Below are 55,572 nucleotides of genomic sequence, written 5' to 3'. Positions count from 1 at the left end.
CATGAGCGCGGGTACTCAGACGGGCGTGGGGTTGGTGCCCTGGATGGTGTTGCGACCCCTGAGGTGGAGCACGCCCGTTCGGGGTCGGCGTGCTCGGCGTCGGCAAGGCGAGCCGGGACCTTGGGGGCGGGGTCTGGGTGCTCGGCATCGGTGACGTCGGCCGGGATGTCGGGGGCGGGGTCCGTGTACTCGGGGTCGGTGTGGGTCCGGGGGCGTCCCGTCAGTCCACTGTCCTTCCGTGTCGTGCCGGTCCCTCAAGGGCGCTCCTTCGTCGCGTCGCTTCGCGATGTCGCTGCGCTCCACCCTTGACCGACCGACCCGCCCCGGAATGCCAACAGACTGCCGGGACGCCCCCGAAGGATGGCCGGGGGGTTCGGATTCCGACCAGCCCGATCAGAGATGCCGCCCGGCGGCTCCCGTCCATCCGCACCCGGCCCACCAGGACCACCGAGCCGACCGGCGACGGGGCCGCGGGGAGGGGAACGCCTCCCTGAAGGGCCCATAGGCACCCGTTCCGGACCCGGGCAGGGTCAACCTGCACCAGACAGCGACCAGATGCCCATGTCGGTAGGAGTGGGCCCGCAGGCGCCCCAGATCGCTACGCGCTCCCCTCTGCGCGGCGTCCGGCGGCCGTCTGGGGCTGGGCATAGGCCGCCCACGGCCGGCGCAGGCCGGCCTGGTATGCGACTGCGGGTTGTTTGTCCCGTTTTGGTGGCCGGTTGAGGTGTGAATGGGTGCTTGTCGGAGTGAGGGGTTGAGGAATCCGGCATCAGGCTCCTTCTCGCCCGCTTTTCGCCCCAAATGGCGTGCAGGCGCCCGGAAACCCGCCCACGGAGGTGCCTGGGCGGCTTATGTCCAGGCCCGGACGGCCGTCGGACGCCAAGCCGGGTGGAGCGCGTAGCGATGTGGGGCGTCCACGGTCTGACCGGGACCGCAGGGTCATCTCATCGCTGTCTGGTGCAGGTTGACCCTGCCCGGGTCCGGAAAGAGTGTCTCTGGGCCCTTGAGGGAGGCGTTGCCCTCCCTGCGGCCCCGTCGCTGGCCAGACTGGGTGGTCCCGGGGAATGGGGTGCGGATGGACAGGGGCTCCTGCTCGGCATCTCTGATGGGCCCTCATCGGAACATGAACCTCCCGGCCATCCTTCGGGGGCTTCCCGGCAGTCTTATGGCATTCCGGGGCGGGTCGGTCGGTCAAGGGTGGCCGAAGGCCATCGCGAAGCGACGCGAACGAAGAGAGCGCCCTTGAGGGACCGGCACGACACGGAAGGACAGTGGACTGACGGGACGCCCCCGGACACACACCGACGCGGAGTACACGGACCCCGCCCCAGGCCCCCCGATCCACTCTCCCGACCTCGATCACTCAGGCCCCGCCCCCGAGGTCCCGGCTGACGTCACCGACGCCGATCACTCAGGCCCCGCCCCCTGGCTCCCCGCTGCCTCTCCCGACGCCGATCACTCAGGCCCCGCCCCGTCCCCCGCCCCGCCCCCGCTCGCGTTACCGGCGCCCCGGGCGCACCCTGGAGGCAGGGTGACCCCCTGGAGGTGATGCACCATGCCCACACTCGTCGGGTGGCACGTGGAGCTCGAATTCACCGAGGAAGGCAATCGCACCAGTGCGGCGGCCATGGTCAGACTCGGCGACGGCTCCGAGATGAGGGCGCACGGCTACGCCATGCGTCACCCCTCCGACCCGGAGCAGCTGCGGGTCGGGGAAGAGATCGCCGGCGCTCGCGCGCTCATGGATCTCGCGTCCCAGATGTTGCAGAAGGCTCATGGCGAGATCGACGAAGCCACGGGCCGGCACTCATATCCGCTGACCCACTGAGCGAGGGTGAGAGAGGGGCCGTGAGGGACTTTCGAGTCCCTCACGTGCGTCCGGGCGAGGCCGGTGGCGACCTCCGGGCGTGGGCGGCGGGCGTCGGCCTGGCAAGGTGGGGTGCGGCGAGTGCCGAAGGGGCCTTGCCGGCATGCACAGTCGGGGGAGGCGTGCGCACGTGCCGGATCAGGAACGCCGGATGACGCGCGGGCAGTTGGGCTGCCTGATCGCCCTGCCGGCCGGGGTGGGCACGGGGGTGCTCGGGGCGGTGCTGCTGAATGCCGCGTGGCGCGCCTGCGGCGTGGGGGTCAACGGGTCGGCCAACGGCCTCGCCCTCCTCTTCTACGGGGCGCTGCTCGCGCTCCTCGCAACGGCCTGGTGGGGCGTGCTCGTCGGGTGCGTCGGGCGGCGCAACCCGGCGGCCGGGCTGCTCGGTGGGCTGGCCGGGGCCGTGGTGATGGTGTGGGTGTTCGTCGCGCTGTTGCAGGTGCCCGACGGGTATCGCTGCTAGCTTCGGAGGTTCGGTCCAGCGGTTCGTCGGTTCGTCAGTTAGTCGGTTCGTCGATCCGTCAGTTCAGTGGTTCAGGGGTCATGGGGGGGGCCAATGTCGCGTCCGTTGCGGTGGGTTGTCGTGCTCGTCGGTTCGGCTGTCGTCTTCTTCGTCTGCTTCAAGCTCGCCCAAGCCGATCCGTTCGGCTGGCTGCCCGAGAAGGATTCCGACGCCGTGGCCGTCGCTGCCGGCTTCGCCGGGGCCATGACCGCGGCCGTCGGGCTGGCCGGTGGCTGGTGGGCCGGTACGGCGCCCCTCGCGCCCGCCGCGCCGCCGGTCCCGGAGCGCTCCGTACGGCAGGTGGCCGAGGCGTCCGGTACGTCGGAGATCAGGCAGGCGGGCGGGGCCGATCCCGCAGGGCCGGTGGACCAGGAGGCCCGGGCCAGGGACAACAGCCGGATCCGGCAGACCGGCGGCGGTGAGCCGGGCGGGAACCCGTGACCGGCGGGCCCACGGAGCAGTGGGCCTTTGCCGAGGGGAACGCGACGATCACGCAGGTGGCCGGGGACTACGTCACGTACGGGGTCGTCGCCGCCCCCGCGCCCCGGGCGCTGTCCGGCCTGCCCGAGGCGCCCGCCGTGCTGGTCGGCCGGGACGGCCCCGTCGAGGAGCTGCTCGGGGTGCTGGAACCCCCGGGGCCAGCCGGGCCCGGCGCTCCCGGCGGGACCCGCGTGGCCGTCGTCGCCGGGCTGGCCGGGGTCGGCAAGAGCGCGCTGGCGGTGGCCACGGCCCACCGGGCCGTGGAGCTCGGGTGGTTCGGCGACCGGGTGTTCTTCCTCGCGCTGCGCGGTTACGCCCCGAACGGCGCGGTGAGCGGCCCGCAGGCCGTGCAGGAGATGCTCCGCCACCTCGGCATCCGCGACACCGACATGCCGGCGTCCCCGGAGGCCAGGCTGCACCTGTACCGGGCCGAGCTGGCCGCGCGGGCGCAGGCCGGGGAGCGGGTGCTGATCGTCGCGGACGACGCCGGGTCGGTGGCCCAGGTACGCGACCTCGTACCGGCCCAGGACGCGCACCGGCTGCTCGTCACCTCGCGGCACCGGCTCGTGGCGCCCGGGTTCTCGGCGCGGATCGTCGCCCTCGACGAGCTCGCGGCGGAGGCGGCGGCCGAACTGCTCGCCGGGGCGCTGCTGCGGACCTGGCCCGAGGACCCGCGGCCGGAGCGGGATCCCGGGGCGCTGGCGGAGATCGCGGAGCACTGCGGGCGGCTGCCGCTGGCCCTGACGGTGGCGGGGGCGCTGCTTGCGGGCGATCCGGGCCTGCCGGCGGGCGAGTTGGCCCGGCAGCTGTCCGGGGCGCGGACCCGGCTGGCGACCCTGCACATCGGCGAGGAAGGGGACGGGGACGTCCCGGTCGGGGTGCGGGCGGCGTTCGACCTCTCGTACGCGCGGCTGCCCGCGGACCAGGCGCGGCTGCTCCGGCTGCTGACGGTGGTGCCGGGGCCGGATTGCGCGACCGCGTACGCCCACCTGTTGACCCGGGGTTCCATGCCGCGGCCCGACGGCCCGCCCGAGGAGCTCGCCGCCGTACGGGCCTCGCTGGCGGCGCTCGTACGGGCCAGCATGCTGATCGAGCAGCCGGTGGGTTCGGGGCGCTGGCGCATGCACGATCTGGTGCGGCTGTACGCGCGGGAGCGGGGCGAGGAGCAGGCCGGTCAGGACGGGCGGGAGGGCGTGATCGACGCCCTCTTGGCGAGCCTGGCCTTCGACGCCGCGGTGGCCTGCCACGCGCTGGGGGTGGACGGCCGGGCTGCGAGCGGGCCGGGGCTCCCCTCGGTGGCCCAGGCGCTGCAGTGGCTGGACGGGGAGCGCCCGATGCTGGTCGCCGCGGTGGGCTTCGCCGCCGCAGCAGGCCGGCCGGACATCACCGTCGAACTGGCCGGCCGGCTCGCCCCGTACCTCGCTCTCTACGGTCATGCGCCGGACGCCGTGGTGGTCGCTCACCACGTGCTGGAGGTCGGCCGGGAGAGCGGCGATCGGACCGATGTCGGCGCGGCGCTGTACAACCTCGCCATGGCGCACCTGGATGCCTGGCAGATGGCGGAGGCGAGCGCTCTGCTGGGCGAGGCCCTCGTGCTGTTCCGCGAGGTTCCCGAGCCGTTGGGCGAGGCCCGGTCGCTGAACCTGCTGGGGTCCCTGTACACCCGGGAACACCGGTGGGAGGAGGCCCGCGAGGCCCACGAGCAGGCTCTGGAGATCTTCCGCGCGCAGGGGATCCGGCATGCGGAGGCCACGGCGCTGGTGAATCTGGCGCGCGTCCTGAAGCAGTCGGGGCGGGTGGACGAGGCCGTCGATGCGTGCGAGCAGGCCCACCGCCTGTTGAAGGAGACCGGGGACGACCACAGGGCCGCGACCGCGCAGGGCGTGCTCGGGGACATGCTCTGGGAGGCCGGGCGCCGGGAGGAGTCCCTGGCCGTGCGGGAGGAAGCCCTGGCCGCCCTGCGGGAACTGGGCCACCGGGCCGCGGTGGCCTGGCTGCTCAACGGGATCGGCGCCTCGCTGACGGATGCCGCGGCCGGGCCCGGGGACGAGCGGCTCGAGGCTGCGCAGGCCCGGTACGAGGAGGCGCTCGTGCTCTTCGTCGAGGTGGGGAACCGGCACGGCGAGGGCGCGGTACTGGGCAATCTGGGCCGGCTCCACCGGCTGGCGGGCCGGCTGGAGGAGGCGCTGGAGTCCCAGCGGCAGGGCTGCGACCTCCTCGCCGCCACGGGGGACCGCGACAACGAGGCCGTGGCGGTGCAGGGGATGGCGCTGACGCTGCTCGAGCTGAACCGCCCGGCCGAGGCTGCCGGGGCCTTCGAGCGGGCGGCCGCCCTGCATGGTGCCGTGGGCAACGCCGGGCACGAGTCGGCGGTCCGGGCATTGGCCGCGCAGCTGCGCGCGGCGCCCGCGATGCCCGCGGAGCCCGAAGCACCCGCGGCCCCCGGGGGGTCGCCGCCGCGCCGCTGGTGGGACCGCTTCAGAGACTGAGCCCCGGGCGGCGCCCGGCTGCCGATCCAGGGCTACCCAGCGCGCCGCTCCGCAGCCGGTCCTCCACGTGGGACCCGTACCCGCGCCTCGAGCGCGGACCGTGCCGGGGTGCCGCCCCCGGCGCCGGTCAGTACTCTCAGCGCGGCGCGCGCCGGCTGTAAACCCTGTGAGCCGTTCACGATCGGCCTCCCCTGCCGTCAGGACGGGAAGGCCGATCGTACGGAGCCGTGCGCCCCGCGAACAGCGTCAGAGGCGCTCGGGGGTGCGGATGCCCAGGAGGGACATGCCCTTCGTGAGCGTGCGGGCGGTCAGGTCGCACAGGAACAGGCGGTTCTCGCCGACGACGAGCTCCGGCTCCGGCTTCACGACCGGGCACTGGTCGTAGAACGTCGTGAACAGCGAGGACAGCTGGTACAGGTACGCGGCCAGCTTGTGCGGGGCGTGCTCCGCGGCCGCCTCGGCGATCAGCTCGCCGAAGCCGTCCAGGTGCAGGCCCAGCGCGCGCTCGGCCGGGGCCAGCTCCAGCTCCGGGTGCGCGACCGGGTTGCGGTCGCCGGCGCGGCGCAGGATGGACCGGATCCGGGCGTACGCGTACTGGAGGTACACGGACGTGTCGCCGTTCAGCGAGACCATCTGGTCCAGGTCGAACTTGTAGTCACGCGCGGCCGAAGTGGACAGGTCGGCGTACTTGACCGCGCCGATGCCCACGTACCGGCCGTTCTCGACGATCTCCTCCTCCGACAGGCCGACCTTCTCCGCCTTCTCGCGGACGACGCCCGTGGCCCGGTCCACCGCCTCGTCGAGGAGGTCGACCAGCCGGACCGTCTCCCCCTCGCGGGTCTTGAACGGCTTGCCGTCCTTGCCGAGGACCGTGCCGAAGGCCAGCTGCACGGCCTTGACCTCGTCGTTCAGCCAGCCGGCGCGGCGGGCCGTCTCGAAGACCATCTTGAAGTGGAGCGACTGGCGGGCGTCGACGACGTAGATGAGGGTGTCGGCCTTCAGGTTGCCGACGCGGTCCCGGATCGCCGACAGGTCGGTCGCGGCGTAGCCGAAGCCGCCGTCGGACTTCTGGACGATCAGCGGGGTCGGGTTGCCGTCCGGGCCCTTGTACTCGTCGAAGAACACGCACAGCGCACCGTTGGAGCGGACGGCGACGCCCGACTCCTCCAGCAGCTTGCAGGTCTCGACCAGCATGTCGTTGTAGCCGGACTCGCCGACGACGTCCCGGTCCTGGATGTCCATGTCCAGCTTGTCGAAGACGGAGTAGAAGTAGATCTTCGACTCGTCGACGAACCGCTGCCACATCGCGAGGGTCTCCGCCTCGCCCGCCTGGAGCTCGACGACCCGCGCCCGGGCCCGCGTCTTGAACTCCTCGTTCGAGTCGAAGAGCGCCCGCGAGGCCTTGTACAGGCGGTTCAGGTTGGACATGGCCTCCTCGCCGGAGACCTCCAGCGTGTCGTCGCCACCGGCGGCCGCCTTGTGGTCCAGCTCGTGCGGGTGCTCGATCAGGTACTGGATGAGCATGCCGAACTGGGTGCCCCAGTCGCCGATGTGGTGGCGCCGGACCACCTTCTCGCCCGTGAACTCCAGGATCTCGACCATCGCCGCGCCGATGACCGCCGACCGCAGGTGGCCGACGTGCATCTCCTTCGCCACGTTCGGCTGCGCGTAGTCGATCACCGTCGTGCCCGCGTTCGCCGCGTACGGGACACCGAGGCGGTCGTCGCCGGCGCGGGCGGCGAGGGTCTCGATGATCGCCCGGTCGGAGACCGTGATGTTGAGGAAGCCGGGGCCCGAGACCTCGATCTCGCTGATCAGGTCGGCGCCCGGGCCTGCGGGGATGGATCCGACCACGGTCGTCGCCAGCTCGCGCGGGTTGGCCTTGGCCTTCTTCGCGAGCGCCAGGATGCCGTTGGCCTGGAAGTCGGCCCGGTCGCTTCGTCGCAGCAGCGGGTCGGCGCCACCGGCCTCGGGCAGGGCCGAGGCGAGGGCGTCCGCGACGCGCTGATTGACGGAAGAAGCGAGGGAAGGGACCGAGGCCATGAGCTGCCGTTCCTGTGAGGTCGTGCCTGAAGGTGCACTTGGTTGTTCCGACAAGTGCCGAGTATCCCACGTGGGGGCTGTCCGGTGTCCGGGATATGTCCTGGAGGGAAGGGGCCCGGAGGCAACCCCGGAGCGGCCCGTTCCGTCTGGGAGAATGGCTGAAGCCAGCATTCGAGATAGAAGGACGTGTCGTGGCTCAGAGCGCCCAGAGCAGCACCGAGACCGACTGGGTCTCCCGTTTCGCGGACGAGGTCATCGCCGAGGCGGAGCGCCGAGCCCCGGGCAAAGCCGTCGTCGTCGCGTCCGGACTCTCCCCCTCCGGCCCGATCCACCTGGGCAACCTCCGCGAGGTCATGACCCCGCACCTGGTCGCCGACGAGATCCGCCGCCGCGGCTTCGAGGTCCGTCACCTCATCTCCTGGGACGACTACGACCGCTACCGCAAGGTCCCGGCCGGCGTCCCCGGCATCGACGAGTCCTGGGCGCAGCACATCGGCAAGCCCCTGACCTCCGTGCCCGCCCCGGCCGGTTCCGCGTACCCGAACTGGGCCGAGCACTTCAAGGCCGCCTTCGTCGAGGCCCTGGCCGAGATGGGCGTCGAGTACGACCCGATCAGCCAGACCGAGCAGTACACCTCCGGCGCGTACCGCGAGCAGGTCCTGTTCGCGATGAAGCACCGCGGCGACATCGACGCCGTCCTCGACCAGTACCGCACCAAGCAGAAGCCGGGCGGCAAGAAGCCCCAGCAGAAGCAGGTCGACGAGGCCGAGCTCGAGGCCGCCGAGGGTTCCGGCGCCGCCGCCGAGGACGACGGCAGCAGCGCCGAGGGCGGGTACTTCCCGTACAAGCCGTACTGCGGCCGGTGCGGCAAGGACTTCACCAAGGTCACCTCGTACGACGACGAGTCGACCGAGATGACGTACGTCTGCACCGAGGACGAGTTCACCGAGACCGTCAAGCTCAGCGAGTTCAACCGCGGCAAGCTGGTCTGGAAGGTCGACTGGCCGATGCGCTGGGCCTTTGAGGGCGTGATCTTCGAGCCCTCGGGCGTCGACCACTCCTCGCCCGGCTCGTCCTTCCAGGTCGGCGGCCAGATCGTGCACATCTTCGGCGGCGAGCAGCCGATCGGACCGATGTACGCGTTCGTCGGCATCAGCGGCATGGCCAAGATGTCGTCCAGCAAGGGCGGGGTCCCGACCCCGGCCGACGCGCTGAAGATCATGGAGCCGCAGCTGCTGCGCTGGCTGTACGCGCGCCGCAGGCCCAACCAGTCCTTCAAGATCGCCTTCGACCAGGAGATCCAGCGGCTCTACGACGAGTGGGACAAGCTCGAGGCCAAGGTCGCCGACGGCTCCGTCCTGCCGGCCGACGCCGCCGCGCACACCCGCGCCGTACGCGTCGCCTCGCACGAGCTGCCGCGCACCCCGCGCCCGCTGCCGTACCGGACCCTCGCGTCGGTCGCGGACATCACCGCCGGCCATGACGAGCAGACCCTGCGCATCCTGGCCGACCTGGACCCGTCGCAGCCGCTGACCTCGCTGGACGAGGTACGGCCGCGCCTGGACCGCGCCGAGAACTGGATCACCACCCAGGTCCCGGCCGACCAGCGGACCCTCGTACGCGAGGAGCCCGACACCGCGCTGCTGTCCTCCCTGGACGACGAGGGCCGCGAGTCGCTGCGGCTGCTCGTGGACGGGCTGGACTCGCACTGGTCGCTCGACGGGCTCACCACGCTCGTCTACGGCGTGCCGAAGGTGATGGCGGGCCTGGAGCCCGACGCCAAGCCCACCCCCGAGCTCAAGGTCGCACAGCGCTCGTTCTTCGCGCTGCTGTATCGCCTGCTCGTGACGCGGGAGACCGGGCCGCGCCTGCCCACGCTGCTCCTCGCCGTGGGCGCGGACCGGGTGCGCAAGCTGCTCGCCGCCTGACGTGGACGCCGAAGGGCCCGCACCCCCCGGGGGTGCGGGCCCTTCCGCTTGCCGTGCGCGGCACGGGGCCTACGCGATGTGCTCGTTCTCCAGCTCGCGCTGGTAGCGCAGCTTCAGGCCCGGCATGAGCTTGCGGATCATCGAGGAGCTGCGCGGGTGGTCGATCCCGTGGCGGTCCGAGAGGTGTATGTCCACCTGCTCCGGGGTCGGGAAGTCGGAGTGCTCGTCGAGGTACGAGCGGAACACCTCGTAGGCCGCCTCGTTGAACTTGACCTGGTCGAAGCCGGAGTCCGAGTCGGAAGCGGAATCGTCGTCATCGGCGGCGGGCGGTACGGGGAGCTGCTCCTGCTGCGGAACGTCCTCGTCCGGGCCGGTCGGGGGCATGACCGGGGTCGGCTCCAGGCCCTCGACGTACTGGGGGTTGTACCCGCCCTCGTACGCGGCCTGCGGGGCCAGGGGGGCGGCGAACCAGGCGCTGTCGTGGGCGGCGGGCATGGCCGTCGGGTCGACCGCGAAGGGGAGCGGGGTGTGGCCCTGCGGGGCTGTTCCCCTACCCGCCCCTTCCCGCAACCGGGGCTCCGCCCCGGACCCCGGGTGGGGCTCCGCCCCGGGGGCGTAGGCCGTGGCCGGCGCCTGCGGCGCGGCCTGGCCCGCAGGGCCGCCGGCTCCACCGGGCGGGCCCGCCTGGCCGGGGAAGCCTGCGGCTGCGCCGGCAAGGCCGGGCTGGCCTGCGGCCCCGACCGGCACGCCCGCCTGGGCGGGCACCCCGCCGGGCAGGCCCGGCCGGCCCGCGACACCTGCGGCTGCGCCGGCAAAGCCTGCCTGGCCTTCGGCTCCGCCCGGCCGGCCCGCGATACCGGCGCCGGCGCCCGCCTGGCCCGCCGCGCCGGCGCCCGTCAGGGCCGCCGCGCCCGCCTCCAGAGCCGGAGCCGAGGACGCCGGGACCGCCGAGCCCGTCGCGATGGCCGCGGCCGCCGGGGGCAGCAGCATCGGGTCGATGCCCGCCGCCGCCAGGCCCTCCGGGGCCGTCTGGGAGAGGGGGACGCCGATCCGGGCCAGCCGGAGCGGCATCAGCGCCTCCACCGGGGCCTTGCGGCGCCAGGCCCGCCCGTACCGGGCCTGAAGCCGCGCCTGGTAGATCAGCCGGTCCTGCTCCATGCCGACCGCCTGCTCGTACGACCGCAGCTCCCACAGCTTCATCCGGCGCCAGAGCTTGAACGTGGGGACGGGGGAGAGGAGCCAGCGCGTGATGCGCACGCCCTCCATGTGCCGGTCCGCGGTGATGTCCGCGATCCGGCCCACCGCGTGCCGGGCCGCCTCCACCGTGACCACGAACAGGATCGGGATCACGGCGTGCATGCCCACGCCCAGCGGGTCCGGCCAGGCCGCCGCGCCGTTGAACGCGATCGTCGCCGCGGTCAGCAGCCACGCCGTCTGGCGCAGCAGCGGGAACGGGATCCGGATCCACGTCAGCAGCAGGTCGAGCGCCAGCAGCACACAGATGCCCGCGTCGATGCCGATCGGGAACACCAGCGAGAAGCTCCCGAACCCCTTCTGCAGGGCGAGCGCGCGGACCGCGGCGTACGAGCCCGCGAAACCGATCCCCGCGATGACCACGGCTCCTGCGACCACGACGCCGATGAGTATCCGGTGCGTACGAGTCAGCTGCATCGCGGCCACCCGCGATCCCCTCCCCTTGTCGAGCTACGGCAGGCACAGCGTACGGGTGACTGCACAGGTGACTGAATGTCAGCCTCCCGTTAAGGGCGCCGGGCACCCTCGGCGCCCGCCCGGATCCGCCGACGCCTACTGCGCGGAGGGAGAAGCCTGCTGCTCAGGCTGCTTCTGCTGCTGGTTGGCGGTGCCGACCGAGGCCACCGTCTCCTTCGCCGCCGCGATCGCGTTCTCGAGCAGCTTGGCCTGATCCGGAGCGCCCGCACCCTCGTACGCCGCACCGTTGTAGTCGAGCGTGATCACGACGTTCTGCGTGCGCGCCACGATCGTCGTGTTGAAGAAGTCGACGTCCTTCTTCACGCCGTACACCACCGACGACGCCTGGTCGCCGATGCCGCCCGCCTGCTCGACCTTCACGTCGTGCGCGCCCTCGGCCGCCTTCGCGGTCTCGACCTGCTTGTTGAACTGCTCCTCGGCGCGCTTGTTCGCGCTGCCGAGCGAGGCGTGCGAGTCGTAGCGGACCAGGGAGATCGACAGCCAGCGGTACTGCGAGCCCTTCAGGCCGTCCTCGTCCAGACCGTTCCACGAGCAGCTGGCGCGGGTGGTCAGATCGTTCGACTTCGTCGCCGTGCCGTTCTTGTCCTTCGCCTCCGGGACGAGGGTGTCGACGGTCGCGGTCTGGATCGACTTGCACGGGTCGGGCAGCGTCGCGAACGCCGCCTTCTCGAGCGTGGCCGACGCCTTGCCGCTCGGCTTGGCGGACGAGGACGCGCCGGGCTTCTTGTCGCCGCCCGAACCCGAGTCCTTGCCCGAGTCGGACGAGCAGCCGGCGACGGTGAGGATCACCGGGACGGCTGCGCAGGCGAGAACGCGAGTGAGGCGCGAGGCTGATCGGTGCATGGTTCCTTCAGTACGTTGTGGGGCGCGTTCTGTGGACGCGGTGCGGGCGTGGTGTGGGCCTGGTGCGGGGGGCGGTACGGGCGCGGGACCCGAGCAACGGTAGCCCGACCCGGCGCGCGCCTGCTGTGCGCGCCGTCACGCCGAGCCCCCCGCGCCCGCTCCCGGCCGCCCTCTCAGTTGTTGAAACGCTCGACGAGAGCCTGCGCCAACTGCCGTGCCTTGTCCTGGGTTTCGGGGCTCGCCGGGACCGTGCCGGGCAGCGCGGGCTGCACGCTGTACTCGACCGTGACGATGACGTTCGAGGTGCGGAACACAATCCGTACGGTCCGCGCCTGCGCCGCGCTGGCGCCGGCCGCACTCAGCTTGTCCTCGAGGAACGCCTCGGTCCCGAGCCCCTCGATGACGCGGGAGCCGAGCTCGGGCGGCGGCGCGGAGGGGCTGCCGGTGGCGGGCGACGGCGACTGCCCCGTCGGCGGAGGAGCGCTCGCGGCCGGCGGGGCGGAGGGGGCGGGGCTGGTGGTCGTACCGGTGGTGGGGCTCGGCGAGGGGCCCGGGAACGGCAGGTGCGCGTCCGTCAGCCGGCGCACGTACACCTGCCGCGTCTTGTCGTCGTCGCTCATGAGCGTCCGGTCGTACGAGACGACGCGCTCGAAGCCGACCGACAGCAGCCGCGTCTCCTCGGGCGTCTGCGCCGTCCAGCGGCAGCCGACGTGCCGGTCGCCGTCGTACGAGGTGTCCGCGGTGCCGGCGTACAGCTGCGTGCGCTGTACGTCGGTGAGGCTGTCCGCGGCCGGGAGCATGGCCTTGAGGCGCTTGCCGTCGGCGGCCCTGCACGGCGCGGGCAGGCTGCGGTACTTGCCGGCCGGCGCGGGGGCGGGGCTGCTGTCGCCCGCCTTGGAGTCGGTGTCGTCCCCGACGCCGTTGCCGCTGGTGCACCCGGTCAGGCCGGCGAGCCCGGCCATGACTGCGGTGAGCATCGCGATGCCCGGCAGGACTCTTCGGCGTCGCAGTACCGCCTTGCGCTGCACGTCCACTGGCTCCCTTCGACCGGCCGGCGGCCCGGCGGTCAGGAAAATGCGTTGCCGCGCTTTGGACGCGGATGAACACAATGTCTATCGCACACGCTGGTGCTGGCGCCGGTCCCCTGTCTGATTTGGGGCTAAGAGCGAGGCTTTTTGCGTATAACGAATTTTTCATGCTTCTCGGGGGATTAGAGTCTTATGTCGTATGTAGAGGTACCGGGAGCGAAGGTCCCGATCCGGATGTGGGCCGACCCGGCGTCGGTCGAGGCCGGCGCGATGCAGCAGCTGCACAACGTCGCCACCCTTCCGTGGATCAAGGGCCTGGCGGTCATGCCGGACGTCCACTACGGCAAGGGCGCGACGGTCGGCTCGGTGATCGCGATGAAGGACGCGGTCTGTCCGGCGGCGGTGGGGGTGGACATCGGCTGCGGCATGTCGGCGGTGAAGACGTCCCTGACGGCGAACGACCTCCCGGGGGACCTGTCCAAGCTCCGCTCGAAGATCGAGCAGGCGATCCCGGTGGGCGCGGGGCTGCACAAGGAGGCAGTCGACCCGTCCAGGCTGTACGGCTTCTCGGAGACGGGGTACGCGGACCTGTGGGAGCGCTTCGACTACGTCGCCGATGCGGTCAAATTCCGTCAGGACCGTGCTGTGAGGCAGATCGGAACGCTCGGATCCGGAAACCATTTCATCGAATTCTGTCTTGATCAGTCGGGTTCGGTCTGGCTGATGCTGCACTCCGGCTCCCGGGGCATCGGCAACGAGCTCGCCGCGCACCACATCGGCGTGGCCCGGGGCCTGGCGCACAACCAGAACCTGGTCGACCGGGACCTGGCCGTGTTCCTCGCCGCGACCCCGGAGATGGAGGCGTACCGCAACGACCTCTTCTGGGCGCAGGAGTACGCCAAGTACAACCGCGCGGCGATGATGAGCCTGTTCAAGGAGGTCATCCGCCGGGAGTTCCGGAAGGCGAAGGTCTCCTTCGATCGCGAGATCAGCTGCCACCACAACTACGTGGCGGAGGAACGGTACGACGGCATGGACCTGCTGGTCACGCGCAAGGGCGCGATCCGTGCCGGCAGCGGTGACTACGGGATCATCCCGGGCTCCATGGGGACGGGCTCGTACATCGTGAAGGGCCTCGGCAACGAGAAGTCCTTCAACTCGGCCTCGCACGGCGCGGGCCGGAAGATGAGCCGGACGGCCGCGAAGAAGCGCTTCTCGGCGCGCGACCTGGCGGATCAGACCAAGGGCGTCGAGTGCCGCAAGGACTCGGGCGTGGTCGACGAGATCCCGGGCGCCTACAAGTCGATCGAGCAGGTCATCGACCAGCAGACGGACCTCGTCGAGGTCGTGGCCAAGCTCAAGCAGGTCATCTGCATCAAGGGCTGACGCCTGCGCGCAGTTGTCGGGGGAACGGAGGAGCCCGGACCGGTCGTGTTGGGGAGCGTAGCCGCGCCCGCCGACATTCCGCACGGATTCACCCATACGGTGTCGTGTGGGTGAGGGGCCGTCCAACTGCACGGCGGGCCAAGGGGGTTGACGGCAGCCCTCCTGCTGCATGTGAAGGCCGCCGGGCTCGTGCCGTACGTCTAGAGGTCGCGGTGGACCTTGGTGTTCGAGGCCTGGGCTCGGGGGCGGACCACCAGGAGGTCGATGTTGACGTGGCTGGGGCGGGTCACGGCCCAGGTGATGGTGTCGGCCACGTCGTCGGCGGTGAGGGGGGCCGCGACGCCCGCGTAGACCTTCTCGGCCTTCTCGGCGTCACCGCGGAAGCGGGTCTTGGCGAATTCCTCGGTCTTCACCATGCCCGGGGCGATCTCGATGACGCGGACGGGCTGGCCGACGATCTCCAGGCGGAGGGTCTCGGCCAGGACGCGGGCGCCGTTCTTGGCGGCGACGTAGCCGGCGCCGCCCTCGTACGTGGAGTGCCCGGCGGTGGAGGAGAGGACCACGACCGTGCCGTCGCCGGAGGCGACGAGGGCGGGGAGCAGGGCCTGGGTGAGGTTGAGCGTGCCGATGACGTTGACCTCGTACATGGTGCGCCAGTCGGCGGGGTCGCCGGTGGCGACGGGCTCGGCTCCGATGGCGCCGCCGGCGTTGTTGACGAGGACGTCACAGCGGTCGAGGGAGGCCGCGAAGGCGTCGACGGCGGGCCGGTCGGTGACGTCGAGGGCGTGGGCCGTGGCCAAGTGGCCGCCTGCCGTGAGCTCCGCGGCGAGGGCCTCGATGCGGTCCTTGCGGCGGGCCGTGAGGACGACGTGGTAGCCGGCGTCGGCGAGCCGGCGGGCGGTGGCCGCGCCGATGCCGCTGCTCGCGCCGGTGACTACGGCGGTTCGGGTGGCGGCCGTGCTCATGTGCGGGCTCCTCGGTCGTTCGGTCATGCGTACGGGCGGATATCCGCCAGCATAGGCGGGGCTCAGCGGCCGCGCGGGGCGTACATGATCACCGCCATGCCGGCGAGGCAGACGAGGGCGCCGGCGATGTCCCAGCGGTCGGGTCGGTAGCCGTCGGCGGCCATGCCCCACACGAGGGAGCCGGCGACGAAGACTCCGCCGTACGCGGCGAGGATGCGGGCGAAGTCGCCCTGGGGCTGCAGGGTGGCGACGAAGCCGTAGAGGCCGAGGGCGATGACGCCGGCGCCGATCCAGGCCCAGCCCTTGTGCTCGCGGACGCCCTGCCAGACGAGCCACGCGCCGCCGATCTCGAGGAGCGCGGCGAGGGCGAACAGGGCGGCGGAGCGGGCGATCAGCATGGCTCGAAGCGTACGCAGGCGGGTTCCGGGCCCGGGGCGGCGCCCGCCGGTTGGGGGAGGGCTCGCCCTCGTTCGTGTGATGGTCCGACCGGTCGGGGGCGGTGCTGGCTAGCCTCCGCGCGTGGAGGTGGTGGCGGTGCGCCGTGGTGCCGTACGGAGTGTGGTGGTGGCGGGCTTGCTGGTGCTCGGGGTGTCCGGGGTGCCTGGGGTGCCCGGGGTCCCTGGGACGTCCGGGAGGGCCGAGGCGTGGACCGGGCCCGAGGCGGACGTGGCGTACCACGGGCGGGTGTCCCTGTCGCAAGGGCGGCTGAGGGTGTGGGTGGTGCCGCAGAACGAGGGGCCGGCCGCGCTGCCGAACGCGACGCTGCGGGTGCGGCTGTCGGCGGAGCTCGCGGACCGGCAGGAGCTGGCGGAGGGCTGCGCGCGGGCCGGGCTGCGCGAGGTGGTGTGCGAAACGGGCGAGCTGCCGCTGCACGGGCGGGGCCGGCACATCGGGCTGCTGCTGGAGCTGAAGGAGCGGCAGCCGGAGGTGGTGGTCCGGATCGACACGTGGTGGAACGGCGGGGCGTCCGACCGGGACCTGTCCAACAACCAGCACGCGGTGCTGGCGCTGGACACGGGCGACGCGTACGCGTTCTGAGCCGGGGGCCGGGCCCCGCGTGGCCACGCCGGACTACGGCGTGGCCACGCCGCCGAATTCCTCCACGGCCTCACTGACGATCCGCTCCAGGCGGGCGTGGTGGGCGCCGCGCCAGTAGACGCGCTCGCACGCCGTGCACTGGGCGAAAACGTCGTACGAGCGGTGCGTGCCGCTCTCGAGGCGGTCGCCGACGCTTTCCTTGTCGGCGTTGCGCAGCGGCCCGTTGCAGGCGGTGCAGCGGGTCCACGGCGCGAGGGCGGGGGCGAACCGGCCGAGGACGTCGCGCAGTTGCTCGTCGGGGTTGTCGCTGTAGACGTACGCGCCGGCGAAGAGCTCGCGGCGGCGCAGCAGTCCGCGGTCGCGGGAGAGCAGGACGCGCTGTTCGGCGGCGGAGCGGGTGGCGAGGGCGGGGTCGCCGATGTCCTCGTTCTCGTACGCGGCGTCCACGCCGAGCAGGCGCAGGCGGCGGGCGAGGGTGCCGAGGTGGACGTCGAGGAGGAAGCGCAGCGGCGGGGCGCCGGGGACGTGCTGGGGGCGCTCGACGCCGAAGACCTCGACGGACTGCCCGGCGCTGGGCACGTAGGAGACGGGCACCTCACGGCCGTCGACGAGGAGCCGGCCGACCTCGGTGAGCGGGACGCCGGCCGATTCGACGACGTGGCCGAGGCTGGAGGCGCCGTCGGTGGCGGTCGGTACGCGTTCGGCGCGCCGGCTGGGCGGGGCGAACAGGCGTAGTTCGGGGGCGAGGGTGAGCTGAATGCCGGGTCCGTTCACGCTGTCAGCATGCCATCGGGGCCGCGGCGGCGCGGCCGAATTTACGGTGTTGCCGCAGGCGGGGCGCGCCCGGCGGGACCCGGGGATCAGTGGAACAGGGCGTAGCCGGTGGGGTCGCCCGGCATCTGCCAGGCGAAGCCCTGCAGGAAGAAGCAGGCGACCAGGTTGCTCGCGGCGAAGGCGAGCAGGACGGCAGAGGTGACGGGGTCCGCCCGCCGCAGGGCGGGGGAATGAGCGACCCCTTGCGGGAGCGGGCGATGATCCAGGCCGGGCCCAGCGCGCTGAGCCCTCCGCCCGGGGGTTGGCCGCCGGTAGCGGTATCGGGGCCATACCCCCATAACCCCGCTTTATGGGCGCCGGGAGTCGGCGGTCCACGGCTGGCCCGCCCGCCTGCGGGGTGGAAGACTCGTGGGAGAGCGGTGGCGAGCCGCCGGGAGTTCGCATGGGTACCTCGACTGTGCCGGTCCGGCTGGACGACTCCGCGTACCACGAGCTGGCGCGTTCCTTCAGGGGCAGCCTGGTGCGGGCCGGGGACGCCCCGTACGAGGAGCGTCGGCGGATCTGGAACGGTGCGATCGACCGGCATCCCGCCCTGATCGCGCCCTGCACCGGTTCGGCCGATGTGGTGGCGGCGCTGAAGTGGGCGGTGGAGACGGGCGCGCCGGTCGCGGTGCGCAGCGGCGGGCACAGTTTCCCCGGGCATTCGGTCTGCGACGGCGGCGTGGTGATCGACCTGTCGGCGCTGAAGGAGGTCCGGGTGGACCCCGAGGCCCGTACGGTCCGGGTCCAGGCGGGGGTGCTGCTCGGCGAGCTGGACGCGGCGACGCAGCCGTTCGGGCTGGCGGTGCCGTCGGGGATCGTGACGCACACGGGCGTTGCGGGGCTCACCCTCGGCGGCGGGATCGGCTGGCTGAGCCGCAAGTACGGGCTGAGCGTGGACCAGCTGCTGTCGGTCGACCTGGTCACGGCGGCCGGGGACCGGATCACGGCGAGCGCGTCGCACGAGCCGGAGCTGTTCTGGGGGATGCGCGGGGCGGGCGGCAATTTCGGGATCGTCACGGAGTTCACGTTCCGGCTGAACCCGGTCGGCCCGACCGTGCTGGCCGGGCCGGTGATGTGGCCGGTGGAGGATTCGGCGCAGGTGCTGGGCCGCTACCGGGAGTGGATCGCGCAGGTGCCCGACGAGCTGACGACGATCGTCGTCCACCGCAAGGTCCCGCCGCTGCCGGCGATCCCGCCGGAGCTGTACGGCCGGCGCGTGGTGATGGTGATCGGCTGCTGGGTGGGGGAGGTGGCGGCCGGGGAGGAAGTGATGCGGCCGATGCGGGAGTTCGGTCGGCCACTGCTCGATCTGTGCCGGCCGAAGCCGTACCTGGCCCACCAGGCGATGTTCGACGCGTCGTTCCCGCACGGCTGGTGGTACTACTTCCGGGGCTGCGGCCTCGACCGGCTCGCCGACGGGGTCGTGGAGACGATGGCCGAGTACGCGGGGCGGATCGACTCGCCGCAGAGCGGGTTCCCGCTGTTCCAGCTGGGCGGTGCGGTCGCCCGGGTCGGCGAGGACGACACGGCGGCGGGCGGGCGGGAGCTGGGCCACATGCTCAACATCAACGGGATCACGAAGACGCCGGAGGGGTTCGCCGAGGAGTGCGGGTGGGTCCGTGAGTTCTGGTCGGCGCTGGAGCCGTACCACGCGGGTGTGTACGTGAACTTCCTGATGGACGAGGGCGAGCAGCGGATCCGCCAGGCCTACGGTGCGCGGGAGCGGAAGCTGGACCGGCTGCGGGCGCTGAAGACCGAGTGGGACCCGGGGAACGTGTTCCGCCTCAACCAGAACATCCCGCCGGCGGCCCGGACCGCCGCCTAGCCGCCTCCGGCGCGGCTACGGGCACTGGTGCGACGGGATGGCCAGGCTGGGTGGTGAGAGCAGAGGCCACGACCGAGCCGGAGGCACAGATGAACCAGGCCGTACCGTTCACGACCGCCGAGACCAGCGGACTGCACGACGCGCTGCGCGAGATCGTCGCCGACGGCGCCACCCCGGGCGGGGTCGTCGTCTGCGGTACGGCGGGCGGGGACCGCACCGTCCGGTCGGCCGGCGTCGTCTCCCCGTTCACGGGCCCGGGCACGCCCGACGCGAACACCGTCTACGACATCGCGTCCCTGACGAAGGTCACGGCCACCTGGCCGCTCGTCGGCCGTGCCGTCGACGCGGGCCTGCTCGACCTCGACACCCGGGTACGGGAGTTCCTGCCGCCGATGGAGGGCGCGATGCCGAGCGCGGAGGCCACCGTGCGCCAGCTGCTCTCGCACACCTCCGGCCTGCGGGCCGCGACCCGGCTCGACCTCTACGACCTGACCGAGCGGCCCCTGCACGAGCTGATCTGCCGGGAGCTCATGGAGAACATGCCGGGCACGCACCGCTACATCAACCGCGGCTACATCCTCCTCGGCCTGGCCCTCGCCCACGTCCACCGGCAGCCGCTGGACGAGCTCGCCGCCGTCCTGTGGGCCGAGCTGGGCATGGCGGACACCGCGTACGGGCCCGTCGCGCAGTCGCCCCGGGTCGCGCCGACCGAGCGGCACGACGGCCACGACCGGCTCTGGGGGGCCGTCCACGACGAGAACGCGGCCGTGATGGGCGGCGTCGCCGGCCACGCCGGGGTCTTCGCACCGGCCGCCGACCTCGCCACGTACGCCGAGCACCTGCTCGCAGGCGACGGGAGTCCGCTGGACGGGTGGCTGCGGACCAGCCTCGTCCCGCAGGCCGAGATCGAGCCGGGCCTGCAGCGCGGTCTGGGCTGGATCCTCGCCGCGGGCGGCACCGTGGCGTACCACCACGGATTCACCGGTACGAGCCTCCACCTCGCTCCCGCCACCGGCCGGTACGTGGTGATCGTCACCAACGCCGTCCACAACGGCGCCGCCTCGCGCATCCGGATCAACCCGCTGCACGAGCGCGCCCTGAAGACCCTCGCCGCCGGCTGACCGGGCGACCGGAAGCCGTCAGGGCCAGACCAGGCAGTACGGCTGGTGGCCGGCCTCGTGGAGGCGGTGGCTGAAGTCCTGCCACTCGTGGAGCAGCTGGTAGACGTTGAAGGCGTCGCGGGGGCCGCCGCGGTCCGGGACCGTGGACCAGATGAACGCCGCGGCGCCGACCGATTCCTCGCCGATGCCGCGCAGCGGGTCGACCACCGTCATCGGGAGCTTGACCACCGCGTAGTCGGGGTGGAGGACGACCAGCTCCAGCGGGGGGACCTTGTGCAGGGGTATGCCCTCGATGCCCGTCAGGACCATCGCGGCCACCGTCTCCGGCTTGATCTTCGTGAACAGGCCGCCCATGCCGAGCTCGTCGCCGCCGAGCTCCTCGGGCCGCATCGTGACGGGGACCCGGGCCGCCGTCGCGCCGTCGGGCGCGCCGAAGTACTTGTACGTCACACCCATGCCGCGGCCCTTGGGCAGGCCGTCCGGGTCCTCGAGGGGCCCGGGTACCGGATCGGCCGCGTCCGCTGCCCGGCGCCGGTGCTTGCCCCGTCGGCGGGCTTCGCGCGCCTCGCGGGCGCGCTGCGGGTCGAGGCCGTCCGTACCCTCGCCCGGTCCACCACCGCGTTGCATATCTCCACCCGACTGGTCTTGCCTGCCCCGGCCCCGCGGCCCCCGCCACGCAGCCTGATCATCATGGCAGTGACCTCCCCAGGGGCGGCGCGGTGAAACGCCCGTCCGCAAGTCAGTCGCGGCCTGATGAGACCATGGCTGGTGTGAGCTACCCGTACCCGTATGAAGCCAAAGTCTCGCAGACTCTCTTTGACCGCGCGTCCCTCGTGACGCCTGGCGGCGTGAACTCTCCCGTGCGCGCCTTCCGCGCCGTGGGTGGAACGCCCAGGTTCATGGTGTCCGGTACCGGTCCGTACCTGACCGATGCCGACGGCCGCGAGTACGTCGACCTGGTCTGCTCGTGGGGGCCGATGATTCTCGGCCACGCCCACCCGGCCGTGGTGGAGGCCATCCAGGCCGCCGTCGCCCGCGGCACCTCCTTCGGTACGCCCGGTGAGGGCGAGGTCGCGCTCGCCGAGGAGATCGTCCAGCGCATCGAGCCCGTCGAGCAGGTCCGCCTGGTGTCCTCGGGCACCGAGGCGACCATGTCGGCGATCCGGCTGGCGCGCGGCTTCACGGGCCGGGCCAAGGTCGTGAAGTTCGCGGGCTGCTATCACGGCCACGTGGACGCGCTGCTCGCCGCCGCCGGTTCCGGTTTGGCAACCTTCGCGCTTCCGGACACGCCCGGGGTGACCGGTGCGCAGGCCGGCGACACGATCGTGCTGCCGTACAACGACCTGGAAGCGGTACGGGCGGCGTTCGCCGCGCACCCCGGCGAGATCGCCTGCGTGATCACCGAGGCCGCGCCCGGCAACATGGGCGTCGTGACCCCGGCCGAAGGGTTCAACCAGGGGCTGGCGGACCTGTGCCGCGAGAACGGCGCGCTGTACATCTCCGACGAGGTGATGACCGGTTTCCGTACCTCCCGCGCCGGCTGGTACGGCGTCGACGGGGTCAAGCCCGACCTGATGACCTTCGGCAAGGTCATGGGCGGCGGCTTCCCGGCCGCGGCGTTCGGCGGCCGCGCCGACGTGATGGGGTACCTGGCCCCGGCGGGCCCGGTCTACCAGGCGGGCACGCTCTCGGGTAACCCGGTCGCCACCGCCGCGGGCCTCGCGCAGCTGCGACTGCTGGACGGGGCCGCGTACGAGAAGGTCGACGCGGTCTCCGCGCAGATCCAGGGCCTGGTCACGGACGCGCTCGCCAAGGAGGGCGTGGCCCACCGGCTGCAGACCGCGTCCAACATGTTCTCCGTCTTCTTCACCGAGGACGAGGTGAAGAACTACGACGACGCCAAGAAGCAGGAGTCCTTCCGCTTCAACGGCTTCTTCCACTCGATGCTGTCGCAGGGCGTGTACCTGCCGCCGTCGGCCTTCGAGTCGTGGTTCGTCTCCACCGCCCACGACGAGCAGGCGGTCGAGCGCATCGCGGCTGCGCTGCCCGCCGCCGCCCGCGCCGCCGCGCAGGCCACCCCGGAGGGGACCGCATGAGCAGCAGCGAGATCACCGTCGTCCACCTGATGCGGCACGGCGAGGTACACAACCCGGACGGGGTCCTCTACGGGCGTCGTTCCGGCTACCACCTCTCCGAGCTGGGCCGCGAGATGGCCGAGCGGGTCGCGGAGCACCTGCAGAACCGTGACATCACGTACGTGGTCTCCTCCCCGCTGGAGCGGGCGCAGGAGACGGCGGCGCCGGTCGCCAAGGGCCACGGCCTGGTCGTGGCGACGGACGCGCGCCTGCTGGAGGCGGAGAACGTCTTCGAGGGCAAGACCTTCGGTGTCGGGGACGGCGCGCTGCGCAAGCCCGCCAACTGGAAGCACCTGACGAACCCGTTCAAGCCGTCCTGGGGCGAGCCGTACGTGGAGCAGGTCGTCCGGATGACGAGCGCCATCGAGGCGGCGCGCGATGCGGCCCGCGGCCACGAGGCGGTGGCGGTCAGCCACCAGCTGCCGATCTGGATCGTGCGCAGCTTCGCGGAGAAGCGCCGGCTGTGGCACGACCCGCGGCGCCGGCAGTGCACGCTGGCCTCGCTGACGTCGTTCACGTACCAGGGCGACCGGCTGGTGTCGGTGGGCTACAGCGAGCCGGCCCGGGACCTGGTCCCGGCGCATCTGCTCGCGGGGGCGAAGCCGGTGAAGGGCAAGTCGAAGGCCTTCGGCGCCTAAAAGTTCATACAAGTCCTGTCGAATCGCCGCGCGGAGCCTCGACTTCATTGAAAAGTCCGTTTATGTGACTATTCATGAGCGACGCGAAGCGCGACTTCACTCGAAGGGGACTGCTCGGGCTCGGCGCAGCCGCGGTGGCGGCCGGGGTCGTCGGCTGCGGCGCCGGCGACCGCCCGGCCCGTCCGGGCCCGGGTCCCGGCGGCTCCGGCCCGTCCGGGTCCGCGCCCGCGGCCCGGCCGATCGGTGACGGCTCCACCGCCGACTCCGGCCCGCAGCCCCGGCAGCCGGACAAGCCCGTACCGCTCCAGCCGGGCGAGACCCCGCCGCAGTTCGTGGTGTTCAGCTGGGACGGCGCGGGAGAGATCGGCAACGGCCTCTTCCCGCGCTTCCTCAAGCTCGCCAAGGATCACGGCGCGGCCATGACGTTCTTCCTCTCCGGCATCTACCTGCTGCCCGAGTCGAAGAAGGACCTCTACAAGCCGCCGAACAACCCGGCCGGGGCCTCCGACATCGGCTACCTCAAGGACGAGAACGTCCGTAACACCCTGAAGTGCGTCCGCGAGGCGTGGCTCGACGGCCACGAGATCGGGACCCACTTCAACGGCCACTTCTGCGCCGGCTCCGGCTCCGTCGCCCACTGGACCCCGGACGACTGGCAGAGCGAGATCGACCAGGCCGTGTCCTTCGTCACCAACTGGCGCACCAACACCGGCTTCACCGACCTCGAACCCCTGCCCTTCGACTACCGCAAGGAACTGGTCGGCGGCCGCACCCCCTGCCTGCTCGGCCGGGACGACATGCTGCCGGTCGCGCAGAAGATGGGCTGGCGCTACGACGCCTCCTCGCCCGGCGGCCTCCAGGTGTGGCCGGGGAAGAAGTCGGGCATCTGGGACCTGCCGCTGCAGTCCATGCCGTTCCCCGGGCACTCCTTCGAGGTGCTGTCGATGGACTACAACATCCTCGCCAACCAGTCGAAGAACACCACCCGGGGCGTGCCCTCCAACTACCCGGCCTGGCGCACCCAGGCCACCGGCACCTACCTCGGCGGTTTCCGGCGCGCGTACGAGACGAACCGCGCGCCGCTCTTCATCGGCAACCACTTCGAGGAATGGAACGGCGGCATCTACATGGACGCCGTCGAGGAAGCCCTCAAGGGCATGTCGGACAAAAAGGACGTACGGCTGGTCTCCTTCCGGCAGTTCGCCGACTGGCTCGACGTTCAGGACCCCAGGCTGCTGGCGCGGCTCCAGGGGCTGGCCCCGGGCCAGCCGCCGGCCGGTGGCTGGAACGCGTACCTCTCCGCTGCCTGACCGGGCGGCCGGCCGACCGGCTGACCAGCGGCTCGGCATCCCGTCGGGGGGCGGGAAAGATCCGCAAATCGCTCATGCGAAACTTTTCACATGAGAATTGGCCGTGCTCTCCTGCTCACCGCGGTGACCCTCGCGAGCGCCGTGACCCTGTCGGCGTGCGACGACGGCGGCGGCAAGCCGAACGGCTCCGCCGGCGGCAACTACGTGACCGGCGCCGGCGGCATCTCCACCGTCGCCAAGGGCTCGCGCACCGAGGCGCCCAAGCTCGACGGCGAGACCGTCGACGGCAAGCCCCTCGACGTCACCAGCCTCAAGGGCAAGGTCGTCGTCCTCAATGTGTGGGGCTCCTGGTGCCCGCCGTGCCGCAACGAGGCCAAGTACTTCGCGCAGGTGTCCAAGGAGCTCGCCGACGGCGGCAAGGACGTCGCGTTCGTCGGCATCAACACCCGCGACAACAGCAAGCAGAACGCCGTCGCGTTCGAGGAGAACTTCGGGATCACCTACCCGAGCCTCTACGACCCGGACGGGAAGCTGATGCTCCGCTTCCCTGCAGGCACCTTGAACCCGCAGGCCATCCCCTCCACGATCGTCCTCGACAAGGAGGGCAAGATCGCCGCCCGCACCCTCGTCGCGATCAACGACCAGCAGCTGCGCTCCATGATCGACCCCGTTCTCGCGGAGCAGTGACCTCGTGGTCCCCGAGCTCCTCACCCTGGCCGCCGAGCCGGCCGGCGTGAACACGACGGTCCTCGACGGGGCCCTGATGCTGGCGCTGCCCATCTCGGTCCTCGCCGGACTCGTCTCGTTCTTCTCGCCCTGCGTGCTGCCGCTGGTCCCCGGCTACCTCTCGTACGTCACCGGCATCAGCGGCGCCGACCTCGCCGAGGCCCGGCGCGGCCGGATGCTGGCCGGGGCGAGCCTGTTCATCGCCGGCTTCACGGCCGTGTTCGTCTCCACCGGCGCGCTCTTCGGGTACTTCGGCGGCACGCTCCAGGAGAACAGGGAGATCATCTCCCGGGTCCTCGGCGGTCTGGTGATCGTCCTCGGCCTCTTCTTCATGGGCCTGATCCCGGGGCTGACGATGCGCGAGTTCCGCTTCCACAAGAAGCCGACCGCGGGCCTGCTCGGCGCGCCCGTGCTCGGCGTCCTGTTCGGTGTCGGCTGGACCCCCTGCATGGGCCCGACCCTCGCCGCGGTCAACACGCTCTCCATCGACCAGGCGAGCGCCGGCCGGGGCGCGCTGCTGACCGTCGCCTACTGTCTGGGCCTGGGCCTGCCCTTCATCCTCGCCGCGATCGCCTTCCGCAAGGCGCTCGGCGCTTTCGGCTGGGTGAAGCAGCACTATGCATGGGTGATGCGGATCGGCGGCGGCATGCTGGTCCTGACCGGTCTGCTGCTCGTCACAGGTTTGTGGGCCAGCATCGTCAACGACATGCAGAGCTGGACCCAAGGCTTCACGGTGGGGATCTGAGGACTACACACACATGAGTACGACAGACAAGGCGTCCACCGAGGCGCCGAACCCGTCCGAGGAAGCCGCGGACGCCGCAGACACCGCAGACGCGAGCGAAGCCGCCGCCGGCGCGCAGCTGTCCACCGCCCCCGCGGAGGACACCGGCGGCCCCGTCGGCATCGGCGTGATCGGCTGGGTCCGCTGGTTCTGGCGGCAGCTCACGTCCATGCGCGTGGCGCTGATCCTCCTCTTCCTGCTCTCCCTGGGCTCCATTCCGGGCTCGCTCGTCCCGCAGAACCAGGTCGACGCGATGAAGGTGGCCCAGTGGAAGAAGGACCACTCCTTCTGGGTCCCGCTCGCCGAGAAGCTCCAGCTCTTCGACGTGTACAGCTCGGTGTGGTTCTCCGCGATCTACCTGCTGCTGTTCATCTCGCTGATCGGCTGCATCGTCCCGCGCAGCTGGCAGTTCGTCGGCCAGCTCACCGGCCGCCCGCCCGGCGCCCCCCGGCGCCTGGACCGGCTGCCCGCGTACGCGACGTGGCGTACGGAGAAGTCCCCCGACGAGGTGCTCGCACACGCGAAGACCGTCCTCGGCGGCCGGCGTTTCCGTACCGAGGCCGGTGCGTCCGCCGTGGCCGCCGAGAAGGGCTACCTCCGCGAGGCCGGAAACCTGGCCTTCCACATCGCCCTGATCGTGATGCTGGTCGCGTTCGCCTGGGGCCAGCTGTTCAAGTCCGAGGGCGGCAAGCTCGTGCTGCGCGGCAAGGGCTTCGCGAACACGCTGACCCAGTACGACGACTTCAAGTACGGCAGCTTCTTCAGCGCCGACGACCTGGCGCCCTTCTCCTTCACGCTCGACAAGTTCGACGCCACGTACGAGGAGAGCGGCCCGCAGAAGGGCACCGCGCGCGACTTCAAGGCGTACGTCACCTTCAGCGACGGCGCGGACGGCGCACCGCAGAAGCGCGAGATCCAGGTCAACAAGCCCATGGAGGTCGACGGGTCCAAGGTCTACCTGCTCGGCCACGGCTACGCGCCGATCGTCTCCGTGACCGACCCGACCGGCAAGGTGGTCTTCAAGGACGCCGTGCCGATGCTGCCCTTCGACGCGAACCTCAGCTCCTCCGGCGCCGTGAAGGTCCCGGACGGCTACCGCGACAAGGACGGCAACAAGGAGCAGCTCGGCTTCAACGCCATGTTCGTGCCGACCTTCGCCGGTGAGGGCAAGGGCACGATGCTCTCCCAGTTCCCGGACCTGAAGTTCCCCGTCCTCGCGCTGAGCGCCTACCACGGCAGCCTGGGCGTGGACGCGGGTCTGCCGCAGAACGTGTACCAGCTGAACACCTCCAAGATGCAGGAGTTCAAGGACGCCGACGGGCAGCTGTTCAAGAAGCGGCTGCTGCCCGGCGAGACGATGGAGCTGCCGAACGGCGCGGGCACCGTGAAGTTCGAGGGCGTCGAGCGCTGGGCCACCTTCTCGATCACCCGGCAGCCGGGCAGCGGCCTGGCCCTCGGGGGCGCGATCGCCGCCATCGGCGGCCTGGCCGCGTCGCTGTTCATCCAGCGCCGCCGGGTCTGGGTGCGCGCGGTGGCCGGCGAGGACGGCGTGACCGTCGTCGAGATGGCGGGCCTCGGCCGCAGCGAGTCGGCCAAGCTCCCCGAGGAGCTGGGGCAGCTCGCCGCCGCCCTCCACCAGCAGGCGCCCACGGCGCCCGACCAACCTGTCAAGGAAACTGTCGAAGGGGAGCGCGGATGACGCCGCTCGCAGCCGAAGTCAACGAGAACTTGGCCCAGATCAGCAACTACCTGGTCTATTCGTCGATGGCGGTCTACACGCTCGCCTTCCTCGCACACATCGCCGAGTGGACCTTCGGCAGCCGCAGCAAGGTGGGCCGTACGGCCGCGGCGCTGACCGGCACCAAGGCCGCCGGGGCCGGGGCCGCCGACGCCCCCGCGGTCCAGGTGCGCGGCAAGGGGGGAACGGCCGTCCTCGACAAGCCGAAGGTCGTCACCCGCTCCGCCGCCGGCACCCGCGACGTCCCGGACGGCCCCGGCGCGGCCGGCGGCACCGAGAACGGCGACCTGTACGGCCGCATCGCGGTCTCGCTGACCGCACTCGGCTTCCTCATCGAGGCGGCCGGCGTGGTCGCCCGCGCGATGTCCGTGCAGCGGGCCCCCTGGGGCAACATGTACGAGTTCTCGGTGACCTTCTCCACCGTCGCCGTCGGCGCCTACCTGCTGCTCCTGGCGCTGAAGAAGAACGTCCGCTGGCTCGGCCTGATCCTGGTCACCACCGTCCTGCTGGACCTGGGCATCGCCACCACCTGGCTCTACACCGACAGCGACCAGCTGGTCCCGGCCCTGCACTCGTACTGGCTGTGGATCCACGTCTCCACCGCGATCTTCTGCGGCGCGGTCTTCTACATCGGCGCCGCCGGCGCGGTGCTCTACCTGTTCCGCGACTCCTACGAGAGCCACCTCGAGCAGGGCCGCACGCCGGGCCGCTTCCGCTCCTCGGTGCTGGAGCGGCTGCCCTCGGCGGCCTCGCTCGACAAGTTCTCGTACCGCATCAACGCGGCCGTGTTCCCGCTGTGGACCTTCACCATCGTCGCGGGCGCGATCTGGGCCGGCGACGCCTGGGGCCGCTACTGGGGCTGGGACCCCAAGGAGGTCTGGTCCTTCGTGACCTGGGTGGCGTACGCCTGCTACCTGCACGCCCGCGCCACCGCCGGCTGGAAGGGCCGCAAGGCCGCGTACCTCGCGCTCTTCGCCTTCGCCTGCTGGATCTGGAACTACTACGGCGTGAACATCCTGCTCAGCGGCAAGCACTCGTACGCAGGCGTCTGACGCGCGGGAGTGGGACGCTGGTGGCATGGCACCCGTAAGTCATGCCACCAGTGAGAGCCGCGGCGGGAACCGCTGGCTGCTGCGCTTCGAGGTCCACGTGCCGAGCGCGTACGAGACCGTGTGGCCCGCCCTGACCACGCCGGAAGGGCTGCGCGGCTGGCTGGCCGCGGCGGACGTCCTGGAGCGCCGGCTCGGCGGGGCCGTCACCCTGCACTGGCTGAACGGCGGAGCGACGGTTTCCGGCCACGTCACGGCCTGGGACGTCGAGCGGGTCGCGGAGTACACGGTGAGCGAGCACGGCCGGATCCGCTTCCACCTGGAAGCCGTGGGGACGGACTCGACCGTGATCCGCTTCCTGAACGAGCGGGCCGGCTCGGACGAGGACCGCCTCGACTGCCTGGCCGGCTGGCACCACCACTTCGAGCTGCTCGAATCCGCGCTGCAGGGCCATCCGGCGGACTGGTCCCGGTGGACCGACGCCCGCTGGGCGGAGCTGCGCGCGTCCTACGCGTCCTTTTCCAGGACGTAGGCGCTGCGCGCGCCCGGTTCGCCGAGGAAGAAGTACAGCTCGAGGGTCTGCCGGTGGTCGCGGCGCAGCTCGAAGGTCCACTTGTACCGTGCGGGCGCGGGCTGCCGGTCCGGTGCGTCGCCCCTGGCCCCGGCGGAGGCCGGGGCGGGCAGGTGGAGGCGGACGTGCTGGCCGTAGTTCCAGCCGGCCGGCTCCCGGCCGATCAGCTTCCAGGTGCCGGAGCCGGAGAGCCGCCAGCCGTGGTCGTAGTCCCGCTCCTGCCCGTCGAGGAGGGTGACGGCGGCGCTCCCGTCGGCCCGGAAGACGACCTCGGTGCCCCCGACGCAGCGCCAGGTGCCGACGATCTCGTCGGCGCGCGCGTCGTAGACGGCCGGGGCGGTGTGGTGGGTGTGCGGATTGCCGCCGGCCATGGTGAGCAGGGCGGCGACGGCGATCCCGTACGCGAGCAGATTGCGCAGGATCGTGTCGACGACCCGCGGCCCTCCGCAGTTCTCCGGCATCCGCCCATTGTTGCAGCAGCCTTGAACGTGTTCAATTGTGCGCTGCGCCACACGGCGCAGGCGCCGTGGCGCTCAGTCCTTGTCCGTGTCCCGGTTCCTGTTGTTCTTGTCGCGCTCCTCGCCGAGCGACTTCAGGAACTCCGGGTTGTCGTCGGGCGCGACCCACTGGGTCCGGCGCGCCCGGCCGCCGCCGACCGCGGACCGCTGCCTCCCGGCGAGCAGCCACACCACCGGCCCCACGATCGAGAAGAGCAGGATGATGATCACCCAGACCACCTTGGGGAGGTGCTTGACCTCTTCCTCGGGGGTGTTCAGGCAGTCGATGAAGGCGTAGATGGTCAGCGCGATGATCAGCAGGAACGGCAGATAGCGCAGCACGGTGTGGGACCGACTCCCCAGCAGTGACGGGGGACCCGCCTCGGGCCCCGGTGACACTCCCAGGTTAGTCGGTGACGGATACTGGCCCCTATGGCTTACGACGATCTCCGCTCGCTGCTCCGGGCTCTGGAGCGGGAGGGCGACCTCAAGCGCATCAAGGCCGAAGTCGACCCGTACCTCGAGGTCGGGGAGATCGTCGACAGAGTGAACAAGGCGGGGGGTCCCGCCCTCCTCTTCGAGAACGTCAAGGGCTCGGCGATGCCGCTGGCCATGAACGTCTTCGGGACCGACCGCCGCCTCCTGAAGGCCCTCGGCCTCAAGTCGTACGGCGAGATCAGCGAGAAGATCGGCGGCCTGCTCAAGCCGGAGCTCCCGCAGGGCTTCATCGGGGTCCGTGAGGCGTTCGGCAAGCTCGGCTCGATGGTGCACGTGCCGCCGAAGAAGGTGAAGGGCGACTCCGCGCCCGTCCAGGAGGTCGTCCTCACCGGCGACGACGTCGACCTGGACCAGCTCCCGGCCCTCTTCACCTGGCCCAAGGACGGCGGGTCCTTCTTCAACCTCGGCCTCACCCACACCAAGCACCCCGAGACGGGCGTGCGCAACCTCGGCCTCTACCGCCTCCAGCGCCACGACAAGCGCACCATCGGCATGCACTGGCAGATCCACAAGGACAGCCGCAACCACTACGCCGTCGCCGCCAAGCGCGGCGAGCGCCTCCCGGTCGCGATCGCCTTCGGCTGCCCGCCGGCCGTGACGTACGCGTCGACCGCGCCGCTGCCCGGCGACATCGACGAGTACCTGTTCGCCGGGTTCGTCGCGGGCAAGCGGATCGAGATGGTCGACTGCAAGACCGTCCCGCTCCAGGTCCCGGCCAACGCCGAAGTCGTCATCGAGGGCTGGCTGGAGCCGGGCGAGATGCTGCCGGAGGGTCCCTTCGGCGACCACACCGGCTTCTACACCCCGCAGGAGCCGTTCCCCGCGCTGAAGATCGACTGCGTGACGATGCGGAAGCGTCCGCTGCTGCAGTCGATCGTCGTCGGGCGGCCGCCGACGGAGGACGGTCCGCTGGGCCGCGCCACGGAGCGCTTCTTCCTCCCGCTCCTGAAGATCATCGTGCCGGACATCGTGGACTACCACCTGCCCGAGTCGGGCGGCTTCCACAACTGCGCGATCGTCTCGATCGACAAGAAGTACCCCAAGCACGCCCAGAAGGTCATGCACGCCATCTGGGGCGCGCACATGATGTCGCTGACCAAGCTGATCATCGTCGTGGACGCCGACTGCGACGTCCACGACCTGCACGAGGTCTCCTGGCGGGCGCTCGGCAACACGGACTACTCCCGCGACCTCACGGTGGTGGAGGGCCCGGTCGACCACCTCGACCACGCCTCGTACCAGCAGTTCTGGGGCGGCAAGGCGGGCATCGACGCGACGAAGAAGCTTCCCGAGGAGGGCTACACCCGCGACGGTGGCTGGCCCGACATGGTGGAGTCGGACCCGGCGACGGCGGCCCTGGTGGACCGCCGCTGGAAGGAGTACGGCCTGTGAGCCCCATCGTTGTGGGAGGTCCCGAGCTCTTCCTCGGCGCCGGCGACGTCTACGTGGCACTGCTGCGCCCGAAGATCGACCCCGCGGACCCGGGCGTCCGGCTGGCCGCCGAGCAGGCGGGCGTCACCCCCGAGGAGTTCGCCGGACCCGGTGACGTCTGGGCGTTGATGTACGAGGACGGTGCCGGGCACGGAGAGTTCGAGCTCCCCGGAGCGCGGGACACCGAGGCGGACGGCTTCGCGGAGCAGCTCCAGGGCGCCTTGGCGTCGGGCGAGCCGTTCGCGGTCGAGGCCGGCGACTTCCTGAGCCTCGAAGCCCGCCCCTCGGGCGGCGACTGGGAGGTCACCGCCCGGGTCTCCCCGCCCGAGGGCGAGGAGGACGGCGCCGCCGGCCCCCACACCGTGCAGCTCGGCGCGCTCCCGGCGGCGCAACTGCTGGCCGACATCGAAGAGTTCCGGAGAGCCCTCGCATGATGACGACCGCCGACGGGGTGATCGGGCCGGGCCCGGCGCCGCAGCCGACCGGCAAGGTGAAGGCGTTCCTGCGGCTCGTCATGATCGAGCACTCGGTCTTCGCGCTTCCCTTCGCGTACATCGCGGCGCTGACGGCCATGTTCCGGCTCGACCGGACCATGCACTGGGCCGAGCTGCTGCTCGTCACCGTCTGCATGGTGGGGCTGCGGACCTTCGCGATGGCCGCGAACCGGATCATCGACCGGGAGATCGACGCGCGGAACCCGCGCACCGCCGGGCGCGAGCTCGTCACGGGCGCCGTGTCCGTCCGGTCGGCCTGGACCGGCGCCGGGATCGCGCTGGCCGTCTTCCTCGGCTCGGCGGCGCTGCTGAACCCGCTGTGCCTGGCGCTGGCGCCGGTCGCGGTGATCCCGATGGTGGTGTACCCGTACGGCAAGCGGTTCACGAACTTCCCGCACGCCATCCTGGGTCTGGCCCAGGCGATGGGGCCCGTGGGCGCCTGGCTGGCGATCACCGGCGAGTGGTCCTGGGACGCGGTGATCCTGGGCCTGGCGGTGGGCGTCTGGATCGGCGGCTTCGACCTGATCTTCGCCTGCCAGGACGTGGCCGCCGACCGCGCGGACGGCGTCAAGTCCGTCCCGGCGCGGTTCGGTGTCCCGGCGGCCCTGTGGGGCGCGCGGGGCGCGCACGCGGTGACGACGGCCCTGCTGGCCTGGTACGCCGTGGCGACGGACGCCGGCCCCTTCTTCTGGTTCGGCCTGGTGATCGTCGTCGGGGCCTTCCTCTACGAGCACACGATCGTGAAGCCGCACGACCTGTCCCGCCTGAACCGCGCCTTCTTCACGGTGAACGGCTTCATCGGCATGGCCCTCTTCGTCTGCGCCCTGGCGGACCTGGTGGCCCGGGGCCTCACGCTGTAACCCGATGGCGTGGCCGCCGCCGAAACCCGTGGTTCGGAGTCCGACCTGTGGAACCCCGGTCCGGAGGGCTACCTCGGGCGGGACGTGATTCCGTACGGCGGGACGGTCGTCGTCGAGACGGGCATCGGAAAGATCTCCGTGGACACCTCGGCCTTGCCGGTGGACCCGGGTGGAACCGCCCCTTAGGCCCTACCCCCGGGCGGTCCGGCGGCCGAGCAGGACCGCGCAGGCCACGCCCGTCAGGAGGCCGAAGAGGTGGCCCTGCCAGCTGACCGTGGTGTTCGTCGGCAGGATGCCGGTCAGGATCCCGGCCCCCCAGTACGCGGCGATCACGATGCCGACCAGGACGCCCAGAGCCCGCCGCTCCACGAACCCGCGGACCAGCAGGTACCCGAAGAGCCCGAACACCAGCCCCGAGGCCCCGGCCGTGACGGTGTTCGACGCGGAAACCAGCCATACCCCGAGCCCGTCCACGAGCACGACCACCGTGCACAGCACGAGGAACCGTCGAATCCCGCTCAACGCGGCGACGAACCCCAGCACCAGCAGCGGCACGCTGTTGGACGCCACATGGCCGAAGCCGAAGTGGAGGAACGGGGACAGGGGAATTCCGGTCAGTCCGTCGGCGGTGCGCGGGATGATCCCGTACGCGTCCAGCGCGTGCCCGGTGGCCAGGTCGACCGCCTCGATCAGCCACAGCAGGCCCACCCAGCCCAGCATCAGCTTCCCGGCGGCCTTGGCCCGTTCGGCCCGGCTCCATTCCTCGAGGCGCAACTCGGCCATGTCCTGATCCCCCCGCCCGTCGCCCACCCGTCGACGCTCAGATCACCTTACTCAGCGTCGTTTTGCAGTGGCCGGATAGTCTCGGAGCTATGACTGACGGCAAGCGCACCCCGTGGGTGGTCGGGGTTTCCGGGGCGTCCGGGACGCCGTACGCGGCCGCGGTGATCCGCGGACTGCTGGCGGCGGGGGAGAGCGTGGACCTGGTGGTCAGCCGGGCCTCGCGGCTGACCCTGCTCGACGAGACCGGGATCGCCTTCCGCGACGCGCACTGGCGCGACGATCTCGCCGCCTGGCTCGAGCACGGGGCGGACGGCAAGCCCGCGACCTTCACCCGGCCGGAACTGGACGACGTCCGCTACTGGGGCGCCGGCGACCTGGCCGCCGGGCCGAGCTCGGGCTCGTATCCCGTGAAGGGCATGCTGATCGTGCCGGCGTCCACGGCCTGTGTGGCGGGGGTGGCGCTCGGACTGTCGAAGGACCTGCTCCAGCGCGTCGCGAGCGTGACGCTCAAGGAGCGTCGCCGGCTGGTGGTCGCGGTGCGGGAGACCCCGCTGAACGGGCAGACGCTGCGGCATCTGGTGGCGCTGGACGAGGCGGGCGCAGTGGTGCTGCCCGCCTCTCCGGCGTTCTACGCGGGTGCGACGCACATCCAGGACCTGGTGGATTTCGTCGCGGGGCGGGTGCTGGATGCGGCAGGGGTGCCGCACCGGCTGTACCGCCGGTGGGAGGGGGAGCTCGGTGGCTCCCGCCCCCGGGAGGCAAGCGGTGACTAGCGCTTCTTCGCCGTGCTCGGCTTGCGGGTCCGGTCGACGCGGTGGGCGGCGGCGGGCTGGTCGGTGCGGGATCGGTTGGCCAGCTCCTGGAGCTGTCGCATGTGCGCGTAGGCCATCTCGATCGTGTACACGGTGAACCACTCCTGATGTCGTCAGATCAGCGAGATCATCGCCGATCTGTTGAAAGATTCACAGGGTGTTGACCCTGTGCGCCTTTGATTCTATACGTAAACTTGCGGGATCGCCGAATAATGGAAGGCTCCAGGTATATGGACGCGGTGGATAGGCAGCTCATCCAGGCACTCCGGGAGAACGGACGTGCCTCGTACGCGGAGCTGGGCCGGCTCGTGGGCCTCTCAGGCCCCAGCGTCACCGACCGGATCAACCGGCTCGAGTCGGCCGGTGTGATCACCGGCTACCGCGCGACCGTCGACTCGGCCTCGCTCGGCCTCGGCGTCACGGCGCTGATCGGCATCTCCCTCTCCGACGCCGCGGACCACGAGGACGTGGCCCGTCGGCTGCGCGACCTGGCGGAGATCGAGGACTGCTGGTTCATCGCCGGCGACGACTCGTACATGCTCAAGGTGCGGGCCGGGGACGTGGACGGGCTGGAGCGGATCATCCGCAAGCTCTCCAGCACCAAGGGCGTCTCCCGCACCCGTACCACCATCGTGCTCTCCACCAAGTGGGAGAACCGGGTCGGGGACCTGCCCGAGGAGCGCTAAGAGTACGGTGGGTGGCGGTTTGCAGGCAGGACGGGACGCGTAGAGGAGACGACCGGGATGACCGGAATGGACGCTGGGCTCAAGCGCGAGCTGGAGGAGAAGGTCCGCTCCGGCGAGCGGCTGACGCGTGAGGACGGCATCGCCCTCTACGAGTCCGATGACCTGGCCTGGCTGGGCGGCCTCGCGCACGAGGTGCGCATGCGCAAGAACGGCGACGTCGTCCACTTCAACGTGAACCGCCACCTCAACATGACGAACGTGTGCACCGCGTCGTGCGCCTACTGCTCGTTCCAGCGCAAGCCGGGCGAGAAGGACGCGTACACGATGCGCATCGAGGAGGCCGTGCGCCTGGCCAAGGCCATGGAGAACGAGAACCTCACCGAGCTGCACATCGTCAACGGCCTGCACCCGAGCCTGCCGTGGCGGTACTACCCGCGCTCGCTGTCCGCGCTGAAGGAGGCGTTGCCGAACGTCTCGCTGAAGGCGTTCACGGCGACCGAGATCCACCACTTCGAGACGATCTCCGGGATGTCGGCCTCCGACATCCTGGACGAGCTGATCGAGGCCGGTCTGGAGTCGCTCACCGGCGGCGGCGCGGAGATCTTCGACTGGGAGATCCGCCAGCACATCGTCGACCACCGCACCCACTGGGAGGACTGGTCGCGCATCCACCGGCTCGCGCACGAGAAGGGTCTCAAGACCCCGAGCACGATGCTGTACGGGCACATCGAGGAGCCGCGCCACCGCGTGGACCACGTGCTGCGGCTGCGCGAGCTCCAGGACGAGACCGGCGGCTTCCAGGTCTTCATCCCGCTGCGCTACCAGCACGACTTCGTGGACATGCAGGACGGCAAGGTCCGCAACAAGCTCCAGGCGCGGACGACGATGGCGACGGGCGCGGAGGCGCTGAAGACCTTCGCCGTCTCGCGGCTGCTGTTCGACAACGTGCCGCACGTCAAGGTGTTCTGGGTGATGCACGGCGTGCAGACCGCCCAGCTGGCGCTGCAGCACGGTGCGGACGACATGGACGGCTCGGTCGTCGAGTACAAGATCACGCACGACGCGGACAACTACGGCACGCCGAACAAGCTCGGCCGTGACGACCTGCTCGAGCTGATCCGCGAGGCGGGCTTCCGCCCGGTCGAGCGGAACACGCGCTACGAGATCATCCGCGAGTACCCCGGCCCGGACGCGGCCCTGCGCGAGACCCCGCAGGCGATGCGCGTCTGACGCGCCCCACGGCTCGGAAGGCCCCGGTCCCACGAGGACCGGGGCCTTCCGCGTGTCCGTTGCGAGGGTGAGAGGTAATAGATAATCTTCATCTATGACCCTTACCTTCACGGTCGACCCCGTCGTCGACCCGGCGCTGCGCGACGGCGTCGCCGAACTCTGGACCGAGGTCTCCAACGCCGGCGGCGCGGTCGGGTTCGTACCGCCCGTCACCGCCGAGGACATCCGGCCCGAGCTGGTCAAGCACCTCGTCGCGATGGCCGAGGGGCGCCACCGGCTGGTCGTCGGCCGTGATGCGGACGGGCGGGTGCGGGCCGCCGCGGTCCTCGCGTTCAACACCCACCGGCTGCAGACGCACTGGGTCTGGGCCTACACCGTCATGGTCAGCCCCGCCCTTCAGGGGCAGGGCGCCGGCCGGGCGCTGATGGAGGCCGTTGCCGGCGCCGCGCGCTCCTTCGACGGCATCGAGGCGATCCGGCTCAGCTGCCGCGGCGGGATGGGCCTGGAGCACTTCTACGCGGCCTGCGGCTACAAGGAGGTAGGCCGCGTCCCCGATGCCATCCGGGTGGCCCCGGGCGACGACCGTGACGACATCACGATGCTGCTGCCGCTGCACTGACCCCCGGAGGGTTTGTCCGGGGCTGCGCCGTGCTTCACTGGACGGGCACGTGCTGGACGGGCACGTGACGACCCACCCGACGTACCGACGAGAGAGAAGGGGTCACCGTGTCCCTCAAGCCGAGCGCAACGATCCGCTACACCGCGATGCGCCTGGGCATCTTCGTCGGATGCCTCGTCCTGGTCTCCGTCCTGGTCAACGTGGGCTGGGTGCCCGCCGGCCTCGGCGACGCCAACCCCGCCTGGGTCGTGCTGCTCGCCCTCGTGATCTCCGCGCCGCTGTCCTTCGTGCTCCTGCGCAAGCAGCGCGACGAGATGTCCGCGCAGATCTCCGGGCGCGTCGCGGGTGCGAAGGAGCGGCTCGCCGCGAACCGCTCCCAGGAGGACGCGGCCGACGATGCCGCGCGCGCGTAGTTAGCTCCGTCACACACCAAAACACACCGAACCGCCCCAGCGCCGGGAACTTCCCTCGTGCGCTGGGGCGGTTCGGCGTTTCCGGGGGGTCCCGGCGGGGCCCTGTCTCAAAGTGCACCTTTGAGATCCTCAAAGGGAAAGTGTTAGCGTGTTAAACATGTTGACCACAGTTGCGCACGAAATGACCACGGGTGTCCTGCTCGTGGCGCGCCTGCACGTCGACCTCTGCCGCCGCGTGTCCGCGGCCTGTTGTGGCTGTCGCTGAGTCCGCGCCGTTCCACCTTCCCCACTTTCTTTGCGCATCACCCCCGGAGTGTGTCCGTGTCCGCGACCCCTCAGGCCCCCGCCAAGGCCTCCTTCAAGTTCCCCTTCTGGGCCCAGATCGTCACCGGCCTCGTGCTCGGTGTCCTGTTCGGCTGGATCGCCCGCAGCCAGGACGTCAGCTGGCTCGCCAAGACCCTCGAGCAGATCGGCGACATCTTCGTCCAGCTGCTGAAGCTGGCCGTGGCCCCCCTCGTCTTCTTCGCGATCCTGGTGTCCATCACCAACCTGCGGAAGGTGAACAACGCCGCCCGCCTCGCCTCGCGCACGCTGCTCTGGTTCATGATCACCTCGCTGATCGCGGTCGGCATCGGCCTCGCGATCGGCCTGCTGACCAACCCGGGCGCCGGCACCGGCCTCACCCCGCAGGACGGCAAGCTCCCCAAGCGCACCGGCTCCTGGCTGGACTTCCTGACCGGCATCGTCCCGAAGGACGTCATCACGCCGTTCACCGAACTGAACGTGCTCCAGATCGTCTTCCTGGCCGCCGTCGCCGGTATCGCCGCCCTCCAGCTCGGCAACAAGGCGCAGCCGCTCCTGAACGTCGCCGAGTCGGTCCTGGAACTGCTCCAGAAGGCCCTGTGGTGGGTCATCCGCCTCGCCCCGATCGGCACCGTCGGCCTGATCGGCACCGCGATCGCCTCGTACGGCTGGGAACTCATCGGCAAGTACGCGACCTTCACCGCCGACGTGTACATCGGCTCGGCCCTCGTGATGTTCGGCGTCTACCCGCTGCTCCTCGCGACGGTCGCCAAGGTCAACCCGATCCAGTTCTTCAAGGGCGCCTGGCCCGCGATCCAGCTGGCCTTCGTCTCCCGCTCCTCGGTCGGCACCATGCCGGTCACCCAGAAGGTCACCGAACGCCTCGGCGTCCCGAAGGAGTACGCCTCCTTCGCCGTCCCGTTCGGCGCCACCACGAAGATGGACGGCTGCGCCGCGATCTACCCCGCGCTCGCCGCGATCTTCATCGCGCAGATCTTCGACGTCCAGCTGACGATCACCGACTACCTGCTGATCGCCTTCGTTTCGGTCGTCGGCTCGGCCGCCACGGCCGGCCTGACGGGCGCCACGGTCATGCTGACGCTGACCCTCTCCACCCTGGGCCTGCCCCTGGAGGGCGTCGGCCTGCTGATGGCGATCGACCCGATCCTGGACATGATGCGCACCGCCACGAACGTCGCCGGCCAGGCCCTGGTTCCGGTCGTGGTCGCGGCCCGCGAGGGAATCCTGGACAAGAAGGCCTACGAGGCCGCCTCGTCCTCCCCGTTGGACGAGCCCGCCGCGGTCCCCGTCCCCGCCTGACCGGTCCCCACCCCGCAGCCCCCGCCCCCGTCCGGGCGGGGGCTGCGGTGCGTTCAGCCCAGGGTCTCGCCGCGGATGAAGGCGGTCACGCCGAGGATGAGCGGCGGGGCCAGCCACCACAGGCCCATGGCGCGGCGGACGCTCGGGATGAGCGTGATGAGCAGGCCCAGCACGCTCAGCGACATGGAGACCAGGCACATCGCGCTGACGCCCGCGTAGCCCTGGTGGTCCCACTCGCCCTGTGGGCCGGCGTACAGGGCCGCGAACACGGCGACGGCGTTCAGGAGATGGATCAGCCCCAGGGGGACGCCCAGCACCCACTGGAGGCAGCCCCGGTCTTCGGGCAGGTCGATGCTCTCGCGCCCGCTGCCGTACGTCATTGCATTGCCTTCTTCACGTTGCCGAGGTTGTTGCGGAAATCATCGCCGTAGTCCTGGGCCTTCTTCGACTCCCAGTAGGGGCCGCCGTTGTAGCGGGCGGCGATCTCCTGCATCTGGGCCTCGGTCAGCTGGTCCGCCGGGACGTTCGCGTAGCCGGTCTCCTCCTTGATCTGCGCCAGGAAGCCCGCGGCGATGAACGCGTTCTGCTTCGGGTCCTGCAGCGCCGACTTCACCACGTTGCGCTGCTGGTCCGTGAGGTTCTCCGGGTCGTAGCCGAGCACCTCCGCCCCGCGCCGCAGCTGGACCGCGATCGGGCCGAAGGAGGTCTCGTCCGGCTTGCCGCCCGCCCGGTCCGGCAGGTTCTCGGCGGTGACCGGGCTCAGGCCCCACGGGGCGTCCGCCGCCTGGCGGAAGAAGTCCACGCCGTCGTCGAAGATCCCCGGCTGCCCGCCGACCTCCTTCCAGGCGATGCCGGCGACCATCTCCTCCGGCAGCCCCGCCCGCTGCGCGGCCGCCCGCAGGATCTCCTTGTTGTTGCGGATCCACTCCGCCCGCCCCTCGTCCGACTGCGGCGGGTCCCAGTAGTTGTCGTCCGCCTCCGGCAGCCCCGCCACCCGCATCCGGATGTCGCGCAGCTCGGGGGAGACCGGCTCGGTCCCGACCGGGCCGGTCATCTCCTTCTTCGGGCCGCTGCCCGGCAGGTGCGTCAGGGGGTTGGCACGGGCCTCCGCCGCCTCGCGCCGGATGTCGGCCATCGCCGCGTAGACGTCGACTCCGCCCCCGCCGCCCTTCACCTTGAACTCGGGCAGCAGCTCGTACGCCTGCTTCAGCGCGTGCACGCACACGCTGCGCGCCTCCTGCTCGGCCGTCTTGGCCTGGTGGAAGCTGCCGCCCGCGTCGTCGTGGAGCCGGTCCGCCTCCTCGCGGATGTCGTCCACGTCCATCGTCAGCTCGGCGAAGAAGTCCATGACGCCGGTCGTCGCCCGCATGTCCTCCCACTGGCACATCGGCTCCGCCTCCTGCGCCGTGCGCGTGATCGCCGTGCCCTTCGTGGCGATGAGCGCCGCGAGCTTGCGCTCGGTGCGCTTGCCGTTCGAGTAGTGCGACTTGGCGGTCGTCAGGGCCGCCGCGTACGCGTGCAGGGCGCTCGCCGCCTTGTCGTATCCCTCGGCCATGTGGAGCACGAGCTGGCGGGCCTCCGACAGGCGGTCGGTGTACGTGTGGCTGCCGTCGCTCTGCCATTGCGTACCGGTCTCCGCGCGCCGGGCGGGCTCCTCGGCCTGCACCAGCAGCTCGCGCAGCCGCTTGAACTCGGCGGCGTTGCGCTCCACCAGAGCCGGGTTGCACTCCTCCAGGAACTCGACGTCCTTGCGGTGGCTCAGGCTCACTTCGACTCCGGCTTCACGTACTGGCCGCCGTCGAGGATGCCGTTGAGGAAGTTGCGCGCGGTCCCGTCGTCCACCTGCGCGAAGCCGGTGCCGGTGGTCTTGAGCTTGGTGGCCAGGGCGGCGAACAGGTTGATCGTGTCCTTGAACTGGTCATCGGCGAAACGGGCGAAGCGCAGGGCCTCCGCCGAGACGTCCGCGTGGGCCCGCGGGGCGCGGGCCATGGTGCTGGCGTCGCCGTCGGGCCGGCCCTCGTGGAGGAGCGCGGCGATCTCGATCAGCAGGTTGGCGTTGCCGTTGATGGACTGCGCACCGGCCACGAGGCTCCCGGCCGGGCTGCCCGGGGCGCCGGCCTCGGCGGGAGCATGGTTGAGGCGCATGGCGGGCGACTGCTGCGCGAGTACGGCGGCCTTGTGCTGAGCCCATTCCGTGTCGAACGACATGTGTCCCCTGGGTAGTTGATAACCGGACATGACCAGAATTGATTGATCATGTTCATCTGGGACGCGGAATGGGGCCGTACGGTTCCGAGCGGTGGAAGTGGCTGCCCGTTGCCCCGGCCGCAACGGCCGAACCGGCGTCACGGCCGGGGCAACGAGCCGCCCCTGCTCAGGCAGGCTGCTCCGGCTCGGTGGCCGTGATCACCGCGAAGGTGCCGCCCTGGGAGTCGGCGAGGACCGCCATCCGCCCGGCCGCCATGTCGAACGCCGGGGCCATGACGCTGCCCCCGGCCCGCTCCGCGGCCGCCTGGACGCTGTCGACGTCGTCGACGTGGAAGTACGGCAGCCAGTGCGGCGGAACCCCGGCGGGCAGGGCGGAGAGGTCCATCATCCCCCCGACCGCGCGCTCGCCGACCTTGAACTCCTTGTACCCCTCGGCGCCCGGCATCTGCGACGGGACCGTGGTGACCGGCAGTACGGCCGAGTAGAACGCGGCGGCGGCGTCGGTGTCGCCGGTGTTCAGCTCGTTCCAGATCAGCGCGCCGTGCTCGTTGACGATGCCCGCGCCGGGGAAGGTGCCGTACTGCCACAGGCCGACCACGGCGCCGGTCGGATCGGTGATGACGGCCATCCGCCCGAGGTCCATGACGTCCATCGGGCCCATCATCACCGAGCCGCCCGCGTCGGTGACCGCCTTGAGGGTGGCGTCGATGTCGTTGGTGGCCAGGTACGTGGTCCACGCGATCGGCGGCATCGGGTCCGGCACCGTCCCGTCGGGGTTCATCGCCTTCATGATCCCGGCCACCGGCTTGCCCTTGAGGGTGCAGACGGAGTAGCCACCGGTCTCCGGCGGGCCGACCTCGCCCTGCCAGCCGAAGAGGTCGCGGTAGAAGTCGAGAGCGGCCTGCTGGTCGGGGACCATCAGGTCGATCCAGCAGGGGGTGCCGGCCTGGTAGGGGCCGTTCATTTCGGGCACGGATGCCTCCGGGGCTACCGATGAGAGTTGGACGGGCCGTCCCTACCCCACCCGTGCGGTCCGAATCGGGCCGTACGGATGAATGTGCGAGTCCTCGCCTATAGTCGGTCGCTGTTGATCAACTGACTTTGTACGGGGGCCTGGTGACGGTACGAGAGATACGTGCGGCAGCGCAGATGATCGGACGGCGCAACGCACTGCGCTACCTGGCGATCGGGGTCGGAGCCTCGCTGGTCGCGGCTTGCGGCGGCAAGGACAAGGCCCCGGCCGCCGGGGGTGGCGCAGCCGCAGCGTCCTCGGCTCAGGCCTCGGCCTCGGCGTCGACGGCGGGTGGCGGGGCCGCATCCTCCGCAGCGCCGACGCCGGCGGCGCCGACCGCCTCCAGCGTGGTGACCAGGGCCTTCGACGCCTTCATCAAGGGCGACTGGCACATCGAGTCGACCACGCCGAACGGCGAGACCGTGAAGGGGACCGGCACCGTGAACGCGGACGGCGGCGGAAACTCCGGCTGGACCATCACGTGGACCAGCGGCCCCGAGCCGGTCACCTGGCACGGAGGTTGGCTGCACCGCGGCGGCCACCTGGTCCTCGACGTGTACGAGGCGCCCAAGGGCGTGAGCCGGCTGACCGGCGGCCAAGCCTTGACGGTCCCCAAAGAGGTCGGGGACAACGTCTCACTCACGTTCCCCTGGCAGCCCCCGGGCCACAAGGACACCAGCGACGGCCAGGTGCTGAAGGTGACCTACAAGAACAACGTCCTGCGGATCGTCCACAGCGAGGGCGGGCACAGCGAGTCGGTGCACGTCTGCACCCGCGCCTAGGGATGTCGTCAGACGCCGGACGCGTGGGCCACGAACCCGGCCCACGCGCGCGGCCCGAAGGCCAGGTGGTCCCGCTGGATGTCCTTGGAATCCCGGACGAGGACGGAGCCGGGGGTGGAGGCCACCTCGACGCAGTCGTCACCTTCGCTGCTGCTGCTGTAGCTGCTCTTGAACCAGTCCAACTCGGGGTGGCGGATCATGTTTCTCCCAGCAGTTCCTCGATGAAGGCCCTCGACTCTCGGGGCGTGAGCGCCTGAGCTCGGATGATGCCATAGCGCAGCTCCAGGATTCGGAGCTGCCTGGGGAGAGAGACCGGGCGGCTGTGGAACGCGCCTTCTGAGCGCCCGACTCCCGAGCCGTCCGCGAACTTGAGGAGCTCGATCAGGCCGCCCATACCGGCATGATCTTCGCGGTCGGTGGGCATCACCTGGAACTCGACTTGCGGCAACTGAGACACCTCCAAAAGGTGTTCGAGCTGGCGGCGCAACACCATTGTGCCCCCGATCCTCCGGCGGAGAGTCACCTCCTCCTGTACGAAGCTCAGCGAGGGTGCAGGCGACCGCTCGAAGATCGACTTTCGAGCCATCCGGCCAGCCAGGTTTCGCTCCAGCTCGTCCGGCGAGTATGCAGGCCGCCGCATCCTGAACAGGGCTGCTGCATACTCCTCGGTCTGCAACAGGCCCTAAAGGTTGTGGTTGTTGTACGTGCCGATCTCGACGGCCTTGGCTTCCCTGTCCTTCAGGTCGCGGATCTTCTTCGGGTAGCGGACCTGTTCCAGGTCCACCTTCATCGCGGAGATCTTGCCGCCGGCGTTGAGTACCTCGTCGGCCCTGTCCAGGTACTCGGGGCGGGGGATCCGCTTGCCCGCCTCGACCTTGCGCACCAGGTCCTCCCCGTACTGGATGGCGGCACCGAACTCGGCGGCCCGCATGCCCGCCGACTCCCGCCAGGTCTTGAGCTGGCGGGCCAGCGCGGCGAGCACCGCCACACCCTGTTCATCCTCCGGGTCCACTTCCCAGCCGGGCTCTTCCGTACCGTCACTGTTGTCCACGCTCATTGCGCGCCCACTTCCGACGAGCCGATGTCCTCAGCGCCCCGTACCCGTGAGGTCGGTCCGGACAGCCGCGACAGCACTGGACAAGCACCGGACAAACGCGGGACGTACGGGCGGTGTTGGTTCCCACGGTACGCACGAGCGGCCACGCTGAGTGACGTGATTCCTCAACTCGTCGACTTTCACGTCCAGCTGTCCGCGACCCCCCGCGGAGCTCGACTCGGGCGCGTGCTCGCCATCGAACAACTCCGCGCCTGGGGGCTTCCCTTGGAGGTGCCGGCGCAGATCATCGCGGAGCTCTCCTCCAACGCGATCACTCACGGACGCGTGCCCGGACGGGACTTCAGGCTGGCCCTCACCGTCACCCCCGGCAGGCTGCTCATCGAGGTGACGGACACCCGGGGCGACCGGATCCCGCGGATCCACGACGCGGGGCGGGGGCTCGTACTCGTCGAGGCGCTCGCCGAGCGTTGGGGCGTACGGGAAGGGCCGGTTCCGTGCAAGGTGGTGTGGGCGGAGGTCTCGCTCGAAACCGTGTCGCGGGCTTCCGCGATCCGGCGGGCTTAGACGCATAAAGACCCAAAGAACCGGGGGAAAGAACCAACCAACCCCACCCCACCGGCGCCCGTCGCTCGGTCGGGTGAACTGTGCCAACTGAGCTGGATTTGGGGCCGGTTGGCGGGCATATGCTCGCCCCGACAACAGCAGACATGAGACGGCCCCCGGCGGGACTGGCATCCCGGTCGAGGGCCTGACCATCTTAGGAAGTGGCTCGCTTCCCCATGGCTCTTCAGCACCCTAGCGCGCCCTCGCGCGCCTCGTCCCGAGTTCGTGCCGGGACCCCCCGATCCGGTGTCATCCACGTCAACACGTGGCATGCCAGTCACTACACCGTGGTCGGCAACCACCTCCTCCAGCACCGCGAGCTGTCGGCGACGGCGATCGGGGTCGGGGCGTACATCCAGTCGCTGCCCGACGGAGCCCCGGTCGGCATCAGGGCGCTCACCGAGCGGTTCCAGGAGGGCGAGAAGCGGATCAGCGCCGCCCTGCGCGAGCTGGAGCGCCACGGCTACCTGGAGCGGCGGCGCGAGCGGCTGGACACCGGACGGGTGGTGACCCGTACGTACTCGTACAACAAGCCGCTGACCGGCGGCGACGAGCCCCCTCCGCCGCCGGACCGGGAGCCCGTACCGGAGCCGGAGCCGGAGGAGACCCCGGAGCCGGAGCCGGAACCGGAGCCTGCGCCCCCGCCCCCGCGGCCGGAGCTGCACCCGGGAGCGGCGGACCTGCTCGCCGGGCTGCGGCGCCACGACCCACGGCTGCTGCTGGCGGAGCGCGACGTACAGCGGCTCGCCCCGAAGGTCTCGGCCTGGCTGGAGCGCGGGGCGGATCCCGAGGCCATCGGGCTGACCTTGACCGGGAACCTCCCCGAGACGATGCGCAGCCCCGCGTCCGTACTCGCGTACCGGCTCGAGGCGCTGCTCCCGCCGCGCCTGCCGGCGGCCCCGGCGGCGAGGCCGGTCAGACGGCCGGACCCGTTCCAGACCTGCGACGGCTGCGAACGCGCCTTCCGCTCCCCCCACCCCGGCCGCTGCCCCGACTGCCCGCCACCGCCAGGGGTCCGAGCGGCGGCCTGACGGGAGCGCAGGAGCCCGAAGGCGCCCGGGCGGAGGCATGAAGGCGGAGCCCGGCCTTCCTGTACGGCCAGGCTCCGTCCTTCGTCACCGACTACGCGTGCGGGGCCTGCTTCTTCCCGTCCGCCTTGTCGTTGTCGTCCGCGGGCTTGATCTTGGTGGACGTGGTGTCCTTGTTGTTGTCCTTGCGCGGGTCCGCGTCGTCGCCGAACACCGTGGCCGTGTTCTTCACGGTGGTGGGCTTCGACGCGTTCGCCGCGGTGCCGGTCACCGTCACCTCCACGTGGTCACCCTCCGCCAGCGGACCACCCGTGCAGGAGAGGAGGCCGTCGGTGATCTCGCAGCCCTCCGTCGACGTGGTGGGCGAAAGGATCTTCGCCGGGATGTCGTCGGTGAGCGACCAGCCGGAGGAGTCGCCCTTTTCGTTCCGCACGGTGATGCGGTAGCTGACCTCGCTGCCCGCCTCGACGCTCTTGGGGCTGTGCTTGCGCACCGACAGGTCCGCCGACGAGTCGAGGAAGCAGGAAGTGGCGTCGAGGTTCGTCGCCGGGGTCGTGGTCTGCGTCGACAGCACGGTGAACCTGGGGTTGGAGCCGGTCGCGTTCTCCACGCGGACGCGGATGAGCTGACCCGAGTTGCGGAAGAAGCCGAGGTCGCCGTTGCCGTACGTGAAGACGCCGCCGAAGTCCTCACCGCCCGGGAGCACACCGGGGAAGAAGTCCACGCTCTCGTTGTCGATGTCGACCCGTGTGATGGCGCCCGCGTCCGTCGAGCCCCACAGGAATCCGTCGCGGAACGCGATGTCGAAGACGTCGAGTGCGGGGTCGGCCAGCTCGGGGACGTCGATGACCCCCGACACCGAGCGGGTGGTGACGTCGATCCGGTAGATCTCGCCCGTGTCGTCGGCCAGGACGTAGTAGTTGCCGTCGTCGTCGAACGTTCCGGAGATGTAGAGCGCGGGCGGCAGACCCTCGATGGCACCGAGGTCGGTGAAGTCTCCGTTGCGGTCGAAGCGCACCAGGTTGTTGGTCGTGGTGCCGAACGTGACCCCGTAGAGGAAGCGATCGTGCGGGTTCACTCCGATGGCGTTGTAGAGGAACGGCGTCGGGGCGCCCAGCGGCGTGAACTGCACCGTTCCGGGACCTCGGTCGGCGGTGTAGAGCTGGTCCGGATCACCGAAGGAGGCGTAGACCTTCCCGTCGCACTCGACGGGATCCCCATCGGGGTGCTGCTGCACGGCAGCCACCGCGGGGGCCGGGACGGCACCGGCCGGTGACGCCATCGTGCCGGAAGCGAGACCGGCGACGAGACCCATCGCGCCGAGCGCGGTCAGTGCGCGCAGCCGCCGCTTTCGGGTGTGCGGTCCAGTTGTTCCACGACTCACGAACATGCACCTTTCGCTGCTGAGGGCAGGCAGGGCGGCACGACACAGCCCCTGACCCTCTGGCCGTAGTGACGACGGGACACAGGTCAGCACAACGGCAGTCGGGCAGGCGATCACCGCTCGGGCGTCGGGACCGGAGTTCGCTCAGATGCACCAGGAAGATCAACGGTGGGGGGGGGACGCGCACCGGGCCCCGGCGGGCGGACCGCCGTGCGTCGGCCGAGGCCGGGCCGACGCACGGGGAGGCGCTCCGCGGCGTTACATCGTGTAGTAGCCGGCGATGTCGGCGATGAGGTCGACGGATCCTGCGTTGTTGTAGAAGCTGACCTTTCCGTTGACGACGGGGACGATGACGAGGTTCGGGATCGTCTGTCCGGCGGTGAAGTTGAGGTTCGACGCGCTGGTGCGGGTCGTGCCGTTGGGGTAGACGGAGACGTAGCTGCCGGTGGTGGGCTCGGTGGCCGTGACGTTCAGGACGAGGGCCGTCACGCCCGTGGCCGGGATTCCCGCGGTGCCCGTGGCCTGCAGGGTCACCGTCCCGCCCTGGCCGACCTTCGCCTTCGGTACGCCCTGTCCGCTGCGGGTGTCCATGAGGCGGGTGGGTGTGATCGGCTTGTAGGTGGAGCCGGTGCCGTCCGTCGTGTAGTAGCCGGCGATGTCGGCGATGAGGTCGACGGATCCTGCGTTGTTGTAGAAGCTGACCTTTCCGTTGACGACGGGGACGATGACGAGGTTCGGGATCGTCTGTCCGGCGGTGACGTTCAGGTTGGAGGCGCTGGTGCGGGCCGTGCCGTTGGGGTAGACGGAGACGTAGCTGGCGTCGCTGGGGTCGGTGGCCGTGACGTTCAGGACGACGGCCGTCACCCCCGCCGCCGGAATCCCGGCCGTGCCCGTGACCTGCAGGGTCGCGGTGCCGCCCTGGCCCACCTTGGCCTTCGGCACGCCCAGTCCGCTGCGGGTGTCCATCAGCCGCGTGGGTGTGATCGGCTTGTACGTGGAGCCGGTGCCGTCCGTCGTGTAGTAGCCGGCGATGTCGGCGATGAGGTCGACGGATCCTGCGTTGTTGTAGAAGCTGACCTTTCCGTTCACGACCGGGACGATGACGAGGTTCGGGATCGTCTGCCCGGCGGTGAAGTTGAGGTTCGACGCGCTCGTGCGGGTCGTGCCGTCGGGGTAGACCGACACGAAGCTGTCGGTCGTGGGGTCGGTGGCCGTGACGTTCAGGACGACGGCCGTCACCCCCGCCGCCGGAATCCCCGCCGTGCCCGTGACCTGCAGGGTCGCGGTGCCGCCCTGGCCCACCTTCGCCTTCGGCACGCCCAGTCCGCTGCGGGTGTCCATCAGCCGCGTGGGCGTGACCGGCTTGTACGTACCCAGGCCGGAGACCGGGGGCGGCGTCACCGTCAGCGTGCCGCGGGCGTACGCGCTGTTGAGCGCGACGACGCTGATGTTCCAGTTGCCGGCGGGAGCCGTGCGCAGGTCTACGGTCGCCTTCAGCGTCCGCGCGTCGTCGGAGACGGACACGGTCGTGGCCGTCAGCGGCGCCGGGCCGCCGGTCAGCCGGACGGTCGTGTTCATGCCCAGCGCCGTGCCCTGGACGGTGAGGGTTGCGACCGTGCCGCTCTGCGCGGTGTCAGGCGTGACGGTTCCCACGGACACGTCCTCGGAACCGCAGGGCGCGTTGGTGCAGACGAGATCCGCGCGGTAGGCCGAATGGTCGGCCCAGTCCTGCAGGGAGAGGACGAACAGGCTCTGGTCGGCGCCCTGGCAGTCGTACGTGGACGAGCTGCCCGTGCAGAGGTTGCGCCCCGCGTTGTCGTAGAGGGCGGGCTGCGGGCCGGGGGACCCGTCCGTGGCGGTGGAGGTGATGTCGGCCCTGAACCGGTCCCCCGAAACGCTGGGAAGGACGGCGCACGCGCCGGTGCGCTGCTCGGAGAGCGTGCCGGTCAGCGGGCCGTACCCGTACGCGACCGATCCGACCCGGGTGCACTCGGGCGCGGGCCCGGCGGCCGTGGCGATCCGCCAGGCGTCGAGACGGTAGGAAGCGGGCAGGTGGTAGTTCTCCGGGACCTGGGTGACCACCTGGTAGCCGGTGGAACCCGTGGGCGTGCACGCCCAGGTCCGCTGGTGGCAGGCGATGCCGCCGTTGTTGTCCATGACCAGCACGTTGGTGCTGTCGTGGGCGTCCCGGGGGTTGATGTGCAGCCGGTCCGTGGCGGCGGCCGTGGTGACGCGGTGGCAGCGCAGGGTGCCGTTCTGGCCGGACGTTCCGGTCGTGGCCGGGGCGCCGACCGCCGTGGCGGCGGAGGCGGCGCAGCCCTTGGCCGTGGCGGTGACGTCCCGACGGTCCAGGGTGTGGCTGCGCGCGGCGTCCTGGCCCTGCAGGAGGATGGTGTACGCCTTGCCGGCGGTGAAGTAGCAGCTGGTGAGGCCGTCCGTCCGGAGCTGCTGGCCCGGGGCGGGGTGGTCGTAGCAGGAGGGCGGCCCGTCGCCGTCGGTGTCGACCACGCTGATCGAGTAGTGCGGGAACAGCTCGTTGTCGTCCGGGAGGCCGTAGCGGATGCGGAGGAGCTCGGAGGTGGAGTGTGCGTCGGCCGGGATGGTCAGGCAGTGGGAGAAGACGCCGTTGCCGGTCTCCAGCCGCACGGCCGCCGCATCGTCGGCGAAACTCCCGGCGGGCAGGACCTGACAGCCGTTCTGAGCCACGTCCGTACGGACGAAGTGGACGCCGTACGGCCCGGTTGCGGTGGCTTCGTCGGCGTGCACCAGTGCACGGAACGGTGCCGTGCCGGTGAGGGCGCAGCCGCCCCGGGCGAGCTCGCCGGCGGTGCACTGTGCGGTGCCGTTCTTGTCGACCACCTCGACCTGGACGGGCACACCCGCGCCGCCGAGCGAGGTGAGGGCGGCGATCCGGGCGCCCTGCGGGCTCGGCAGCTGCAGGCAGTGCGTCTGCCCGGCGGTGGCGAACGTCCCTGCGTACCGCCCCTCGGCGACGGCGACGCAGTCCTGGGCGGCCGGCGCGGCATGCGCGGTGCTCACCGGCAGGAGGAGTGCGGCCAGGACGGCGAGCAGGCACGTCAGTGAGGTGGAAATCGGACGTCTTATGGACGCCAATGGCGTTGGCATGAACCCCCCAGGGTGGTGTGCGACGAGAGATCGTCGCACACCCTTGCGGAGCCGAGGAGTTGGGGGACCGGCCCCGTGCGACGCCCTTCAGCGGGCGTCGCTACGGGGTCACCGCCGCTCGGCGGTTGCCGAGCGGGCGCGTCAGGCTTCCGGCAGGCGGACGCATTCGATCCGGTAGTCGCCGTTCTCCGGGTCGATGGTGACGCCGTGGGCCTCGCTGTGGAAACCGGGGAAGGCCCGGTCGAAGGCCTCCAGCGCGCCCAGGTACCGCAGCAGCGGGCCGTCGGGGGCGCCGACGGACTCCCCGGGCATCAGCACCGGGATGCCGGGCGGGGTGACCGTGACCATCGCGGCCGCCACCCGGCCCGCGGCATCGGCCAGCCGCAGGCGTTCCGTACCGCCCCGGATCAGCTGCTGGTAGCAGCGCTGGGGCGGCGCGACGGGCTCCGGCAGCTGCTGGAAGGCCGTGTCGAGTGCGGTGATCAGATCGGCGCGGGTGAGGTGCTCGTGCATCTCCCGGCACAGCCGTCCCAGGGTGGTGCCGGCGTACCGGCGGGGGAACTGCTCGACGAGACCGGGCAGGACCCGGTCCAGCGGCGCGTCGGAGTCGTACAGGGCCTTGAAGTCCATGAGGGCGTCCATCAGGGTGCCCCACTTGCCCTTGGTGATGCCCATGGAGAAGAGGACGAGCGTGCTGTAGCTGTCGGTCTTCTCCACGACGATGCCGCGGTTCGCCAGGTAGGCGGTGAGGATCCGCGCGGGGATGCCCCAGGGCGAGGTTTCGCCGGTGGCCGTCACACCGGGACAGGTCAGGGTCACCTTGACCGGGTCCAGCATGCAGTAGCCCTCGCCGAGACCGGCGAAACCGTGCCAGTCGGCGCCGGGCTCGAGGTGCCAGCAGCCGGGCTCGCGGCTCAGCAGCGTGGGCGGGGCGTCCGCGAACGGGATGCGCTCGCCGGTGCCCGGGTCGGTGACGGTGTCGGGCTGCCACACGCCGAAGAACCAGCCGGGCCGGTCGCCCGCGGCGGCGATGCGGCGGCCGGTGCGGACCACGGCCTGCCGGAAGCGGATCGCCTCGGTGATCGCCTCGTCGATCAGCCACTGGCCCTGCGCGCCGTCCATCATGGCGGTGGCCACGTCCAGGGAGGCGATCGCGGGATAGAGCGCCGAGGTGGTGCCGTGCATCATGAACGCCTCGTTGAACCGCTCGTGTTCGACGGGGGCGCGGGGCGCCGACTTGACGTGGACCATCGCGCACTGCGAGAGCGCGGCCAGCAGTTTGTGGGTGGACTGCGTGGAGAAGACGGTGGGCCGCTCGGGCCCCTCGAAGGTGTCGGGGCCGACGGCCATCCCGTAGCGCCCGGCGTACAGGGGGTGGAAGCGGGCGTACGCGAACCAGGCCTCGTCGAAGTGCAGGCGCGGGGTGCTGGGGGCGAAGGCCCGGGCCGCCGCGACGGTGTCGTAGCACAGGCCGTCGTACGTCGAGTTGGTCAGGACGGCGTACTGGGCCTCGGGCGACACCGCGCCGGCGGTCAGCGGGTTGGCCGCGATCCGGGCGGCGACCGCCGCCGCATCCGTCTCGGCCGGGGGCAGCGGGCCGGCCAGGCCGTAGCCGTTGCGCGTGGGCACGAGGTAGACGGGCCGGGCACCGGAGATCACCAGGCCGTGCAGCACGGACTTGTGGCAGTTGCGGTCCACCAGCGCGATCTCGTCGGAGGTGACGCTGTAGTGGCCCACCATCCGGTCGGCGGTGGAGTCGCCGTGCAGGACGAAGTACGTACGGTCGGCGCCGAAGACGCGGGCGGCGTTGCGCTCGGCCTCGCCGATCGGCCCGCTGTGCTCGAAGAGCGATCCCAGCTCGCCGACCGAGATCGACAGGTCACTGCGGAAGAGGCGCTCGCCGTAGTACTCGAAGAAGGCCCGTCCGGCGGGGGACTTGAGGAACGCGACGCCGCCCGCGTGCGCAGGGGTGTGCCAGGAGTACTCGTGGGCGTCGTCGAAGCGGCGCAGCGCTTTGAAGAAGGGCGGCAGGACGTCCTTGTGGTACGCCCGGGCGGCGGTGACGACGCGGCCGGCGATGAAGGCGGGGGTGTCCTCCAGGGGCCAGACGTAGCCGACGACCGCCTCCGAGACCCACAGGGGCAGGTGTTCGAGGTCCTGGTCGGACTCGTCGGCCATGAGGAGGAAGACGGGCAGGTCCTTGAAGCGGCGCGCGATGTGCCGCAGGACCTCGGCGCCTCCGCCCTCCTCGGCGGCGCCGCCCTTGCCGCCCGGAAGGTCCCAGGCGACGACGGCCGCCGCGAGTCCCGGCTCCGTGTGCAGGGTGGCCCGTGCGTCCCTGGCGCTGGCGGCCCACCGCGGCTCCAGCCCTTTGTTCTCCATCTCCTTGCCGATGCGCCGCAGTTGCTCAGAACTCGCGCCGCCGCCCAGAGGGTTCTCCCGCAGAGCCAGCAGGACCGTACCGTTCGCCATCGCATCCGCCTCTGTTGTGCCGCTGTGCCGTCGTGCCGACGTGTCGTCGTCCGGCGGCACAGTCTTTCGGCGGTGCGCGGATGCTTGCCGATCTTCGGCGACGCTTCACTCGCACGAGGGGCAACGAGGCCGGCGGTGGGGTGGTGCCGGTGGTGCGGGTGGTGTGGAGGTGTCGGGTGGGTTCGGGTCGGGGTGGCGGGAGGGGTGGTCAGCTGGAGTGGGCGTGCATAGATTACCGGCGGTAACTCCCGAGTCGAGCCGAGGAGGGCGCCGTGGAAGCCGTGGGAACCGAGCCCAAGCTGGTACCGCCCGTGTTGACCGTCGTCGACGGGGTGGTGCGGGAGGTGGCGGTGCCCGCGCTGGCCGGGGTGCCGGGGAGCGGGTCGCTCGGGGACATCCCGTTCCAGAACGCCCGCGAGGCCCCCGGCGAGGTCGTGCTCGCCCGCAAGGAGCGGGACGGGAGCTGGCGGGACGTCACCGCCGCCGAGTTCGCGGCCGAGGTGATGGCCGTCGCCAAGGGCCTGATCGCCGAGGGGCTGCGCGAGGGCGACCGGCTCGCGATCATGGCCCGGACCACCTACGAGTGGACCCTGCTGGACTTCGCCGGATGGGCCGCCGGGCTGGTCACCGTACCGATCTACCCGACCTCCTCCGCGCTCCAGGCCCGCTGGATCATCCAGGACTCCGGCGCCGTGGCCTGCGCCGTCGAGGACACCGCGCAGGCCCGCATCATCAGCGCCGAGAGGCCCCACCTGCCCTGGCTGGCGCACCTGTGGGAGTTCGACACCGGCGCGCTGGCGCGGCTGGTCAAGGCCGGCGAGGACCTGCCCGACGCGGTGGTGCACGCGCGCAGGTCCGTCCGTACGCCGGACTCCGTGGCCACCCTCATCTACACGTCCGGCACGACCGGACAGCCCAAGGGCTGCGTGATCACGCACGCCAACTTCTTCTCCGAGTGCGACAACGCGGTCGAGCTGCTCCATCCCGTGTTCAAGTCCGTCAGCAAGGACGCTGCCTCCACGCTGCTCTTCCTGCCGCTCTCGCACGTGTTCGGGCGGATGGTGGCCGTGGGATGCCTGCGGGCACGGGTGAAGCTCGGGCACGCGCCGAGCATCCAGACCGAGGACCTGCTCGCCGATCTCGCAGGCTTCCAGCCGACGTTCCTGCTGGCCATCCCGTACGTACTCGAGAAGGTCTACAACACCGCGCGGGCCACCGCCGAACGGATGGGCCGGGCCGCGTCGTTCGACCGGGCGGCGCGGATCGCGCAGCGGTACGGGGAGATCGTCGAGGGCCGGACTCCGGGGATGGGCCTGCGGGCGGCGCGGGCGCTGTACGACCCGCTCGTCTACCGGCGGATCCGGGCGGCGCTGGGCGGGCGGGTGCGGTACATCCTGAGCGGCGGCTCGCCGCTCGGACGACGGCTCGCGGCGTTCTACACCGGGGCCGGGATCGAGGTCTTCGAGGGGTACGGGCTCACGGAGACGACCGGAGCCAGCACCGTCACCCCGCCGCTGAAGCCGCGGCTCGGCACCGTGGGGTGGCCGCTGCCGGGCACGGCGGTGCGGATCGCGGACGACGGGGAGGTGCTGCTGTGGGGGCGGCACGTGTTCGCGGGGTACTGGAACACCGCCGCTCACGGAGGTGTGGGAGTCGGGGGCTGGCTCGCCACCGGGGACATCGGGGAGCTGGACGGGGAGGGGTACCTGACGATCACGGGGCGGAAGAAGGACCTGATCATCACGTCCGGTGGCAAGAACGTAGCCCCGGCCCCGCTCGAGGACTGGCTGCGGGCCCACCCGCTGGTCGGCCAGTGCATGGTGATAGGCGACAACCGGCCCTATGTCGTGGCGGTGATCACGCTGGAGCCGGAGGGCCTGGCGCACTGGCGGCAGATGCGGAAGAAGACGGCGATGCCGATGCGGGAGCTGGTGCAGGACGAGGAACTGCGGGCGGAACTCCAGCGGGCGGTGGACGAGGCGAACCAGCTGGTGTCGCGGGCGGAGTCGATACGCCGCTTCGCCGTACTGCCGGGGCAGTTCACCGAGGCCCGGGGTCACCTGACACCGTCCCTGAAACTGAAGCGCGCCGCGATCGCCCGCGACTACGAGCGGGAAATCGAGGACCTCTACCGCCGCGCATGACGGGCCGCGGTGACGGCCAGGGACGGGTGCGGGCCTGCCCTGCGGTGCATCGCACCCCAGGGCACCGGCGCCGCCCGGCCGGAACCACCGCCCCCGCCACCGCCCCCCCCGGCGCCGGGTTACGCGGAGATCGACGGGCTCGACGGGCTCGACGGGATCGCGGCGAGCCCCGCCTCGGCGATCTTCACGTCGTCCGACCAGTGGCCGCCCGAGACGCCGATGCCGCCGACCAGCTGGCCGTCCACGACGATCGGGAGGCCGCCGCCGAAGGTGACCAGGCGGTCGATGCCCGTCCGGGCGCCCACCGACAACTGCGCGTCGTTCTCGACGAACTCGTGCCAGTCGGTGGTGCTCAGGCCGAAGGCGGCCGAGGTGTAGGCCTTGTCCTGGGCGATCTGGATGGTCATCAGGCCCGATCCGTCCATCCGGGCGAACGCGCTGAGGTGGCCGGACTCGTCGACCACCGCGATGGCGAACCGCAGCTCCGTCTCCCGGGCCGCGGCGAGGGCGGCGTCGACGATGGCGCGCGCGAGGTCGTTGCTGAGGGCGGGGCGGATGCGGACAGCAGTCATGTCGAGCTCCTTGCACTGGTGGCTGTCGGTAATTCGTATGCATGCAGCTAACAGCATGCGAATAGCTCTACGCAAGCTGCCTGTCATCTCGGCGGGAACTGGCGACCGTCTCCTACACTCGGCGCATGCACTACTCCGAGCGACTGTTGGTCTTCATCAAGCAGGCCGAGCGCGTGACGCAGGCCGCGAAGGAGGCCGCCGTGCGCGAGGCGGGGATCACCGCTG

The 55,572-nt window shown here is 71.1% G+C and carries 54 protein-coding genes and 1 pseudogene (1 of these 55 cut by a window edge); 32 read left to right on the top strand and 23 right to left on the bottom strand.

Annotation, left to right across the window (positions count from 1 at the left end; translation table 11 throughout):
* Positions 1–1,555 precede the first annotated feature (1,555 nt).
* From AB5J51_RS18320 to AB5J51_RS18305, 4 genes are all read left to right on the top strand, one after another.
* Positions 1,556–1,828 carry a DUF1876 domain-containing protein gene (locus tag AB5J51_RS18320; protein ID WP_030302113.1) on the top strand — a complete coding sequence of 91 codons (273 nt, stop codon included), beginning with the start codon at positions 1,556–1,558 and terminating at the stop codon, positions 1,826–1,828.
* Positions 1,829–1,997: 169 nt separating this feature from the next.
* The gene (locus AB5J51_RS18315; protein ID WP_369778098.1) at positions 1,998–2,330 is read left to right on the top strand and encodes a hypothetical protein; all 333 of its coding nucleotides are present in this window, start codon (positions 1,998–2,000) and stop codon (positions 2,328–2,330) included.
* Between the two features lie 120 nt (positions 2,331–2,450).
* Positions 2,451–2,810, top strand: coding sequence for a hypothetical protein (locus AB5J51_RS18310; protein ID WP_053789462.1), 360 nt, complete (start codon positions 2,451–2,453; stop codon positions 2,808–2,810).
* A complete protein-coding gene (locus tag AB5J51_RS18305; RefSeq protein WP_369778096.1) occupies positions 2,807–5,338 on the top strand; it encodes a tetratricopeptide repeat protein in 2,532 nt (843 codons plus the stop codon). The genes AB5J51_RS18310 and AB5J51_RS18305 overlap by 4 nt, the downstream gene beginning before the upstream one ends.
* A 246-nt stretch (positions 5,339–5,584) precedes the next feature.
* On the opposite strand, the gene argS is transcribed toward AB5J51_RS18305, so the two are convergent.
* Positions 5,585–7,381 (bottom strand): arginine--tRNA ligase, encoded by a 1,797-nt coding sequence (gene argS, locus AB5J51_RS18300; protein WP_053789460.1) that lies wholly within the window; start codon positions 7,379–7,381, stop codon positions 5,585–5,587.
* Positions 7,382–7,572: 191 nt separating this feature from the next.
* Here argS and lysS point away from each other — a divergent pair, with 191 nt between their 5' ends.
* A complete protein-coding gene (gene lysS / locus AB5J51_RS18295) occupies positions 7,573–9,309 on the top strand; it encodes a lysine--tRNA ligase (RefSeq protein ID WP_369778095.1) in 1,737 nt (578 codons plus the stop codon).
* Between the two features lie 69 nt (positions 9,310–9,378).
* Here lysS and AB5J51_RS18290 read toward each other — a convergent pair whose 3' ends face one another.
* From AB5J51_RS18290 to AB5J51_RS18280, 3 genes are all read right to left on the bottom strand, one after another.
* A complete protein-coding gene (locus tag AB5J51_RS18290; RefSeq protein WP_369780274.1) occupies positions 9,379–10,980 on the bottom strand; it encodes a DUF2637 domain-containing protein in 1,602 nt (533 codons plus the stop codon).
* 135 nt (positions 10,981–11,115) lie between these two features.
* Entirely contained in the window at positions 11,116–11,883 is a 768-nt protein-coding gene (locus tag AB5J51_RS18285; protein ID WP_053789457.1) for a DUF3558 family protein, read from the bottom strand.
* A 173-nt stretch (positions 11,884–12,056) separates the two neighbouring features.
* Positions 12,057–12,911 carry a DUF3558 domain-containing protein gene (locus tag AB5J51_RS18280; protein ID WP_369778093.1) on the bottom strand — a complete coding sequence of 285 codons (855 nt, stop codon included), beginning with the start codon at positions 12,909–12,911 and terminating at the stop codon, positions 12,057–12,059.
* A 192-nt stretch (positions 12,912–13,103) separates the two neighbouring features.
* Here AB5J51_RS18280 and AB5J51_RS18275 point away from each other — a divergent pair, with 192 nt between their 5' ends.
* Positions 13,104–14,297 carry an RtcB family protein gene (locus AB5J51_RS18275; protein WP_053789455.1) on the top strand — a complete coding sequence of 398 codons (1,194 nt, stop codon included), beginning with the start codon at positions 13,104–13,106 and terminating at the stop codon, positions 14,295–14,297.
* Positions 14,298–14,497: 200 nt separating this feature from the next.
* On the opposite strand, the gene AB5J51_RS18270 is transcribed toward AB5J51_RS18275, so the two are convergent.
* On the bottom strand, positions 14,498–15,262 hold the full coding sequence (locus tag AB5J51_RS18270; protein ID WP_133897254.1) for an SDR family NAD(P)-dependent oxidoreductase: 765 nt from the start codon (positions 15,260–15,262) through the stop codon (positions 14,498–14,500).
* A gap of 62 nt (positions 15,263–15,324) precedes the next feature.
* The gene (locus AB5J51_RS18265; protein WP_369778092.1) at positions 15,325–15,660 is read right to left on the bottom strand and encodes a YnfA family protein; all 336 of its coding nucleotides are present in this window, start codon (positions 15,658–15,660) and stop codon (positions 15,325–15,327) included.
* 121 nt (positions 15,661–15,781) lie between these two features.
* Here AB5J51_RS18265 and AB5J51_RS18260 point away from each other — a divergent pair, with 121 nt between their 5' ends.
* Positions 15,782–16,300, top strand: a complete 519-nt coding sequence (locus tag AB5J51_RS18260; RefSeq protein ID WP_053789451.1) for a hypothetical protein — start codon at positions 15,782–15,784, stop codon at positions 16,298–16,300.
* 33 nt (positions 16,301–16,333) lie between these two features.
* On the opposite strand, the gene AB5J51_RS18255 is transcribed toward AB5J51_RS18260, so the two are convergent.
* Positions 16,334–17,074 carry a Mut7-C RNAse domain-containing protein gene (locus tag AB5J51_RS18255; protein ID WP_133897252.1) on the bottom strand — a complete coding sequence of 247 codons (741 nt, stop codon included), beginning with the start codon at positions 17,072–17,074 and terminating at the stop codon, positions 16,334–16,336.
* Positions 17,075–17,160: 86 nt separating this feature from the next.
* Entirely contained in the window at positions 17,161–17,412 is a 252-nt protein-coding gene (locus tag AB5J51_RS18250; RefSeq protein WP_369778091.1) for a hypothetical protein, read from the bottom strand.
* A gap of 104 nt (positions 17,413–17,516) precedes the next feature.
* Here AB5J51_RS18250 and AB5J51_RS18245 point away from each other — a divergent pair, with 104 nt between their 5' ends.
* Both AB5J51_RS18245 and AB5J51_RS18240 read left to right on the top strand, forming a co-directional pair.
* The gene (locus tag AB5J51_RS18245; protein WP_136225671.1) at positions 17,517–18,941 is read left to right on the top strand and encodes an FAD-binding oxidoreductase; all 1,425 of its coding nucleotides are present in this window, start codon (positions 17,517–17,519) and stop codon (positions 18,939–18,941) included.
* Between the two features lie 89 nt (positions 18,942–19,030).
* Complete coding sequence (locus AB5J51_RS18240; protein ID WP_369778090.1) at positions 19,031–20,062, top strand: serine hydrolase domain-containing protein; 1,032 nt, start codon at positions 19,031–19,033, stop codon at positions 20,060–20,062.
* Positions 20,063–20,080: 18 nt separating this feature from the next.
* Here the strand turns inward: AB5J51_RS18240 and AB5J51_RS18235 are convergent, their stop codons facing one another.
* Entirely contained in the window at positions 20,081–20,518 is a 438-nt protein-coding gene (locus AB5J51_RS18235; protein ID WP_030161262.1) for a hypothetical protein, read from the bottom strand.
* Between the two features lie 305 nt (positions 20,519–20,823).
* Here AB5J51_RS18235 and hemL point away from each other — a divergent pair, with 305 nt between their 5' ends.
* The 8 genes from hemL to AB5J51_RS18195 all read left to right on the top strand — a co-directional run bounded on the left by hemL (position 20,824) and on the right by AB5J51_RS18195 (position 28,974).
* Positions 20,824–22,158 (top strand): glutamate-1-semialdehyde 2,1-aminomutase, encoded by a 1,335-nt coding sequence (hemL, locus tag AB5J51_RS18230; protein WP_078987757.1) that lies wholly within the window; start codon positions 20,824–20,826, stop codon positions 22,156–22,158.
* On the top strand, positions 22,155–22,835 hold the full coding sequence (locus AB5J51_RS18225; RefSeq protein WP_030302145.1) for a histidine phosphatase family protein: 681 nt from the start codon (positions 22,155–22,157) through the stop codon (positions 22,833–22,835). The genes hemL and AB5J51_RS18225 overlap by 4 nt, the downstream gene beginning before the upstream one ends.
* A gap of 74 nt (positions 22,836–22,909) precedes the next feature.
* The gene (locus AB5J51_RS18220; RefSeq protein ID WP_369778089.1) at positions 22,910–24,145 is read left to right on the top strand and encodes a hypothetical protein; all 1,236 of its coding nucleotides are present in this window, start codon (positions 22,910–22,912) and stop codon (positions 24,143–24,145) included.
* 90 nt (positions 24,146–24,235) lie between these two features.
* On the top strand, positions 24,236–24,832 hold the full coding sequence (locus AB5J51_RS18215) for a TlpA disulfide reductase family protein (RefSeq protein ID WP_053789445.1): 597 nt from the start codon (positions 24,236–24,238) through the stop codon (positions 24,830–24,832).
* Positions 24,833–24,908: 76 nt separating this feature from the next.
* Positions 24,909–25,616: a cytochrome c biogenesis CcdA family protein gene (locus AB5J51_RS18210; protein WP_369780273.1), complete on the top strand. Its 708-nt coding sequence runs from the start codon at positions 24,909–24,911 to the stop codon at positions 25,614–25,616.
* A gap of 13 nt (positions 25,617–25,629) precedes the next feature.
* On the top strand, positions 25,630–27,354 hold the full coding sequence (locus AB5J51_RS18205; protein WP_078987755.1) for a cytochrome c biogenesis protein ResB: 1,725 nt from the start codon (positions 25,630–25,632) through the stop codon (positions 27,352–27,354).
* Positions 27,351–28,445, top strand: coding sequence for a c-type cytochrome biogenesis protein CcsB (gene ccsB, locus AB5J51_RS18200; protein ID WP_053789443.1), 1,095 nt, complete (start codon positions 27,351–27,353; stop codon positions 28,443–28,445). Before AB5J51_RS18205 ends, ccsB begins: the two co-directional genes overlap by 4 nt.
* A gap of 25 nt (positions 28,446–28,470) precedes the next feature.
* The gene (locus tag AB5J51_RS18195; protein WP_053789442.1) at positions 28,471–28,974 is read left to right on the top strand and encodes an SRPBCC domain-containing protein; all 504 of its coding nucleotides are present in this window, start codon (positions 28,471–28,473) and stop codon (positions 28,972–28,974) included.
* On the opposite strand, the gene AB5J51_RS18190 is transcribed toward AB5J51_RS18195, so the two are convergent.
* Positions 28,950–29,474, bottom strand: a complete 525-nt coding sequence (locus tag AB5J51_RS18190) for a hypothetical protein (protein WP_053789441.1) — start codon at positions 29,472–29,474, stop codon at positions 28,950–28,952. The two genes, AB5J51_RS18195 and AB5J51_RS18190, sit on opposite strands and share 25 nt — an antisense overlap.
* Before the next feature lie 72 nt (positions 29,475–29,546).
* Complete coding sequence (locus tag AB5J51_RS18185) at positions 29,547–29,852, bottom strand: PLD nuclease N-terminal domain-containing protein (protein WP_369778088.1); 306 nt, start codon at positions 29,850–29,852, stop codon at positions 29,547–29,549.
* 90 nt (positions 29,853–29,942) lie between these two features.
* Here AB5J51_RS18185 and AB5J51_RS18180 point away from each other — a divergent pair, with 90 nt between their 5' ends.
* From AB5J51_RS18180 to AB5J51_RS18165, 4 genes are read left to right on the top strand one after another with little or no spacing between them, the layout of a single operon-like run.
* Complete coding sequence (locus AB5J51_RS18180) at positions 29,943–31,400, top strand: menaquinone biosynthesis decarboxylase (protein ID WP_053789440.1); 1,458 nt, start codon at positions 29,943–29,945, stop codon at positions 31,398–31,400.
* The gene (locus AB5J51_RS18175) at positions 31,397–31,873 is read left to right on the top strand and encodes a hypothetical protein (protein WP_136225676.1); all 477 of its coding nucleotides are present in this window, start codon (positions 31,397–31,399) and stop codon (positions 31,871–31,873) included. Before AB5J51_RS18180 ends, AB5J51_RS18175 begins: the two co-directional genes overlap by 4 nt.
* Positions 31,870–32,793, top strand: coding sequence for a menaquinone biosynthesis prenyltransferase MqnP (gene mqnP / locus AB5J51_RS18170; RefSeq protein ID WP_107093646.1), 924 nt, complete (start codon positions 31,870–31,872; stop codon positions 32,791–32,793). Before AB5J51_RS18175 ends, mqnP begins: the two co-directional genes overlap by 4 nt.
* A gap of 9 nt (positions 32,794–32,802) precedes the next feature.
* Positions 32,803–32,979: a hypothetical protein gene (locus AB5J51_RS18165; protein WP_159047319.1), complete on the top strand. Its 177-nt coding sequence runs from the start codon at positions 32,803–32,805 to the stop codon at positions 32,977–32,979.
* A gap of 3 nt (positions 32,980–32,982) precedes the next feature.
* On the opposite strand, the gene AB5J51_RS18160 is transcribed toward AB5J51_RS18165, so the two are convergent.
* On the bottom strand, positions 32,983–33,576 hold the full coding sequence (locus AB5J51_RS18160; protein WP_136225677.1) for a rhomboid family intramembrane serine protease: 594 nt from the start codon (positions 33,574–33,576) through the stop codon (positions 32,983–32,985).
* 89 nt (positions 33,577–33,665) lie between these two features.
* On the opposite strand from AB5J51_RS18160, the gene AB5J51_RS18155 reads away from it, so the two are divergent.
* Positions 33,666–34,349 (top strand): UbiX family flavin prenyltransferase, encoded by a 684-nt coding sequence (locus AB5J51_RS18155; RefSeq protein ID WP_053789436.1) that lies wholly within the window; start codon positions 33,666–33,668, stop codon positions 34,347–34,349.
* Here AB5J51_RS18155 and AB5J51_RS18150 read toward each other — a convergent pair.
* Positions 34,346–34,480, bottom strand: coding sequence for a hypothetical protein (locus AB5J51_RS18150; RefSeq protein WP_266626677.1), 135 nt, complete (start codon positions 34,478–34,480; stop codon positions 34,346–34,348). The genes AB5J51_RS18155 and AB5J51_RS18150 overlap by 4 nt on opposite strands.
* A gap of 138 nt (positions 34,481–34,618) precedes the next feature.
* Here AB5J51_RS18150 and AB5J51_RS18145 point away from each other — a divergent pair, with 138 nt between their 5' ends.
* From AB5J51_RS18145 to AB5J51_RS18125, 5 genes are all read left to right on the top strand, one after another.
* A complete protein-coding gene (locus AB5J51_RS18145; protein WP_053789435.1) occupies positions 34,619–35,074 on the top strand; it encodes an Lrp/AsnC family transcriptional regulator in 456 nt (151 codons plus the stop codon).
* 66 nt (positions 35,075–35,140) lie between these two features.
* The gene (gene mqnE / locus AB5J51_RS18140; RefSeq protein WP_369780272.1) at positions 35,141–36,304 is read left to right on the top strand and encodes an aminofutalosine synthase MqnE; all 1,164 of its coding nucleotides are present in this window, start codon (positions 35,141–35,143) and stop codon (positions 36,302–36,304) included.
* A 94-nt stretch (positions 36,305–36,398) separates the two neighbouring features.
* Positions 36,399–36,923: a GNAT family N-acetyltransferase gene (locus tag AB5J51_RS18135; protein ID WP_053789434.1), complete on the top strand. Its 525-nt coding sequence runs from the start codon at positions 36,399–36,401 to the stop codon at positions 36,921–36,923.
* A gap of 107 nt (positions 36,924–37,030) precedes the next feature.
* Positions 37,031–37,336, top strand: a complete 306-nt coding sequence (locus AB5J51_RS18130; protein ID WP_030302186.1) for a DUF4229 domain-containing protein — start codon at positions 37,031–37,033, stop codon at positions 37,334–37,336.
* 315 nt (positions 37,337–37,651) lie between these two features.
* Complete coding sequence (locus tag AB5J51_RS18125) at positions 37,652–38,959, top strand: dicarboxylate/amino acid:cation symporter (RefSeq protein ID WP_107093645.1); 1,308 nt, start codon at positions 37,652–37,654, stop codon at positions 38,957–38,959.
* A 53-nt stretch (positions 38,960–39,012) separates the two neighbouring features.
* On the opposite strand, the gene AB5J51_RS18120 is transcribed toward AB5J51_RS18125, so the two are convergent.
* The 4 genes from AB5J51_RS18120 to AB5J51_RS18105 form a co-directional block, all read right to left on the bottom strand.
* Positions 39,013–39,339 carry a hypothetical protein gene (locus tag AB5J51_RS18120; protein WP_053789432.1) on the bottom strand — a complete coding sequence of 109 codons (327 nt, stop codon included), beginning with the start codon at positions 39,337–39,339 and terminating at the stop codon, positions 39,013–39,015.
* Positions 39,336–40,727: a hypothetical protein gene (locus AB5J51_RS18115; RefSeq protein WP_053789431.1), complete on the bottom strand. Its 1,392-nt coding sequence runs from the start codon at positions 40,725–40,727 to the stop codon at positions 39,336–39,338. Before AB5J51_RS18115 ends, AB5J51_RS18120 begins: the two co-directional genes overlap by 4 nt.
* Complete coding sequence (locus tag AB5J51_RS18110; RefSeq protein ID WP_234382664.1) at positions 40,724–41,167, bottom strand: hypothetical protein; 444 nt, start codon at positions 41,165–41,167, stop codon at positions 40,724–40,726. Before AB5J51_RS18110 ends, AB5J51_RS18115 begins: the two co-directional genes overlap by 4 nt.
* Positions 41,168–41,333: 166 nt before the next feature.
* On the bottom strand, positions 41,334–42,131 hold the full coding sequence (locus tag AB5J51_RS18105) for a VOC family protein (protein WP_053789430.1): 798 nt from the start codon (positions 42,129–42,131) through the stop codon (positions 41,334–41,336).
* A gap of 152 nt (positions 42,132–42,283) precedes the next feature.
* Between AB5J51_RS18105 and AB5J51_RS18100 the strand changes: the two genes are divergently transcribed.
* Positions 42,284–42,961, top strand: a complete 678-nt coding sequence (locus AB5J51_RS18100) for a hypothetical protein (protein ID WP_369778087.1) — start codon at positions 42,284–42,286, stop codon at positions 42,959–42,961.
* 8 nt (positions 42,962–42,969) lie between these two features.
* Here the strand turns inward: AB5J51_RS18100 and AB5J51_RS18095 are convergent, their stop codons facing one another.
* The gene (locus tag AB5J51_RS18095; protein ID WP_053789428.1) at positions 42,970–43,161 is read right to left on the bottom strand and encodes a DUF397 domain-containing protein; all 192 of its coding nucleotides are present in this window, start codon (positions 43,159–43,161) and stop codon (positions 42,970–42,972) included.
* Positions 43,158–44,018 (bottom strand): annotated as a pseudogene (locus tag AB5J51_RS18090) (helix-turn-helix domain-containing protein). The gene AB5J51_RS18095 and the pseudogene AB5J51_RS18090 overlap by 4 nt, the downstream one beginning before the upstream one ends.
* A 156-nt stretch (positions 44,019–44,174) precedes the next feature.
* Between AB5J51_RS18090 and AB5J51_RS18085 the strand changes: the two are divergent.
* Both AB5J51_RS18085 and AB5J51_RS18080 read left to right on the top strand, forming a co-directional pair.
* Entirely contained in the window at positions 44,175–44,582 is a 408-nt protein-coding gene (locus tag AB5J51_RS18085) for an ATP-binding protein (RefSeq protein ID WP_136225681.1), read from the top strand.
* A 326-nt stretch (positions 44,583–44,908) separates the two neighbouring features.
* Positions 44,909–45,652 carry a helix-turn-helix domain-containing protein gene (locus AB5J51_RS18080; protein ID WP_369778086.1) on the top strand — a complete coding sequence of 248 codons (744 nt, stop codon included), beginning with the start codon at positions 44,909–44,911 and terminating at the stop codon, positions 45,650–45,652.
* Positions 45,653–45,743: 91 nt separating this feature from the next.
* Here AB5J51_RS18080 and AB5J51_RS18075 read toward each other — a convergent pair whose 3' ends face one another.
* The 3 genes from AB5J51_RS18075 to AB5J51_RS18065 form a co-directional block, all read right to left on the bottom strand.
* Entirely contained in the window at positions 45,744–47,033 is a 1,290-nt protein-coding gene (locus AB5J51_RS18075) for a DUF11 domain-containing protein (protein WP_159047316.1), read from the bottom strand.
* A gap of 258 nt (positions 47,034–47,291) precedes the next feature.
* On the bottom strand, positions 47,292–50,072 hold the full coding sequence (locus AB5J51_RS18070; protein WP_369778085.1) for a hypothetical protein: 2,781 nt from the start codon (positions 50,070–50,072) through the stop codon (positions 47,292–47,294).
* 228 nt (positions 50,073–50,300) lie between these two features.
* Positions 50,301–52,631 carry an Orn/Lys/Arg decarboxylase N-terminal domain-containing protein gene (locus AB5J51_RS18065; RefSeq protein WP_053791130.1) on the bottom strand — a complete coding sequence of 777 codons (2,331 nt, stop codon included), beginning with the start codon at positions 52,629–52,631 and terminating at the stop codon, positions 50,301–50,303.
* A gap of 272 nt (positions 52,632–52,903) precedes the next feature.
* Here AB5J51_RS18065 and AB5J51_RS18060 point away from each other — a divergent pair, with 272 nt between their 5' ends.
* On the top strand, positions 52,904–54,775 hold the full coding sequence (locus AB5J51_RS18060; RefSeq protein ID WP_369778084.1) for a long-chain fatty acid--CoA ligase: 1,872 nt from the start codon (positions 52,904–52,906) through the stop codon (positions 54,773–54,775).
* A 119-nt stretch (positions 54,776–54,894) separates the two neighbouring features.
* Here AB5J51_RS18060 and AB5J51_RS18055 read toward each other — a convergent pair whose 3' ends face one another.
* Complete coding sequence (locus AB5J51_RS18055; RefSeq protein WP_369778083.1) at positions 54,895–55,347, bottom strand: heme-binding protein; 453 nt, start codon at positions 55,345–55,347, stop codon at positions 54,895–54,897.
* A 125-nt stretch (positions 55,348–55,472) separates the two neighbouring features.
* On the opposite strand from AB5J51_RS18055, the gene AB5J51_RS18050 reads away from it, so the two are divergent.
* A protein-coding gene (locus tag AB5J51_RS18050; protein WP_136225687.1) for a MarR family winged helix-turn-helix transcriptional regulator crosses the window boundary here: on the top strand, positions 55,473–55,572 show its 5' portion. 332 nt of this gene lie beyond the right edge of the window; 100 of the gene's 432 nt are visible here — the first part of the coding sequence; it begins with the start codon at positions 55,473–55,475; the stop codon falls past the right edge of the window.

Source organism: Streptomyces sp. R33, from assembly GCF_041200175.1.
Classification (GTDB): domain Bacteria; phylum Actinomycetota; class Actinomycetes; order Streptomycetales; family Streptomycetaceae; genus Streptomyces; species Streptomyces katrae_B.
The sequence above is the reverse complement of the archived record's forward strand: the minus strand, read 5'-3'. Positions and strand labels throughout refer to the sequence as shown.

Coding starts and splice junctions, on each gene's coding strand:
- AB5J51_RS18065 (WP_053791130.1), bottom strand. CDS start 52,631: ATGGCGAACGGTACGGTCCTGCTGGCTCTGCGGGAGAACCCTCTGGGC.
- ccsB (WP_053789443.1), top strand. CDS start 27,351: ATGACGCCGCTCGCAGCCGAAGTCAACGAGAACTTGGCCCAGATCAGC.
- AB5J51_RS18135 (WP_053789434.1), top strand. CDS start 36,399: ATGACCCTTACCTTCACGGTCGACCCCGTCGTCGACCCGGCGCTGCGC.
- AB5J51_RS18095 (WP_053789428.1), bottom strand. CDS start 43,161: ATGATCCGCCACCCCGAGTTGGACTGGTTCAAGAGCAGCTACAGCAGC.
- AB5J51_RS18105 (WP_053789430.1), bottom strand. CDS start 42,131: ATGAACGGCCCCTACCAGGCCGGCACCCCCTGCTGGATCGACCTGATG.
- mqnP (WP_107093646.1), top strand. CDS start 31,870: ATGATGACGACCGCCGACGGGGTGATCGGGCCGGGCCCGGCGCCGCAG.
- AB5J51_RS18160 (WP_136225677.1), bottom strand. CDS start 33,576: ATGGCCGAGTTGCGCCTCGAGGAATGGAGCCGGGCCGAACGGGCCAAG.
- AB5J51_RS18220 (WP_369778089.1), top strand. CDS start 22,910: ATGAGCGACGCGAAGCGCGACTTCACTCGAAGGGGACTGCTCGGGCTC.
- AB5J51_RS18245 (WP_136225671.1), top strand. CDS start 17,517: ATGGGTACCTCGACTGTGCCGGTCCGGCTGGACGACTCCGCGTACCAC.
- AB5J51_RS18240 (WP_369778090.1), top strand. CDS start 19,031: ATGAACCAGGCCGTACCGTTCACGACCGCCGAGACCAGCGGACTGCAC.
- AB5J51_RS18180 (WP_053789440.1), top strand. CDS start 29,943: ATGGCTTACGACGATCTCCGCTCGCTGCTCCGGGCTCTGGAGCGGGAG.
- AB5J51_RS18320 (WP_030302113.1), top strand. CDS start 1,556: ATGCCCACACTCGTCGGGTGGCACGTGGAGCTCGAATTCACCGAGGAA.
- AB5J51_RS18155 (WP_053789436.1), top strand. CDS start 33,666: ATGACTGACGGCAAGCGCACCCCGTGGGTGGTCGGGGTTTCCGGGGCG.
- hemL (WP_078987757.1), top strand. CDS start 20,824: ATGGCTGGTGTGAGCTACCCGTACCCGTATGAAGCCAAAGTCTCGCAG.
- AB5J51_RS18270 (WP_133897254.1), bottom strand. CDS start 15,262: ATGAGCACGGCCGCCACCCGAACCGCCGTAGTCACCGGCGCGAGCAGC.
- AB5J51_RS18290 (WP_369780274.1), bottom strand. CDS start 10,980: ATGCAGCTGACTCGTACGCACCGGATACTCATCGGCGTCGTGGTCGCA.
- AB5J51_RS18250 (WP_369778091.1), bottom strand. CDS start 17,412: ATGGGGGTATGGCCCCGATACCGCTACCGGCGGCCAACCCCCGGGCGG.
- AB5J51_RS18205 (WP_078987755.1), top strand. CDS start 25,630: ATGAGTACGACAGACAAGGCGTCCACCGAGGCGCCGAACCCGTCCGAG.
- AB5J51_RS18285 (WP_053789457.1), bottom strand. CDS start 11,883: ATGCACCGATCAGCCTCGCGCCTCACTCGCGTTCTCGCCTGCGCAGCC.
- AB5J51_RS18210 (WP_369780273.1), top strand. CDS start 24,909: ATGCTGGCGCTGCCCATCTCGGTCCTCGCCGGACTCGTCTCGTTCTTC.
- AB5J51_RS18195 (WP_053789442.1), top strand. CDS start 28,471: ATGGCACCCGTAAGTCATGCCACCAGTGAGAGCCGCGGCGGGAACCGC.
- argS (WP_053789460.1), bottom strand. CDS start 7,381: ATGGCCTCGGTCCCTTCCCTCGCTTCTTCCGTCAATCAGCGCGTCGCG.
- AB5J51_RS18120 (WP_053789432.1), bottom strand. CDS start 39,339: ATGACGTACGGCAGCGGGCGCGAGAGCATCGACCTGCCCGAAGACCGG.
- AB5J51_RS18145 (WP_053789435.1), top strand. CDS start 34,619: ATGGACGCGGTGGATAGGCAGCTCATCCAGGCACTCCGGGAGAACGGA.
- AB5J51_RS18275 (WP_053789455.1), top strand. CDS start 13,104: ATGTCGTATGTAGAGGTACCGGGAGCGAAGGTCCCGATCCGGATGTGG.
- AB5J51_RS18055 (WP_369778083.1), bottom strand. CDS start 55,347: ATGACTGCTGTCCGCATCCGCCCCGCCCTCAGCAACGACCTCGCGCGC.
- AB5J51_RS18215 (WP_053789445.1), top strand. CDS start 24,236: ATGAGAATTGGCCGTGCTCTCCTGCTCACCGCGGTGACCCTCGCGAGC.
- AB5J51_RS18265 (WP_369778092.1), bottom strand. CDS start 15,660: ATGCTGATCGCCCGCTCCGCCGCCCTGTTCGCCCTCGCCGCGCTCCTC.
- AB5J51_RS18235 (WP_030161262.1), bottom strand. CDS start 20,518: ATGGGTGTGACGTACAAGTACTTCGGCGCGCCCGACGGCGCGACGGCG.
- AB5J51_RS18190 (WP_053789441.1), bottom strand. CDS start 29,474: ATGCCGGAGAACTGCGGAGGGCCGCGGGTCGTCGACACGATCCTGCGC.
- AB5J51_RS18110 (WP_234382664.1), bottom strand. CDS start 41,167: ATGTCGTTCGACACGGAATGGGCTCAGCACAAGGCCGCCGTACTCGCG.
- mqnE (WP_369780272.1), top strand. CDS start 35,141: ATGGACGCTGGGCTCAAGCGCGAGCTGGAGGAGAAGGTCCGCTCCGGC.
- AB5J51_RS18225 (WP_030302145.1), top strand. CDS start 22,155: ATGAGCAGCAGCGAGATCACCGTCGTCCACCTGATGCGGCACGGCGAG.